This window comes from Oculatella sp. FACHB-28 (assembly GCF_014696015.1).
In the GTDB taxonomy this organism is placed as follows: domain Bacteria; phylum Cyanobacteriota; class Cyanobacteriia; order Elainellales; family Elainellaceae; genus JAAUTN01.
On the sequence record NZ_JACJPJ010000089.1, the window covers coordinates 57,672 to 111,786 of the forward strand.

Sequence of the window (54,115 nt, forward strand, 5' to 3'; positions counted from 1 at the left end):
AGAGATTTGAAAAGTAGCAACTGTCGTCTGTAAGGGCATAGCATTCAGCAGATGATCCCCAAAGTGAAATCAGGAACCCCGGAGAACAGGTACCGCAAAGCGAAATCCTTGCTGTTAAACAGCCTCAACTTTGGAAGCCAATTCAGCAGGCTGACGAAAATGCGAATACATGAGCGATCCATCTGCCAATCAAGTTATTCAATTAATGGAAGTTTGACGGGTAAGCAGTAGTCTCAGAAACGAGAGACTCAGGATGATTAGAAATAGAACTAGACCAATGGTGCAGGCGTAGCTTCTCTCTAAGTCCTGGAAGGCAAGATCGTAGACGTAGTAGACAATCGTTTTAGAGCTATTTCTAGGTCCGCCTTGAGTCATGATGTAGATTTCTTCAAATACTTTGGTGGCAGAAATAGCGGAAATGATGGCAACCAGGAACAGGTAGGGTCTCATCAGCGGTACGGTGATGTCCCAGTGTTTAAGCCAGCCGTCGGAGCCGTCGATCGCCCCTGCTTCGTATAAATCTGCCGGAATTGCCTGCAGTCCTGCTAGATAAATCACCATGTAATAGCCCAAGCCTTTCCAGATAGTGACTGCCATGACGCTAAATAGGGCAAAGTTAGGACTGGTGAGCCAGGGAATTCCATCAGTGGTTAGGTGGAGCGATCGCAGCAGTTGATTGATCAAGCCGGTTTCTGCATAAAGCCATCTCCAGGCAATGCCAGCGACAACCATTGAGATTACGACAGGCGTATAGTAAGCTGCCCGAAACCAGCGAACCCCCGGTAGCGCCTGGTTGACCAGAATTGCTAAGAGCAATGGCACAATCACCAAAATTGGCACCACGCCAACTAGGTAGAGAACAGTATTGCCGAGGGTTTGCCAGAAGAGGCGATCGCCCAGCAACCGCTGAAAGTTTTCTAATCCAATCCACTGAGGTGGCTGGGTTACGTCATATCCATAGAGCGTAAAGCTGAGATAAAACGCTTGCAGAGCAGGATAAAAGACGGTCAGCGCCAGAACGATGAGAGCAGGCAACAAAAATAGATACGGACTGAGCCGCTGTTGAATCGTCGCCCAATTCCAGCCTCGATTGATTTGTGCTTGATCCTGCATTTCGGCTGCTTGCGTAAGTTCTCAAAGCATTATTTCAGGCGATCGGATTTCCGAACAGGGTTTTACAAATTTTTCGTCAAGAGAGGCTGTCATCTGACTTTAGTTTTATAGTACACTTGTACTAAACAAATATTACTGTTGTACTACTAGTACACTACAAAACCTATCTACCAGTACCCTATAGTCCGCTGCTTAACCGCTTCATCTAAAAGTTTTAAGGCTGACAGATTTGCAACTTTAAGCATTTTAGCGGTCCTTAGATTTTTAGCGCGACGGTCAGTCAATCAATTCTGGCTTGCAGATTGAGGGACATGCAGGGTACAGCTTTACCCTGGTTAGCCACCCAATTACACCTTCGCTCAGGAGCCGCAAAGCATGTCAACCCGATCGCGTCGTCCCTACTCCTCTCCTTCATTCCCTCCCACTCCCCAAGGAGTCAGAACGATGAATCAGCGTCCCCCCCGCAAGCGCAGACCCCGCCGTCCAGTGAAGTACCTCTTGGCGGGAGGCTCAATGCTGGCGATCGTCGGTGTACTAGTGGATTTACGGACTGTGTTTCAGCCGCCACCTGATCCAGATGTCTGTCAGGAAATTGTGCAGTCTCAGTCGGTGTTGTCAAGAGATGAGTTAGCTCGCCTGCTGAACGTGTCGGAGCGAGACAGTAAATCAACGGTGCGCGAAATTGTCAGCGAACCCTATTGCACATTGCCTGACGTAGAAATTCGCGAGGGTGTAACGGCCAAGCGAGAAGCTTATCCTCTGGCATTCGATCCGCAGACCTGGTTTGTCGTTCTGTATGAGGGGGAGGAGTATGCGGGCTACTCGTTTGTGTTTCAGCAGTAGGGTGTTGCTTTCGGTGCTGCTGCTAGTCGGTGCGGGTTGTACTAAACCTAGTAACGTTGCGCCACGTGTGCTTCAGATCCAGCAGAATTGGCAGCTTCAACCCGGTAGTGAAATCGCTGGACACCGCATCTTAGGTGGCTTAGGAGACGTGTCAATTGCGCTAGATGGCAGTAAGGTGTATGCCCCATTCGCTGGCAAGGTTGAACCCCACCGAGATGATTGTGTGGTGTTTTCTAGCCCAGAGGTTCCGGCTTATCTGCTCAGGCTGTGCGGAGTGCGCCGTCCTAAGTTGGGTCAGGTAGAGCAGGGAGAGGCGATCGCTTCTGCTAAATTTCTCCAGTTTGCTGCTTTGCGCCGACAGCCCGATGGCAAATGGGCAATGGTCGAACCGTCTACTGATGTTCTTGAACGCACTTTGAAATAGCGAGAAGCCCCAATGAACAACTTTCACCTGTATGTGGTGCGCCTGATGGCGTTAGCACTGTTAGCGATCGCCGCTGTCCTGGGAGTTTCGCCTGATGCCAGTGCTGCTAGCCCTGAACCGGTTGAAATCAGCTTTGACCTTGCTCCAGTTGCCCCCAGTTCCCCTGCCTCTGCTCCGCTGGCTCAGCCTCCAAAGCCGACTCCGACTTCTCAAGCAACACCTCAAGTCAAGCCACTCCAGATCCCGACGCAAGCAACTCATGTTCCTATTGGAGTCGCAGACACTTCCAAGGCAATAGCAGAATTACCGCCACCGCCACCAGAGGTGTATCTGACGGAGCAATCGCCCCAACCCACTCAACCGGAAGTTCAACCTGAACCTGTCGAACCCAAAGTTCAACCCACCGAAATTCAGCCCGAATCAGTTGAACCCGAACCTATTCAATTTGAAACAGCACCCACTCTGACTGCTGCACCCCCTACTCCCAAACCTGCCCAATCTTCTGTCGCCCAGGCTCCCATTCGCCAGCCCAAACCTTCCACTCGAGCCGCTGCCGAGCCAACCGCACTTAGCTTCGAGCTGAACTCCACAGCGTCTAGCCCCACGCCATCACCTACACAAGTACAAGCTTCACCCTCTGGACAAGGCGGTCAAGCAACCCCAACCCCCAACCCCCAACCCCCAACCTCCTCCCTAGACGCACTCTTCCAGAACGGCTCCAACTCAATTGTGGCAAAAGCGGTTGGCAGCGCCGAGGGCACACGAACCCCCGACGGTGGCAGAACCTGGGCTTTCCAGGGACATGTCGATCCGGGCAACGGAGTTTGGAACTTGGGTACTTTCTCGTATCAGCATGGAGCAAATTCTCCTGATGAAGCTGACCGAAAGCAGCTTGAGCGGCTCAGAGGGCAGGCTCAGACCCTCAGACGAGCAGCACTGGAACGAGGAATTACCCTAACGCTGGAAGAGGAACTGAATGGGATTGATCTAGCAAATCAGTCTCCCCGTGCCGCACTCAGTCGAGGTGGCTACATAGATCGGCTGAAAGAGGCACATGATGTAGGCTTGCGCGGCTCGGATGCAGTGCTGTGGGCGCGGACTCGTTCTTTCCTAGATCCAGATACAAATCGCTGGAATGCCCCCGGTTTAGGCAATACGACTCATGGAGTAACCAGTGACCAGGCTCGACGGATGCAGGCGATCGCCAAAGCAATTGAAATGCATCAACAAGTTGCTGCAACTCCATCAGCAGCCAGGGAAGAAGTACTACAGCCGATCGCCACTGCCTCTTCAAACCCTCAGCTTGAGCAAGTAGCAAGCTACTCGTCAACTACTAAGCAGGATGCAGAACGAATGGAGGAGATTGCCAATGACATCATCTCGCTCGATCTCGCACCAATGTAGTAATAAGATTCTTCGCAAAAAATTCTTCACAGAAGCAAGTAGCAAAGCCTGAAAAAAGCTCTGTTAGGCTTGAAGTAAAGAGTAGGAAGGGCGATCGCTCCATAATTGCCATTTTTAAGATCGCCCTTATAGTGGAATCATTCCAACCTGCTTACCCTTTCTTGCATTCCTTTGTGGCTACTGTTCCATGTCCAATTCCTCTTCACCGCTGATTAAAACGTTGACCCCAGAACGCTGGGCGGGCTGGAGTATGGACTTTATTAATGCAGGCTATGCAGGACTGCTGGTCAAAAATGGGCAATTGGTGCGAAAGCTAGAGCCAGGGAGACATTTTAGCTTTGCGCTGCCCTGGATCGAGCAGTGTCAGTTAATCTTGGTAGACAGCAAAGTCCGTAACCTGGAGGTGCGATCGCAGGGGGACTTTCTGTCACAAGACCAGTTTTTGGTGAATATCTCACTCAACGTGATGTATCAGGTGATCGACCCCAAACGGGTTGCTCTAGAACTATCCGATCCGCTTGCTACCCTGACTAGCGCAGTCAAAGACTGCTTGGGGGTCGTGGTGGGGCAACTGCGGGTTGATCAATTAACCAATCAGGGCAGAGTCTTGATTCGGCAATATTTGCTAGAGAACATTGACACGTTTTACCTGTTGGGCTTCAATCTGGACGACGTGCGGGTGAGTGACATTAACTTCCCGCAGTCTCGTGGCATTATTCGGCAGGTTGAGGGCATGAGTGCTCGGCAGGAAGCCGAACACGAGGCAGCCCTAAAGGCACAAATTGCTGGCTTGACCCACCCCGCAGCACCGATTCAGCAGGTGAATATCGTTTCCGGTCGCGTAGGACAAACTGGCGAGGCAGCGATTCCATTGCCGGATGCGGCGCTTGAGCAAACGGCAGTTTTGCTGCAGGGGCAAACGACCCCATCGGCTAATCTGCCTCCGGCTAAAAAGGTGCCGCTGCCTGCAACGATGTTAGCCCCCGATGATGGGGCGCTCGCCCGTCTGGTTCACGTCACATCGGGTCAGAGCATTCCGCTTCCAACGGCTACCTTCACAATCGGGCGAGAACCTGCGAACAGCCTGGTTCTAGACGATCCGCTGTGTTCGCGCAATCACGCTCAAATCGTGCGTCAGAACAATGAAGGAGCTATTCTCTACCAACTAATTGATTTGGGCAGTTCTAACGGCACCTTTATTGATGGACAACGGCTTACTGCCCATCAGCCACGCTGGTTGATGTCCGGCAATGTAATCAAAATCGGTAGTCAGGAATGGAACTTTGAGGCTTAGCCGTAACGATTGACTTCTTCCTGGAGCCAAGCATCAACGGATTGCCCATCGCGCCGCTGCAGTTCAATTTCCACGACCATCACCAATCCTGAGCTAGGAGGGGCAGGCTGTTGGTGAAACAAAATATCGTAGTCGGCTGGATCTTCGTTGCGCTCTCGCAGCCAGTCTTGCACCTTGGTTGTGGCAAAAAACGATTGACCCTGCTCAAACATGCGGGTGATTTGCATCTGTAGGGTATAGGGATCGAGTCGGGCCATCGTTTCGGTTCAGCTAATTGAGTGCAACAGGTGCGCACGGTAGTAATGCAGCTATCATATCGCTTACTCAGGGCGGTCAGGCAAATGGATTTGCTTGAGCGGGTAGATCACCCTGATGTAATAGGTGGAAGATCACCCTGGCTTGTCTGTAGAAGAGTTACCAAGTCTTGCCATTGTAGAAACTGACTGATTCTGAATGTGAGGCTATTCGACATGAGCTAAGGGCGACTAACGACGACTCTGAAGTTGAATCAGTGCTCGCTGGATGCGCTCCCGCAACTGTGCGTCAGATTGCTGACTGGTTGTAATCAGGTTAAAGCGACCGATGTCCAAGTTGTTTTGCTCGACAATCTCAATCGACCGATCGCAGTAGTCAACGGCAATTTCCCGAATGCTTCGATTCAGGTTGTTAAGGCTATTTGGTTGATGGCAGGCGATCGCCGGAACGTCGCGGTTTCCAATGATTTGCTTGATTTGATTATAGGTTTCCTGCCGAATTGGCTCGATCGCCAACACAGAGCGGGCATAGTCCTCCACTTCCTGATCGGAAATTGCATTGGCTTGAGCATAAGCAGAATTACTGATCGCGACCGTAGCCGTGCGATCGAGTGAGTTAGCCTGAAAACCGGGAACTAGCCCAGAAACCAGGCTCACGGTGGAAAGAATACCGATGACCAGCGGACGCACAAGGCGAGGTTTAAGTCGTCGAATCAGGTGAAAGGGTTTGTTCATAATGGTATGTAACAAATCGAGAATGAGAATACTACGTAAGGGTCTATTGTTTTGAACTATTTTAAGCGAGGGAAGTTCCAGCAAGGCACTTGCTTACGTAAGTATTTTCTGCTTTGTCATCACCTGATCGCATTAATAGACCCCCTATATAAATCACTTTTTGAAGCGTGTAAGAGTAGCGCACCCTTCACGCGAGAGGTTTAATGCTCATGCGCTGCTACTTCTGAAAAAGCTGGCAAAGTTCAATCGTTTTGGTTTGCAGAATGGCGGTTTCTTCGGCGCTTCGCTTCAAGCCAGCTTCCAATTCCAAGAGAATCGGTAGCGCTTGCTGAAGGCGAGCTAGGGGAGTGGTGCCGATCTCTTTCTGCAAAAAGTAGATTTGTTTGGGATTGTTGACTTCTGCGGCTTGGGCGATCGCCCGTTCATCTCGCTCTCCAGCTTCAACCATCAGCTTTACCCACAGCCGAGTGCGAAACTGCCCAACTAGCGTCATGACAATTCGCAAAGCAGGCTCATTGCGGTTGAGCAAATCGGCAACCAGCGAGAGCGCTTTAGCCGTTTCTCCCTGACGAATTGCGGCGGCAAGCTGCAAACTGCTTTGCGTCGAAGTTGTCACCAGCATGGACACGGTTTCTTCAGTCAAAGGCTGCTTGCTAGAGCCTGCATACAGACGCAGTTTTTCCAGTTCAGTAAACAACTGGCGGGTATCGTTGCCGATCGCCTCAGCCAGCAGTTGAATTGCGCCAGGAGTCAGCTTTACGCCAACCTCTTGGGCTGCCTGTCGCGCTCGTTGCACCAACTGATCGGTCTTCCAGGGTGAAATGGCAGCAAACTCACGAATTTCTGCTAGACGTTGCAGCAGTTTTGTAGACTTCAGCCGTCCGTCTGGCTTAGTGGAACTGGTGAGCAACAGAACCACGTTGTCGGGCAGGTTGGGCAGGGTGCGCTCTAATTCAGCCAGGGTTTCCTCCGAGCAGCGCTGGCACAGAGTTGTTTCCACTAGCCAAACCAGACGACTACCAGAGCCAAATGGCGGGGTCATTGCCTGGTTGAGTGCCTGGGTAATAGCATCGGGCTGCTCTGGGAAAATTTTGTCGTAGTTGAAACTGACCCAGTCAGGATCAAGGGTGCGATCGCGCAATGCCATCACCGCTCGATTTAACGTAAAGTCATCTTCTCCCCAGTACAAGAAAATCGGCATATAACCTCCGGGGATCACTTCCTAAACTGAAAATTGATTGTATTTTTTAATCGGGGATCAGACGCTTTGGTCACTGTTATAAACTCGGATTATCGCTAGATTAGTTGGAAAGGCTTTCCGTAAGTTATATTCCTTGATTGGTATTGCTTAAATTTAGGATGCGAGGCGAGCAAGATTGGACGACACCTATCAAGTTTATGTAAATCGAGTGGCACGGATGACCTTACCTGAGTCTTATCGCTCTCAGGTACAGCATATTCAGGCATCCCCTAAATTTCAGCAATATCCAGGTGGGGATGCAAAGCCTGTGCCATTTCCAGGCTACTCGGTGATTACACCACCCTGGGTGGACGATGCAAAAAATGAAGAATTTTATCGCTGGCTGCAATCCTATCAGCAGCAGCTTGTGCAGCAGGTAGAGCCTGGTGTAATCGTGCCTTTGCCAGCCGACAGTTTTCATTTAACGCTGGCTGACCTGATTTGGGACAACGCTTATCACCATGCGAAGGAGAATCCGGACTTTGAAACCAAGCTGAGGGAACAGATTGGTCAAAGCCTGCAGCAAAGTCAGCCGCTGGTTCAGGGTGAAGGTCAGGTACTGTGGCAGGCTTTGGGGATAATTGTGATGACCCGGGCAATCGGAGTTTGTCTGGTGCCCGCTGATGAAAGCTCGTATCAGCGAGTGCTGAATATGCGGCGATCGATTTACCAGAACTCTAACCTGATGGGGCTGGGGATTGAGCAGCAATATCATTTTACAGCGCACATTACGCTGGGCTATTTTGGCACTGGCTCAATTCAGTCCGATCGCGATCGCCTCGGTCAAGTGCTAAACGATCTGAATCAGCAGCAGCTAGAGTCAGGCACTCAAAAACTCTGGGTGCATCGGGCAGAACTGCGAAAGTTTGATGATATGACCCGCTATTACCGCGAGGCGGACTGGCCAGCCCTGGAGTTTTAGCAATGTCTTCGCTGTACCATCCCATTCTGGTCGAGAGCTTTGCTGCAATCGATCGAGAGTTTGGCGACCACACCTTCAGTCCTCAAGAATATGCGATCGCCCGACGGGTCATTCACAGCACAGCAGACTTTGAGTTTAAGCACCTGATTCGATTCAGTCCGGGGGCAATTGAGGGGGCGATCGCGGCTTTGCAGCAGCAAGTTCCCATCGTCACCGATGTCAGCATGGTCAAGCAGGGAATCACAACGCTGGTTGCCAAAACCTTCGGCAACCCTCTGATTTCAGCGGTTGAGCAGGCGGAACAGGCGCTTCCTGGAAAAACCCGGACTGAAACGGGGCTGCTGCGCTGCTGGGAGCAATTTCCCCAAGCGATTTATGTGATTGGCAATGCTCCTACTGCATTGTTAGCGCTGTGCGAATTGCTCCGGTCCTCTGGAACCAACTCAGAGCCTGCTCTAGTGATTGGCGCACCCGTTGGCTTTATCTCAGTTGTGGAATCTAAAGCGGCTCTTGCCCAAACGACAATTCCCCAAATTCGGGTGGAAGGGCGCAAGGGTGGGTCTGCGGTTGCTGCCGCGATTCTCAATGCGCTGCTTGTTTTGGCTTGGGAAACTGAGTAGACAGCATAATCCCCTGTAGGGCGTAGTATTCGGGCAAGTACTTCTGGTTTATGCCAAAGTTTATTTGCCGAATGCTGCGCCCCTACGTTTGTTGGACGACAAATTTGTAGAATGACAGATTCGGGTGGGGGGACGCTCATCTTCACAGTGTTGCCCAGAATTGTGAAGTGTTTGTGGCCTTAATGAACCGCTAATCTGCGATTAATCCAAACCGCTATCAGGCTTAATCTCAACCTCGTATTTTTGCTGAAGTCATCAAGCAATTTATGGGGTGAGCATTCCCACTCTGTGAAAAATTGCTGAGATTCTCATCCTCTTCCCATAGCTGCAGTCAAAGCAGTTAAGGACAAAGGTAAGCGCAATTCTATTCAACAGTTTTTCGTGGAGATCTACTATGTCCCGTCTATTCAAGCTGGCATTCCTAGCTGCTGCGGCTCTAGCAATTTTGCCTGCGGCTAAAGCTGAGGCAATCACGTTGAGCAGAACACCAACCTTGAATGGTGAACTCCCTATCGTCATCGGGCATCGGGGCGCAAGTGGCTACCGCCCAGAACATACGCTGGCGGCTTATGAGTTGGCGATTGATATGGGGGCTGACTACATTGAGCCTGACCTGGTATCAACCAAAGATGGTGTGTTAATTGCACGGCATGAGAATGCGATCGCCATCGTAGACCCAACGACAGGTGCCGTTACTGAAGCAACGACCAACGTTGCTGAACTGCCTCAGTTTGCCGACCGCAGAACCACCAAAGTAATCGACGGAGTCTCCATCACCGGATGGTTTACAGAAGATTTTACGCTGGAAGAACTGAAAACTCTGAAAGCCAGAGAACGGATTCCGCAAATTCGCCCTCAAAACGTTGCGTTTAACGACCGATTTGAGGTGCCGACCCTGCAAGAGGTCATTGATCTGGCAAAGCGTAAAAGTGAAGAGACAGGTCGCACCATTGGCATTTATCCAGAGACAAAGCATCCAACTTACTTTGACTCAATCGGGCTATCACTGGAAGAGCCGCTGGTCGAAACCTTGAATGCGAACGGATATGTCGGTGAAGATGCGCCCGTTTTTGTCCAATCTTTTGAGGTTGGCAATCTGCAACTCCTGAATACGCTGACGGACGTGCCGCTGGTGCAGCTATTTAGCGACGCAGACGATAAGCCCTATGACTTTATCGTCAATGGAGATACGCGCACTTATGGCGATCTGACAACCCCATCTGGTCTAAACGCGATCGCCAACTATGCTGATGGCATTGGCCCATTCAAGCGGCTGATTATTCCAACGAATGAGTTTAACCAGCTTCTGACTCCCACTTCTTTAGTGAGTGATGCTCACAATGCTGGGTTGTTAGTGCATCCTTACACCTTCCGTGATGAAGATGTGTTTTTAGCAGAGGACTACGGCGGCAACGCAGAGTTGGAATATGAGCAGTTCTTTAAGCTGGGAATCGATGGTTTGTTTAGTGACAACCCAGACACCGCCTTTGCTGTCCGCAACCGGATTGCTGGCAACCCCAATCAGTCTGTACCTGAGCCAGGGATGCTGCTTGCGTTGGGACTTGTGCCACTAGCGGGTCTACTCCGCCGCCGTAATGCTCAATCTAAAGCTTAAAGTGCTGGGCGCAGCGGTTGCTTAGCTTCTCGTGGTAGTGCAGCAGGTCTAAAGCGTTGGGTTCCGCGCTGCTCCACCCAACCTACACAAAGGACTTCTTGCACGAATCATTTTTGCTGCGTGAATGGTGGTCTGGCGAAGCTGCACCACCATTCATGCTGGAGATCCAAAGTACAGATGCTAGAGCCGTAGTAGCGCAGCAAATCTAAAGCGTTGGGTTTCGCTCTGCTCCACCCAACCTACAGATAGCAGAACCGTAGGTTGGGTGAAGCGCAGCAGAACCCAACATTTCAAGCTTGGTATACCAGTGGGTTGGGTGAAGTGCAGCGGAACCCAACACCTTAAACTTTCCTACAAGGGATTTCTGCTACTTCTTCAGGCTCTCTAAGCCGTTTGAGGAAGCATACAGGGGGCACAGCGCTTCAGTGTATCCAGAAAGGCAAACACGCCCGGTGGATGCAGCGCCTCTGCTAATGTTGCAACCCCAATAATCCGCTCCAGAGGAACAGGCAGGCTATAGGTTTTAATCCCCGATGGCAGTGGTTCAGCCGCAAGGCGTGGCAATATAGTCACCCCCAAACCTTGCATCACCATGCTGACAATCGTTGAATCTTCAGAAACCACATAAGCAGGCTTCAGCGATCGCCCAAGCTTAGCGCAATGTCGGTAAATCATACCCCCACAGCTTTCCGTTTCGGGATGCAAAATCAGTGGGTAAGAGGTTAGCTTTTCCCAGGTTAACGACCCGTCAGGTAGGTCTAACTTAGGCGACACCAACACGATATATTCGTCGCGCAACATCTCCCACGTTTCAAATTCTTTAGAAGTAGGCATATACGTAAAGCCAAGGTCAGCAACCCCTTCACGTATCGCTTGATCGACTCCCGAAAAGTCTTGATGCTCGGTGATTGAGATGGCGATCGCCGGATAGTCTTGATGAAACTGAGCAATCATTCCCGGCAGAATGTGCGTCGCTACACTGCGAAACGAAGCAATGCGAACCTGCCCACCCCGCAACCCTTTAGACAGATTTGCCTCTTTGCTAATCTGCTCTAGCGTTTGCATCACCTGGCGGGCATATTGAATGATCTGCTGACCAACAGGAGTCAGGTTTGCGCCATGACGACCGCGCGATAGCAGCACCACGCCTAGCTCTGACTCCAAGGTGGCGATCGCATGACTCACGGCAGACTGAGAGACATCTAGATACAGGGCTGCCCCACTAAAATTTCCGTGATCGGCGACTGCAATCAAAGCGCGTAACTGAGACAGCTTAATTCCATCACGACTGACATCTCTCATCAGAAACCATCCTGGACGCAATGTAGCAATACTACCTGACGCGGTTGTGAAGCGTGGGTTAAGCCAACGCCCTACAAGACAGCCACTTTAACGCTCAAACTTTCGTATGAATTTTATTCATGGATGTCATGCAGTGTGTCTTTTGTTTCTTCCTAAGAAAACTCCTAGATTAGATCGTAAGAACAGAATCTAGACAAACACCACAGAATCACTCATCAAAGCTCTGTAACTGGGAAGAAAGAATATGAGAAGTTACGCAAATTTTAACAGTAGAGAAATAAGCCAGTCAACAAGCAATTTGATTTCTAAAAGTGCGCTAATTAAATCCAAAGCTCAGTCAGCTTTAGAGCATATTTGGAAGCATCTGCTCAATGCGCTATCTGGCAATTTTGAAGTGCAGATTCAGCAAGTTCATGATCGCTCTGGTAAAGCTTACTGGAAGATTTACGATCCAGCTACAGGCTACTACAATAGCCTGTCTTCAGAAACCGAAGTAAGAATCTGGCTGGAACAGCGCTATTCCTTGTAAACCCCATTTACGTTATTTAGAGCTATTGAATAGGGATAGAGAAAGGAAATAGCCTGTTACGCTATTCTCTTCAATGAAATTGACTCAACCAACCTAATTTTTGAGCCCGTTAAACTTATGAAAACGGACTTAATTGGCATGACCGGAATTAGGAAAGCTTGCTTGTTATACCGCATTTTAAATAGAAATCAAGCACCACTTTTGCAGGAAGTAAACGATACTTTTCCTAACTGTTCATCCGATTGGATGAATCACTTGGAGGACGGCAATCGCTCCTCAATCACTTATTCTGATAGCACCACACATTTACGGAGCGTTGTATGTTGTCCCTTTTTGCCTACGGATTGACTTATGGTCAAGCGGAGGCTGTCTTAGAGATCACACGATCAGAGCCATTTAGTTCTCGTACTGCTACACGAACCCCTGAACCTATGAATCAGGGACTCAAGCAAGATCTAGAGTCGAACTCAACCTACCTCAACGAGCAGATTCTAGAACTTCAGCAAAACTACTATTTAGAGCGCCGAGAATTCCTCTAAACCGCTAACGTCTGCAAAATCGTGTTGTCTGCAGTGCAGGCAACACGATTTCCATTTATAGAACTACTACGGATGGAGGAGGACACCCCATGGCGCGGGGTCCTCCTCCATCCGTAGCCCTAATTTTTGAAATCGGTGTAGTAGCGCAGCAAATCTAAAGCGTTGGGTTTCGCTCTGCTCCACCCAACCTACAGCTAGCAGAACCGTAGGTTGGGTGAAGCGCAGCGGAACCCAACATTTCAAGCTTGACGCGCTAGTAGTATCGGTTCTCTTTAAAGCGGGTCTGTTGAAGCGTGCTTCAACAGACTGGTTTCACATAAAATCGGCACAACGTCCTGTCAATAGATTCGATAACGAATCAGTTGCTTAATCGCATCACGAGGCAGATGCAATTCTTCGATGAGCAAATCTTCTACTTGAGCAAATTCGACAGCTGGGAGATCAAGCTCCAATTCTCTCAGAATCGAGTCAGTGGTTCTAATCGTTACTTCCGTCACGTCCGCTCGCCGATCAATTTCTGCATCGATCGCCACAATCTTCACGGAAAAGGAAAGCTGCACTTCAGGCTGTTCGTCCGTTTGAAGCTGAGCTGTCGTTTCATAAGCACCAGAGGTGACACGGGTTGTCACCCAATCAGTACCCACCCAAAATAGCAACCCGACCAAGATAAAAGGCAGCCAGAGCCACATCTTCGCTCTATTCCAAAGTTTTCGCCAGCGAAATTTAGACATGGCAGGCTCAAAAGTATTTACAGCAAGCTCGGTAGGGTGCAAAAGTCGGAGAACTAACCGACAATACAGCAATCTCGATTGGGTACGCTTCTCACGACCCACCCTGACAACTGATTTAGGATGCTATATGAGAATTTTACTCGTCGAGGATGATGCCGAACAGCTAGAACCCCTTCGCACCATCCTTGCCAAATCAGGTCATATCGTCGATGGGGTGGAAGATGGCGCTGTGGCTCAGCAACTCATTCAAGACAAGGAGTATGACCTGCTGATTTTAGATTGGCTGCTACCGAACATCAGCGGGGTGAGACTTTGTCAGGAATATCGGCAGGCTGGCAAAATGGCACCCGTTTTGATCCTCACGGCAAAGGATGCAATTGCCGATAAAGTGACGGGTCTAGATGTAGGTGCAGATGACTATCTGGTTAAACCCGTAAATGCAATGGAACTGCTAGCAAGGGTTCGAGCATTAGGACGGCGATCGCCCCTGTTACAGGGAGACACCCTGACGCTACAAGATCTCTGTTTGCATCTCACCACGTTAATCCTAGAGCGACAAGATACCAAGGTTTCTCTCTCTGGACGTGAGTTTCATTTGATGGAATATTTGATGCGCCATCCCCAGCAAGTGCTGAGTCGAGATCAGATCGAGCAATCGCTGTGGGAATGGGATGCCTTGCCCGAAAGCAAAGCCGTCGCCACGTTGGTGCATCGAGTGCGGCAGCGTCTCCAGGCAGTAGGCGCAGAGGATTGGTTGCAAACAGTCTATGGCATGGGCTATCGCCTTGCTCCACCAGAGTGATGCTTTAAGGCGCGATCGCCCCATTCTGTAAACTCTGTGTAACCTTTGTCCTTCAAGTTAGAGATTGATTTAGAAGTTCAGTCAGAACTTAGGATTGCAATTCTCGTGGGGCGATCGCGCGTCCTGATCGCTGATGCAAAGGGTGCTTTTATAACTCAACGCGCTGATGTTTAACCGTAGCCGTCAAGATCTAGCTCGTTGGTTCACCCTTTCAATGGGAAGCATTCTGGTTCTCTTTGCTGGAATCCTCTATTTTCTGGAAGCAAAAGAACAGATGCGATCGTTTGACCAGAACCTGTATGACATTTGCCAGTACATGGCAGCGGCAGTTGAGGATGGCAATTTTCAAAACCGAAGACGTATCGACCTGGAGGATGTGCCAGTCTTAGGAGGGGATGTTTTACCGCTAAATACAAACCTGATTTTTGTTCGCTGGTACAGCCCTGAAAGAGAATTAATTCAGTTCTTTGGAGATATCCCACCGAGCCAACTCCAAAGTGAATCAGGATTTCAAACTATCGTTGAAAGCAGTTCTACTGCTTCAAGCACAGCCACACCTCCAGAGGAACCACTTAAATTCGACGGTTTCCTTTCAGAGAGCCGTTCTGCTGAAACTTTGGCTAACGCTGGAACAGTTCGACTGCGGCAGCTCACCCTTCCGGTCTATCAAGACGGTGTATTAATCGGTTATCTCCAGGTTGCTGTGCCTCTTACACCGGTTGATGACTCGCTGGGGCGACTTCGGTGGTTGTTGGTATTTGGCGTGCCAATTGCGCTAGGGGCGATCGCTCAAACAGGATGGGTTTTGGGTGGGTTGGCAATGCAGCCGATCCGGCAATCTTATGATCAGCTTCAGCGCTTTACCGCCGACGCTTCCCACGAATTGCGTGCGCCGTTAGCCGCAATCATCAACAACGCTCAAGCTGGGCTGATGGACCTGACCGACCCTCAAGAGCAACAGTTGCGGTTAGAAAAGATCATTAGTCGAGCAGAATCAATGGCAGCGCTGGTAAGCCAACTGCTGTTCTTAGCTCGAAATGAAGCACAACTGAAACCCGATTCTTTAAGAACGGTAGACTTAACCCGCTTACTGCGATCGCTTACTGCAGAATACACTCCCCAGGCAGCAGCAAAAGAATTGCAGCTGATTTGTGAATTGCCAGAACAACTGTTGATGTTGAGAGCAGAGTTAGCCTTACTGCAGCAAGCCATCACCAATCTGCTCACCAATGCGTTGCAATACACGCCTGCTGGGGGAACCGTAACGCTCAGCGCCATTCAACAAACTCAGCAAATTGTGATTCGAGTCCAAGATACTGGCGTGGGCATCTCAGCCGAAGATTTGCCCCAAGTTTTTGAACGCTTTTATCGGGTAGATCAGGTGCGATCGCGCCATACAGGTGGCTTTGGGTTAGGGCTGGCGATCGTGCAACAAATCATTCACGCCCATCAAGGAAAAATTACCGCTACCAGCAAAATTGGCGAAGGAACAACCTTCCAAATCGAATTACCCCTAAATCAGACCTCTTGAAAACCTCCTGTAAACTTTGCGTCGCACACTGAAAGATAGCAAGTCTGAATGGTTTCACAACTGACTCAGGGCTGCTATGGAAGCAAACGTTAACAATGGGGTCAAGTCATGAAAGTTACTACTCTTTTAGGTATTGGTTTTGCGGCGATCGCAGCATCTGCTGTTCCTGCCTTGGTTTTGGCGCAAACCCAACCTGAACCTGCGCGCCGAGTCAGCAGTACCGACATTGCAGGTGAAATTGTTGCCATTGACGATGGCGATTTCTTGCTCAATACCACTGAAGGTCAAGTCCTGGTAGATGCTGACGATCGCGCAGTCCGGCGAGCTAATTTCACCGTCGGAGAACAGCTCAATGTTACGGGACGCTACGATGACGACTCCTTTGAAGCCTACTCCGTCACCCGCGAAAACGGTGAAGTCGTTTTTGTGTGGGACTAAAGCAAACTACAAAACAGTAGAGTCCAAAACCGGTAACAGCGAGTTGACAACATCTCCCCAGAAGACCTGTTCCCTGCCTAGGTAAGGCAATATATCTAGTAGCCAAAAGCGTTAATGCGTCAGTCAACCCATTAACGCTTTTGACCTCTCCTTAATACCTTGAGTAGAACGCTATGTTTGCCAAATCGTCCTCTCAAACCCGGCATCTAGATCTGAAGGGCGCTGATCTCATTTGCGCCAGCTTAAGTGGAGCTAACCTGAGCAATGCTAACTTCAAGGGCGCTGACCTGAGCGGCGCAAACCTCAATGCAGCTAATTTGAGTGCCGCAGAACTGACAAACACATCCCTGATGGAGACTCGCCTGACTCAGGCAAACCTAAACAACGCTTCTCTCTGCAACGCCAATCTCAGATTCGCTGATTTAAGGAACGCAAACCTGAGCCACGCTGATTTAAGCAAAGCCCACCTTTGTCACACCAATCTGAAGGGCGCTAATTTGCAAAATGCAAATCTGACTGGCGCTTTTTTACGGGGAGCGAACCTGGAAGGGGTAGATTTGTCTACAGTTTGCCTCTGCAAAACGGTGATGCCCGATGGTCAGATTGAAAACCGAGACTGCACAGAAATAGAAACCCTTTAGGCTTAGAAAATTTCACCGCTTCTGAGCCGTCGCAAGAGCCAGTCAAATCGGGCTTCGGCGATCGCCACATTATCTGAAACCTTCGGTTCCAGACCATTTGCACCACCTTCTACCTGTGACTTATCCCGGTTGTAACCCAACTGCTGAACCGTCCCGCGCAGCCGATTGGAGAGCAAAATCGCCAGTGCGCGATAAAACCGGGAACCAAACCCTACATCCTGATATAGCTTTTGCGCTAGCTCCGCCCGCGGAATCGATAAAACCAACGCTTCATCAACTGCCTGAACCGTTGCAGAAGGTGGGTTGTCGTCGATGAAAGACATTTCACCCACCACATCCCCACTCGATAGCTTAGCGATTTCTTTTCCACCCAGTGCTTCTGTTGAAACGGCTAAAGTGCCATCCAACAGCACATATAACGCATTAACAGCCTGTCCTTCACGGATGAGTACAGTGCCAGCAGAAATTTCTTCTCTGTTGCCTGTTCCTACTAACCAATCAATATCGTCATCACTCAACTCACCCAGAATAAATAGGACTTTCTTCATGATCCGTCTGTATCTCCGAGATTGTGCCATGCAGGATAGGTATTGCAGTCTCCTGAAGCACCCTGATAAGGAGATCTCACTCGTCGCCTAAGCGCAATGCAGTCCTAAGTAGACCGTTTGCCTGATTAAAGAATCTATCTTTTTATACCAATAATATTGACTTACCGTCCGGCTCAAACCGCTGTAGTACCAATTCTCTTTAAGGCTCCAAAAGGTGCAGCTTTATAGAGCAACGGTATGAAAACCTTTCCCGCTCCCTTCTGCTTAAGTCTTTCAGCGTCAATAGACTGCTTCAGAAAAAGAGAATGTGCAACTTACCCAAAGATACAAATTTTGTTTACATTCAGTTTCTATTGTCCTCTCTAAAGATAGACTACATGTTTTGCAAAACTTCGTTACATTTCTAAATAAGACGGCGTTAGAAACTTGGAGATTTAGCAATGCAAGATAATCAAAGCACTCAAAACTACTACGAAGGACAAGCTCAACGGAAGTACGGCGAATTTGCAACAAAATTCCAGTTCGGTTCTAACCCCAGCGCTGAAATCTGGAACGGGCGATTGGCGATGATTGGTTTTCTAGCAGCGTTGCTCGTTGAGTTGACCACCGGTCAAAGCTTCCTTCGCTGGCTTGGGTTGATGTAATCCTAAGCTCAAACCTGAAAACGAAATAAAAACAAAATAGTTTGCAAATCTACGTTGGGGCTTGACATTACCAAGCCCCAACGTAGATCTGATTTGCTGCAAACTTTGCCCTACCCGTTCTCTTTAGAGAAATCTTGAAGAAGAAGCTCAAAAGATTTTCTCCATGCGGCGGAAGTCTCGCTCTATTTCTGACCAGAGAGAACGGTTGTGAGGATCGGTGCGCAGCGCTTTTTTTAAGTAAATCCTGGCTTTGTCTAATTCCTTCTGGTCAATCAGGTAACGACCCCAACGCTGATAGGTAATTGCCTGCCACTGACGCACTTCAGGATCTTTAGGAATCCGTTGGGCTAAACCTTCGACTAGGGCGATCGCTCGGGGAAAGCGATGATATTTCAACAACTGCTGCAACTGCTCATAAGAACTTTGCTTCAGCAATTGCTCTGCCTCAGTCAAGGCCGGATTGCGTTGAATTCTAGGAGCCTTGCGAGTAACCTTAACCTCAACGGGTGAAGCAACTGGCGGTACCTCAGTCACGCCTACCTTACCAGCAGCAGGGGCCGGTATAGGGGGTTCACTTGAATCAGTTTCTCTATCAGGTGGAACCTGACTCATCAGAAACTTATAAGCATCAGTGAGTTGAATGAACTTTTCCTTTGCCTGCTGCTGATTACCAGGATTCACATCAGGATGGTATTGTCGCGCCAAACGTCGGTAGGACGCTTTAATTTCATCACAAGATGCGCCAGTTCGCAGTCCTAATAATCGGTAGCAATCTGCAAGGTTCATTGATAAGAAATGGCAGAATTTCAGTCAATTCTGCCACTAAGAAAGGTAAATTAACGGTTTAGATGCAAAATCACGCATAGAATAGCAGGATTTTTGCCTAAGGTGCCCGATCTTCAATTACCCGATCAATTAGCCCGTATTCTTTTGCTTCGTGGGCAGACATAAAGAAGTCTCGATCCATGTCTTTTTCGATCTTCTCTAGGGTCTGTCCGGTATTGCTAGCGTAGATGTCATTCAACTGTCTGCGAATGCGAATGATTTCTCGCGCTTCGATTTCGATGTCAGTTGCTTGCCCTCGCGTTCCACCAGATGGCTGGTGAATCATGATCCGAGAGTGGGGCAATGCTAAGCGCTTACCTTTAGTTCCAGCGGCAAGTAGGAAAGAACCCATTGAAGCAGCCAGACCCACGCAAATCGTCACGACATCTGACTTGATGTGCTGCATGGTGTCATAGATAGCCATCCCTGCTGTGACCATGCCACCAGGAGAGTTGATGTAGAGAACGATGTCCTTACCTGGGTCTTCAGAGTCCAGGTAAAGCATGACAGCGATAATTTGGTTGGCGATTTCGTCGTCAACATCTTTACCTAAAAAGATGATTCGTTCACGGTAAAGACGATTGTAAATATCGATCCATTGAGTATATTGCTCCCCCGGTAAGCGGTAAGGAACTTTAGGAACACCAATTGGCATAGAAGGCTCCGTGATGAGAAGGGGGTTAAAAGCGGACTTTGATAAAGCTACAGGGGCTTAAATTCATACTCCTGTGCTCCACTGAGAATGCGGCTATTGCTTTAAGCGCCGTCCTAGATCACGCCTGCTGGTAAAGGTCTTGGCAAATCAGCAGAAGATTCTAAAACGCGATCAATCAAGCCATACTCTTTAGCGGCTTCGGGCGACAGATAGAAGAGGCGATCCATGTCTTTGCCAATTTTTTCGGCAGTTTGTCCCGTATTGCGCGACAGGATATCGAGCATTGTTGATTTGTTTGCCAAAACTTCCTTAGCCCGAATTTGAATGTCAGTTGCCTGACCTCTGGCGTAGCTCTTGGGCTGATGTAAAACAATCGTGGCATTGGGAAGACTGGCACGGCAGCCTTTTGTACCCGCAGACAGCAGCATGGCTGCCATTCCCATCGCTGAGCCGAGGCAGATGGTGTGAACAGGAGGCTTGATGTAGCTCATCGTGTCGCAAATGGCAAAGGCTTCGGTTTCAAAGCCGACCGGTTCGCCGTTGTAATGAGAAGTGCCAGTCGAGTTGATATAAATCTTAATCGGCTTCTCTGGATCTTCGTACTGTAAATAAAGCAGTTCAGCGATAATCAGCTCAGTGACGGCTGGCACCAAGGGCATCCCCAAGTAAACGATACGTTCCTTGAGCAGAAGGGATGGCAAATCTGGAGGGGGTGTCCGGTAAAAAGCGTCTCCGTAGTAAGGAGATTGGACAGCCTGAATCGGTAAGTTCATAGCCTGCGATCGCCTGAAAAGGTGGCATTGTTTCTAACATAGTAGCGTGACCTGGAAAGCAATAGGGGTAGCCAACCTGTTCAGTCGGATTAGGGATATCCGAAAATTGAATATGAATTAGGATAATGTACCCTTGCTGTTCCGAAACACCTGCCGATTGGATTGAAGTTATTTGATTGTGTTGAAGTTATTCGTTTTGCCCGTACCTAGGAGCTTCGTGTCATGAGAGTTGGTCTGCAAGCTGCGCTGAATGATGCCAATTTGGATGCTGCTCAGTCCAGCAGCCAACGGCAACTGGCGATCTCGATTTCGGCGATCGCTGAGTCGGCAGGTAGAAGTGCCCCGCTAAATCTGTGCTTGGTTCTAGACCACAGCGGTTCTATGCACGGTCGCCCCCTGGAAACGGTGAAGCAAGCCGCTCACCGAATTGTCGATAGCTTGTCACCTGGCGATCGCATTGCAGTAGTGGTGTTTGACCACAAAGCCAAAGTGCTGGTGCCCAATCAGGTAATCGACAACCCAGCCGGGATCAAGGTGGAGATTAACAAGCTCAAAGCCAGCGGCGGAACGGCGATCGACGAAGGCATGAGGCTAGGCGTCGAGGAACTGGCAAAAGGCAAGAAAGACACTATCTCTCAAGCATTTTTACTGACTGACGGCGAGAACGAGCACGGCGACAACGATCGCTGCTTGAAACTAGCTCAACTGGCAGCAGGCTACAACCTCACCCTTAGCACATTAGGCTTTGGGGATCATTGGAACCAGGACGTTTTGGAACGGATCGCGGATGCAGGCGGTGGAACGCTATCTTACATTCAGCAACCCGAAGAAGCAGTTAATGAGTTTAGCCGCTTATTTAACCGAATTCAGTCTGTCGGTTTGACCAACGCTCACCTCATGTTGTCACTCACGCCAAACATTCGTCTGGCAGAGCTAAAGCCACTCGCCCAAGTCGTTCCCGACACAATCGAGCTATCGGTCATCCAGGAAGCAAATCAGGCGATCGTGCGTCTTGGCGACCTGATGGTGGATGCTCCTAGAGTCGTGCTGGCGAACCTCTATGCCAGCCAGCTTCCCGAAGGGCGACACCCGATCGCCTATCTGCAAATTCGCTATGACGATCCAGCACAGGGACAGGAAGGGCTATTGTCTGAAAAGATCCCAGTTGAGGCAAATGTTCTCAGCGCCTTCCAGCCAGACCTCAATCCTCAAGTTCAGCAGCATGTGTTAGCTCTGGCGAAATATCGGCAAACCCAAATTGCCGAATCAAAACTGCTCCAGGGCGATCGCGTTGGAGCCGCCACAATGCTCCAATCTGCTGCCAAAACTGCCCTACAAATGGGCGACCAAAATGCCGCCACTGTTCTACAGGACAATGCAACTCGATTGCAGTCTGGAGAAGAACTGTCAGAGAGCGATCGCAAGAAGACTCGGATTGTTTCTAAGACGGTATTGCAGTAGTGGAAGGAGCTAGGGACTAAGGGCTAGGGGTAGAAGTCTCGTACGAGGCTTTGCCTCTTGTACCTCATATAGAAGAAGAGTTTCGCTAAAAGTATCTCCAGATCGAACCTGGAGATGGAGGGTATTCCTCAAACATAGAGATGAGGTCAAATTTCTAATCCCTAGCCCCCAACCCCCAGCCCCTAGTCCCTTTTCTTCGCTTTCCAGGTGCCACCGTAGGTGTAATAGGGATTGTTGTGGCTGACTGTAGGGAAGCAGCGATCGCAAACAAAAAGCCAGTCTCCAGACTCATCGATCTGCACTCGGTAAAGAACTGGTGCAGGTTGAGTGCAGCGATCGCACGGCTTGATCCGTTGGCGCATCAGGCAACTACAGTTGCTTCAGGACGGGCAAAAATCATTCGCCCAGCAGAAGTTTGCAATGCTCCGGTGACAATCACGCAAAGCTCATCTCCTATGTAAGGATTGCCATCTTCTACAACAACCATCGTGCCGTCGTTGAGATAGCCTACACCTTGAGTAGGTTCCTTGCCCGATTTGACAATCTTGAGATCAATTGTGTCACCGGGTAGATAAGCCGGACGAATTGCCTGCGCCAAATCGTTGATGTTTAGAACAACAACTTTTTGTAAACTAGCAACCTTGTTCAAGTTGTAGTCGTTGGTCAACAGCGTTCCGTTAATTTCTTGAGCCAGTCGCACCAGCTTTGCATCAACGGTAGGTACATCTTCGTAGTCTGCTGGATGGATCAAAATCCGCTCTGGGAAGTTTTCCTGCATCCGGTTGAGAATGTCTAACCCGCGCCGTCCGCGTACCCGCTTCTGGTCGTTAGACGCATCCGCAACCTGCTGAAGCTCTTGCAGAACAAATTGCGGCACCAGGATTTGACCTTCCAGGAAACCTGTGCCCAGCAGATCTTCGATCCGCCCATCAATAATGCAGCTTGTATCCAGCACTTTGGTAGTAGAAGGCTTCAAGGTTCCTTCTGCCAACAGCATGGTCTCTACACTGTGTGGATTAATCAGCCGTAGCAGTGCCCGTCCATGAGTATCGGCAAGACTTATGCCTGAAAAGGCAAACATGACACTGCCCAGTACAGCCGCCAAAGGTTTGATGAAGGCAAACTCAATTGGAATGGGGAGCAAAAAGATTGGTGCCAGCAGCAGATTTGCAACCAGTAAACCCAGTACCAAGCCGACTGAACGACTGAGCAACACGTCCACAGGCATTTCCCGAACTTGCCGCTCTAAACGGCGGTAGCCCGTTTGAGCAGTTAGCCCAACTGCAAAGCCAATTAAAGCGCCAAAGCCTGCCGTGACTAAACTCAAACCTTCCAGGCTAGTGACCTGTTCGAGTGTGTTGTTTGGCAGCAGTTCAACGCCATAAAAGCCGATCCCCGCCCCTGCTAGTATGAATGAAAAGATAATAATTGCGTCGAGCATAATTCAATCCAATTGAATGAATGGATGGATTGCAGTCTGACCAAGCTCTGATGACATCAGGTGAATCATTAGATTCCGATTACATCAAGTGAATACCAAGCTAAGTTCTAAGCTGATCAAACTTTTTCTGGCAGGGCGCAAGCAGCGCTAGAACTGGGCTTAGTAAGTACTTTTCCAGCCTTCATTATATCCTTCAGCGGGTAATGCAGTTTTTGACACTTCTACCCAGAAAACTGGCTAAATTAGGGCGGTTAAGCCGAACTATAGGCAACAAAGCGACTCAATTTCTGTCGTTTAAGGTTGATTTTGTTAAGGATTAAATTAGAGATGAAAGGCAAGGATTCACTTCAGCAATTCTTTGAATAAGCGTTGAACTTGGTGATTAATCTCGATCGAAATCATTCTTTACAAACACCAGCTTTTGAATATGGACATCCCACAGCCGCTTACGTCCATATTCCTTTTTGCCGTCGCAGATGCTTTTACTGCGACTTTCCCATCTCAGTTGTAGGCGATCGCACTCAAGGCGAAAATTCGGGGGCGATCGCCCAATACATCAACGGCTTGAATCAGGAAATTCTTACCACCCCATCCTTTGAGAAACCGCTGCAAACGGTATTTTTTGGGGGTGGCACTCCCTCGTTATTGTCAGTTGGGCAACTTGAGCAAATTCTCAAAGTTTTAGACCAGCAATTTGGCATTGCCTCATCGGCTGAAATTTCAATTGAAATTGATCCCGGCACGTTTGATCTAGCTCAGCTCAAGGGCTACCAGGCGGCGGGGATCAATCGGGTAAGTTTAGGAGTACAGGCATTTCAGCCAGAGCTATTGCAGGCGTGTGGGCGATCGCACACTGCCGACGATGTGTACACTGCAGTCGAGTTAATTCATCAAGCAAATGTATCCAACTTCAGCCTGGATTTGATCTCTGGGCTGCCGCATCAAACGCTGGAGCAATGGCAAGAATCGTTGCAGCAGGCGATCGCGCTCCATCCAACTCACCTATCGGTCTATGACCTGATTGTTGAACCCGTCACCGCATTTGGGCGACAGTACAAACCGGGAGCAAAACCCTTACCTTCTGATGAAATGACTGCCCAAATGTATCGGATGGCAGAGCAGGTCTTGAGCACAGCCGGATATGAGCATTACGAAATCTCCAACTATGCTAAACCGGGACATCAGTGTCGTCACAATCGGGTTTATTGGGAAAATCGAGCTTACTACGGCTTTGGCATGGGTGCAGCCAGCTATGTGCAAGGGCAGCGCTTCACCCGACCCCGGACACGACGGGAATATTTTCAGTGGGTCGAGGAGTTGGTAGGAAATAGAGGGGCGATCGCTTGCCCACAAACGCCAATCTCAGAGATGCTTCTAGACACGCTGATGCTGGGGTTGCGCCTTGCCCAAGGGTTGCGCCTTGCTGATTTAGCTCAGCGGTTTGGAGCAGCAGCAGTAGATCAAATTTTGATCACCTTGAAACCTTACTTTCGTCAGGGCTGGGTTGAACTATTTGACATAGAAACCAGCCGCTTAGTCGAACCTAATTTTGGGCTGAATCAATTCTCACCCACCCTATCGCTCCGACTCAACAAGCCAGAAGGTTTTTTGTTTTCTAACACCATCCTCACTTCTCTATTTGAGCAAGACTTTATAACGTTTCTCTAAGAAGAGGTTACAGGTGGAAGGGCACCCCACGAAGCGGGGTGCCCTTCCACCTGTAGCCCTAATTTTTGGACAATGAGACTCTTTTGTAGAGATGCAATGAATCGCATCTCTACAAAAGAGGAAACAACGAACACAAGACTACAGCTGACTTAGCCAGGGACTAACGTCTAAGGATAGCTTTTGTCCCAGTAGGAGCAATTGACGAATCTGAGATTGATCCCAGGCTCCTGAGACTTGGGAAGTTTGACCACCCTTTTGAGTTTCATGCTGATAAATCTGCCATAGAGAAAACTGGGGCAAGATTTCGTTGTGCAAACTTTTCAGGTAAAGCTCTTGCACTCGGTCAAGCGGCAGATTGAGATGCAGTTGATTCCCCAGATCAATCAGTCGTTCTAACAGCTGCGTGTCTGTTTCAACGGTCTTGGGGTTGAAGTTGTGCAGCAGATGCCAGAGCGATCGCAAGATTAGTCGCTCCAGAATTTGGCTGATTTCGGGCACTTTAAGCTGACAGTGCAGGTGATTGGCTTCCGTGGCGATCGCCTCTAGTTCTGCCAGGTGACTCAGGCAAAGCTGGAGATTAATGCTGGTCAAATCACTCGTTTCCCGCTCTAGCGCCTGCAAGGAAACGACGGCTCGATGCCCAATGGCAATTTCGGCTGCGACCTGAAGCTCTTGCGGTACTTCCAGGTGATCCCGATGAAATGCCATCAGCACGCCGTAGTTGTCCCGATAAACCTGAGTGTAAAGCTGATCTAGTCGGGTTAGAGTTTCCTGACTCAGCAGCCGCATGATTCGATGGCGTTCTTCAGCAAACAGGTCTTGCAAACTGAAGGACTGATCCCCAAACAGGCGGCTCATCGTCAGAATGGTTTGAGCGGCACTGGCCTGCTTAAGTGCTTCAAACAAGTTTTCCTTAAGCTGGCTGTAGCTGCGCCGTCCCGTAAAGGGTTGAATGCAGCAGTGAAAATCCCAGCCGCCCAAATGTAAAACGGCAAACACAAGGTTTGTACTCTCTCGCGTGATCTCAGAGATCATCTGAATTTGCCCTACCGCTAGCGTTAGCGATCCCATCCGCTGGAGCTGGTAATCGGCTTGATGAACGGTGTAGCAGTAAACTCGCTGATCCTGAGAATAGGGCGTAAACAGAGAGCTAATGGCATAGTGAGCTGCAACTTGAGCCGGAGTAATTTGAGCTGGGGCAACAAGTTGTCTGTAAACCTCAGCGCCATTTTGAAATACGTCAACGTTGCTAGGGGCAGCGGTAAGGCGTTTGACAAAATTCTTCTCTAGCTGAATTCCAGCAACATCTCCTGCCAACTCGATCGCCCGAGCCGCATAGCGCAAGATCTGCACCCCTTCTGGGCGAGACAGTTCTTCAAAGAACCAGCCGCAGCTTGTGTACATCAGCAGGGTATGACGTTGCATCTCTAAGAGGCGCAGCGCATCCACTTTCTCACTAGCGGTAAGTTTGTGCGATTGGTGCTGAGCCAGAAAGCGGTTGATGCTGTTGGGGCTGCGATCGCGTACCACGTCAATGTATTCATCCCGCGCCTGCCAGGGAGCTCGAAACAGCTTTGCACCTGCCTCTTCGTATACTCTGACTAACTGATCCCGCAGCCAATCGAGCGAATCACGCAGCGGTCGTCGCCACTGTTGATTCCACAAGCCACCACCTCCACAGCCGCAGTCTTCCTGCCAGCGACCAACTCCATGAGAGCAACTCCAGGCTGTAACAGGCTTCAGTTCAACTTCCCAAGTGGGCGGATTGAGGCTGAGGAAGTGAGCAAAATTGGTGACTGTCCAACCGCGTTGAGGAAACTCTTCGGTTAGCGCGTAAGCTAACGCTTTCTCAGTACCTCTCTTGTGGTGCCCAAAGGTTTCACCATCGGTTGCGACTGAAATCAACTGGGCAGAGCGATGATCCCCACGCACGGCCTGCCCGATGCGGCCGGCAAAGTGTTGGGAACTGCTCAAAACATCGTTAAAGCCCATATCGCGGGAGATCGGGCCGTCATAAAAGAAAATGTCGATGTAGTCGCGGTTGCGATCGCCATTAGGTAAGAAGCAGCGGTAAGGCTGAATCGGATCAATTTGACCACCGCCAACCTCACGCCAGGGAGAATCTGCCTGATCCCGGTTGGGTAAGGGACGGCAACGCTGCGCTTGGGAAGGAGCCAGGACAATAAAACGAATTCCTTCTGATACCAGAGCTTCTAACGTGGCGTAGTCTACGGCCGTTTCGGCTAGCCACATCCCCTCGGGATCACGCCCAAATCGAGAACGGAAGTCCACCTTGCCCCAGCGAATTTGGGTGTATTTGTCGCGCTCGTTAGCCAGCGGCAAGATCATGTGGTTATATGCCTGGGCGATCGCATTTCCGTGCCCATTCAACCGCTCACAGCTTTTGCGATCTGCTTCCAGGATGCGTCGGTAAGTTTCTATGTCATAACGCTCCAACCAACTCATCAGTGTTGGGCCAATATTGAAGCTGAGGTATTCGTAGTTGTTGACGATCCCGACTAGTTCACCTCGATCATTCAAAATCCGCGCAAACGCATTGGGACGATAGCATTCGTGGTGAATTCGCTCATTCCAGTCGTGGAACGGTGCTGCGCTGGATTGACGCTCGATCGCATTTAAATAAGGATTCTCACGAGGTGGCTGATAAAAGTGTCCATGAACCGTGACGTAAACCCCTAGCGCAGTCCGTAGAGGATCATGTTCTGCACGGGGATCGCCTGTGGGGGGCGATTGAGTTTGGTTAATCTCAGAAGACAAACGGGGATCAACTCCCAATTTGGTATCCTCTAGAGTTAGCGATCGCGCAAAAGATTCTAAATTGCCAGAAGTCATGAAGCTTTGTCCAAATTGAATTGATTTGAAGTAGAAATACGCAAGCTTAGATTCGGAAAGCTTTATTCACCAAGTGATCCCCAAAGCCATATGTGTTCGAGGGCTACTTTGCTTCTGCAAGCGTCATAGCTTCAAATGAGGATCAAAATCTAAAAATACTGATGGGGATCACCCTGCATTAAGCAGTCGTATTAAATCCAGTAGCAAAGCAGGGTTTAGAGCTAGCCCACTAAAAATTGAACAGATTGGTCAAATGTTGCAGCTATAGGCTTGACCTGGTGCAACCTAGCTGAAATTTGAGTCTGAAAAGCTTAGCTGGAACGCAACTTAGTAGAAATCGGAATCAGTCCTCTGGCTGAATGCAATCGTCCGCTACTGTTGCCGCTCAACTTTAGAAGGCAGGGCTATTGAACACAGCAAAATTTTTCGAAGTATTTTCAAAGCTAAACTGCATAGCGCTCCCGCCTATCGAGTTTTAACAGTTCATAACAAAGTTTCACTATTTTTGAGTATTGAGCGAAAAATCGTTATCAAATTGCCACGAGAGAAGGCATCATCATTTCTAGAAACAGTCCCTACAAATTCTAATTCAGGGATCAAAAGATGTTTCAGGGTCGACTGCTATAGCAATCCTAAATGATTGAAACTATTGGGATTCACAATCTCTAATGTTCGCTGGTTGAGTTTATGCTTTGCAAATCATTCTATTTGTGACGATCGATGAACACATTCATTTGTTTCATCTCGACAGCTCCAAACAGATTTGCAAACGCTACATCAGCCGCATCACGCCCGATTCCAATGCGAACGACCCCGTCTAGTGGGACTAATCGAGTGGGATCAAACAAGTACCAACCACCTTCCAGGTAAGCTTCTAAGCAGGCGTGGAAGTCGGGCGGATATAGCTTATAGGCATAGCAGGTAACAAACCGAGCCGGGATTCCTAATGCTCGACAGAAGGCGATCGCCAAATGGGCAAAATCCCGACATACTCCGGCTCTTTCAGTCACGGTGTCATAAGCAGAGGTATGAGAATCACTGCTACCAGAAAGGTACGTTACGTTGTCGTAAATCCAATTGCAGATTGCTGTAACTCGTGAATAGCCAGGAACCAAATGGTCAAATTCGGTGTTTACCAAGCGGGTTAACTGATCCGACTGACAGTAGCGACTGGGATAAAGATAGGGCACTACTTCGAGTGGCAAATCAGCGATGTTGACCTCGTTCACATCGCTGGGATCAGGCTTTTCATCAGGCTTTTCGACACTTGCCTGGTAGGAGATTTTGATCTCTCCTACCGAAGCGTTAACCCGCAGAAAACGATTCTTGAGAACGGGATCGCGATACTCCTCAACGGGAGTCGAAGGAGTGATAACTAGATCCTCTTCAATGACGGTCTGATGACCATCAGGCACAGCAATATTGAAAATTAGGGTGCTGGATTCATTGATAGCGTAGCTGAGCTGACAGCCAAGGTTAAACTTCATACGGGTTGAGCAATTTCACTGCCTATCGGGGAAATGAGTCCGAAACACTGGTGACATCATAAATTCCCCAGTCTTGAATACCGTGCTTGCTGAGAATAGAAGCAGCTTGGAGGGCTTCTTCGCCTGTGCCGCTCACCATGATCAAGCTGGCACCTGCGCTGAGGCGATCGCCATACACTCTCGCCTGCTCTCCTGGAATACCTAAGCGAGTTAGCGCCGAGGCAAAGTTTCCGCTTTCTGCCAGAGAAGACTTGATCGTTGGGGCAGCTTCGCCGACAACTAAAACTTCTCCCAATCCAGGAATCATAACCGTGTTCAGTCCAGCTAACAGTCCTGTGATCCCGCCTAAAGAACTGGATGCGGTGGGTCTAACCCGACCTTCAGAGTCAATTCTTGAAAGCGGATTTATGGGTTGATTGCGGTGAACTGCTTCTTCCTGTCCGCCATCGCGCGACACAATCGAAATTCTGTGCATGGTGAAGTTTGAGTTTCTCAGAGCTTCTAGCGCCTGTTCTAACCCGTGCTGATCATAGAACACGCCCATTGCCCGCTTGGTGTTACCTGCTACTGTCTCAGTTACGGGCGCTGTTGCACCAATCGGGCGAGCAACTGGGCGATCGCTTGAGTAGTCTACAGGTTGCCTAACTCGTGACGGCACAACAGGGGTCTCAGTTCGATGAATGGGTTGTACCTGACCAAGATTGCGATCGCCTGGTTTAACCACCCCTAAATTTCGTGGCGCTTCTAGAGGCGTTTCAGTATAAGCAGTTCGTCCTGGAACTGCCTGCAATGCGCCTATTTTTTCTACCACATTGCTACGATGTCCTGGCGCATCATAAACTCCAAGGTCACGAATACCCTGATGCCGTAACGTATCTTCGGCACGACGAACCTCTGGCTCTGTACCTTTTACCAGAACTAAGTATTCACCCCGCGCCACCCGATCGCTATAGGTCCGCGCCCGATCCTCAGGGATACCTAACCCAATTAGGGCACCGACTAACCCTCCTGCTGCCGCTCCTGCTGCACCCCCAACCAATGTTGTAATCAGTGCGGTTGCGGCTTCTCCAACTAAAAAGATTCCAGTGAGTGCCGGAATGGTCAGAGCACCTAGACCTACCAGCAAGCCTGCGACACCACCCAAAATGCCACCCCCTAAGGCACCTGCTGTGGACCCTTTATTCGCATGGTTCCCCTTCTGATCTCTGATTTCGACCCCAGCGATCGCCTCTTGTCTAGCAGCATTTCGCGCCACAATCGTCACCTGACGCATCGAAAAGCCAGAATCCCGGAGCGCTTGAAGTGCAGATGCCGTTGTAGGGCGATCGGGGAATACCCCAACAGCACGCTTTTGCTTGCCCGAAACCATATTTTCTTCCTCGTAGATGGGATGAATGCAGTTCCCAGTAAGTTCACAGTCATCTAAAATCGAAAACTTTAACTTGCTAGCGTAGAAACTTACTAGCTCCCGCTAGTTGGGACAAGGTTGGTTTTACTTTCCTCATTCTTTGTATCGATCTTCGCCTATAGAATTCATCGCCCTAGGGATGTAATTTCTCTCTGAGAAATCAGTTAGAAGAAATACATCTTAAAGCTACAAAGCTGCCTTAAATCGGACTGATTGCTCTCAGTTATGCTGACCAACCGACAAAACTCGGTTCAAGAGAAAAGTCGTAAAAAGTTTTCAGTTCTGTAACCAATGATCCTGAATTATTCTGCAAGTTGAACAATATTTATTTAGTGAGTTAAATAAAACTAAGTTACGTCATAGCCTGGTTGGCGGATTGATTCAGGATATTGGCCCATTTCGCCAAGAAGCAGTGGCAACCAGTTAAATTTCTCCTCTGTTCATGTTCGGGAACCTTTCCTCTGGTGTAATGCCAGAGGTTTTTTTTGGAGCGATCGCGTTATCCCTTTCTCACCGTTGGGCAAAATCAGCCCATGCATTTCATTGCCTAGTGAATGCCCAACTGTGAGGATTTGTTGTGCGTCTATCATCCTGGTGGATTCGGTTTTACCTTCTGTTTGTTCTGGGGCTATTGCTGTTTTTGGGTTTTAACCACTGGCGGCAAAGTTCAGCCCTCCAGCCAGCACTGGAGCCACTACCTCAAGACCGATTCATTCAGGTTTACTTTAACCATTCACAAGCGGCGACCTATACCGAACCCTATCGATTGCAGGAACGGTTAGGAGACGACTTAGAACAGGTCATCGTGGAAGCGATCGCCACTGCCCAATCATCAATAGATGTAGCTAGCCACGAGTTTCGCCTGCCTCGGATTGCTCAAGCGCTTCAGGAAAAGCAGCGAGTTGGCGTACGGGTGCGCGTCATCATAGAAAACGAATATAGCCGCCCTTGGAGTAGCTTTACAGCCGAAGAAGCAGGTCAACTGGATGAGCGTCAGCAAGGAAAATACCTGGAATTCTTTCAGCTTGCAGACCAAAATCAGGACGGACAGCTTACCCCAACCGAAATCAATCAGCATGACGCACTCGTGATCCTGCAACAAGCCCGGATTCCGGTCATCGACGACACGGCTGATGGCTCCAAAGGCAGTGACCTGATGCATCACAAGTTTCTGGTGATCGATCATCGACTGGTGATTGTCGCTTCGGCTAATCTGACTACTAGTGACGTTCATGGGGACTTTCTTGCCCCTCACAGCAGCGGCAATGCCAACAACCTGGTGAAAATTGACAGCCCAGAACTAGCTCAGCTCTATACCCAAGAATTTGAGTTGATGTGGGGAGACGGTCCGGGTGGAGCCTTAGACAGCAAATTTGGCTTACAAAAACCACCCCGTCCCGCTCGAACCGTGACACTGGCACCCGGCTCGACCGTTACAGTGCAATTTTCGCCAACCTCAACCTCTTTACCCTGGCAGCAAAGCACGAACGGGCTAATTGGCAGAGCCTTGAACACTGCGACTCAAACAGTTGATACAGCCTTATTTGTATTTTCTGACCAGAATCTCAGCAACGTTTTGGAAACTCGCCATCAGCAAGGCATTCAGGTTCGCGCTCTGATTGATTCTGGCTTTATCTATCGGGACTATAGTGAAGCGCTAGACATGATGGGGGTTGCGTTAAAGAATCGGCAGTGTCGCTATGAGGAGGGGAATCGTCCCTGGAGTGGGGCGATCGCCACAGTCGGCACTCCCAGCCTTGCAGAAGGCGATCTGCTGCATCATAAGTTCAGCATGGTAGACGAACATCTCGTCATCACTGGGTCACAAAATTGGAGCGCAGCCGCTAACAATAGCAACGACGAAAACTTACTGGTAATTGATAATCCCACTGTTGCAGCACACTTTCAGCGGGAATTTGCCCGGCTTTACGAAGGAGCAAGTTTGGGCGTGCCTACTTTTTTGCAGCAGCGAATCAAAGAGGAACAAACCCGTTGTCCATAGGTTGCAGTTTTAGCTAATGCGCCTATAGGTTTCATATCTGAAACCCGGATGCTTTTCCTGATTCACGAGCTTAAATTGGCTGCCGATTAAATGCTGATAGTCTGGGAAAAAAGTATCCCCTTCAAAGTTACCTTCTACTAAAGTTAATTCCAGCGTATCTGCCAGGTTTAACGCTTGCGAGTAAATGGAAGCCCCTCCCACAATAAAAGCTTTCTCTTGATTCGCAGCATTTTTTAAAGCGTCTTGAACAGAATTAACAAAAGCCAGTTCAAAAGGGTAATCATGGCAATGCTCTGAGACATCTTCTTGTTCAGGACTGGATGAAACAACAATGTTAAACCGCTTTGCCAAGGGACATTTCTCGACATCGAATTCCCAGGTTTTTCGACCCATGATCACGGGATGACCCAGCGTAATGTCCTGAAACCGTTTGGAGTCTTGAGGAATCCTCCAAGGCAGCTTGCCGTTTTTACCAATTACTCGATTAGATTCAGCAACAGCGGCAATGATAATTACTTCAGGTTTTTTCATTGTTTGATAAATTTAGGTAAAAGAAACCAACCATTCTAGTTAAATACCAATCGTTTACATTTCAGATTTAACCTTTGATTGGTATTTAGAAAAGTGTCTCTAGAGAAGGAATATGCGAGCGCCCCTTGCATCTTAAAGTTGATATCTTTAAGCTAACTCTGTTCTAACTGACTTTGCAATTCAGCAGTTCGTTCTGTAGTGACTCGCTCCAGGCAACCGTAGTAAATCGTCGGTTGAATTGAGCCCCCTTCATACTGGCTGCTCTCTGCCTCGCAGGTTTGGTCGCGATACTCAATCCAGGCGAGTTCTGCGTCAATCAGCTCTTCCTGTTCCTGGCTGTTGAGGCTGGACTTGAGTTCCTGATAAACCCGATTTAGCTCTTTGTCAGCTGTTTCATAAGACGCCTGAGCGCACTGGTTGATTTCAGCTTGGGTTTGAGCATTGGCACAGTCTGCTGATGGAGCCGATGCTTGAGCCGATGTAGTATCAGGAGCCGAGGAGCTAGCCGCCGGGGCTGTAGGTTCAGGTGCCGCTTGGGGAGGTACTGCTTGGGACGGTTCTGACTCTGACTCTGGTGAAGGGGTAGCAGGTTCGACCGGAGAAGCCGCGGTTGAAGTTTGGGTAGGGTTAGCTGGGCTGGCTGAACTCGCTTGAGGAGAGTCTTGACTGCGAGAAAAGCAGCCAGGAGCGATCGCCAAAAGCAGGATCGCCAGCAATCCAGGTAGGTGTTTGGCTGTAAACATCAATTTTTCCCTTAAACGGTTTTAGATACAGTAAAAGCAAAATCAATAGACTTGAGCAACCTGCTATAGAGTCAAAAGACTTAAAATTGCAGCATATTCTCCATAAATGGCAGATTCAAGCAGTTTGCTTTAAGGGCAAAGCGGCAAAGCATCTTGTTGATGGTCTGAAAAATGAGTATTTTGACAGGAGACTTCACCGTGAGTCTGTTCTGTCCTGGATCTGTCAATGCCTGAACCCATTCTTTACGTTGCAATTACCAATCATGGCTTTGGTCACGCCACCCGCACAGCAGCAGTAGTGAGCGAAATTAAGCGGCTCTGCCCTGAAATGGTCATTGCGCTGGTGACGACGGCTCCTCGCTGGCTGCTAGATTCTTACATTCAGAGTGATTTCATTCATCGTCCGCGTGGGTTTGATGTGGGGGTGCTGCAAAGTGACAGTATCACAATGGACAAACCCGCTACGTTGGAAAAGCTGAAGCAGATTCGGGCACAGGCAAATTCACTGATTGCCTCGGAAGTGACCTTTATTAAGCAGAATCGGGTTGGTCTGGTGCTGGCAGATATTCCACCGTTAGCAACGGCGATCGCCCACGCTGCCCACGTTCCCTGCTGGATGATCAGTAATTTTGGCTGGGATTTTATCTACCGTGCCTGGGGCGGTGAGTTTGTTGAGATGGCAGACTGGATTGTTGAGCGCTTTGGGGAATGCGATCGCCTCTTTCGCCTACCATTTCATGAGCCGATGTCTGCCTTTCCTCACATCACTGATGTGGGACTGACCGGCGGTTCACCCCGCTATGTGATCGAGGAATTGCGGACAAAGTTTAATCTGACTAAACCACCAGAACAAACTACCTTGCTGACCTTTGGCGGCTTAGGGCTTGACCAAATTCCCTACCAAAATTTAGAAAATTTCGCTGATTGGCAGTTTATTACCTTTGACCGTCAAGCTCCCGATTTGCCAAATTTGCTCAAGATTACCGACCGTCACTACCGACCCGTAGATTTTATGCCACTTTGCGGTCGAGTTGTCTCAAAGCCTGGATACAGCACTTTTGCTGAAGCTTGCCGTCTAGGAGTGCCAATCGTTTCTGTTACCCGTGAGGACTTTGCTGAGTCGCCCATTTTGCTGGAAGGCATTCAGGACTACGCCCACCATCGAATTTTGCAGCCTGCTGAGTTCTTTGGCGACTGGCAGTTTTTGCGAGAACCCATGCAGCCACCTCGACAGTCACAGCCTTTAGCAGTTGATGGGAATGAGGCGATCGCTCAGTCCGTCAAAGATTATTTCTATTAACATAGCTTTATTGACATCGCTATTGACATCGCTTTGCTGAACTTCAACCCGCCCAACCCATGACAGCAGCAGTCAACTCGTTTGACCAGAATCTGGTTTCTGAGGAAGCCGAAGAGAAAACTGAAACTTTCACAAACCAACCCATTCCTGCCGAATCGGGCATGACAGCTTTAGTAGAAACTCCAACAGAGAGTGTTGCCGTTTCAACGATAGAGCTGGCCGCTAAGGACGTGCGCCTTGTGCTGACCGAGCAGAGAGAGCAAAGTCAAATTCTCACGACAAAGCTCAACATTCTCTTTGTCACGAATGGGGCTTTGCTGACCAGCCTCAACATTTCCCGTTTGATGATGATCCCCAGCCCGTTTAGCATCACTGAAGTGATTGGGTTTTTAATCAGTTTCACGCTACTAGTAAGGGCATTTCTCCCTCGCCAGGTGGCAGTTAGCCCGAATTTAGAAGACCGTAAATTTTTGGAGAAATATCTGGTTTTGTCACCAGACGAATACCAGCTACAGATGCTAGTTAATTTGACCGAGACTTATAATGCAAATAAGCAGCGACTTGATGATGTTTCTCAAACTTTGAGGTACGCCGCTTATGCTACTTGGGTAATTGCTGTGGTGATGTTAATGCATATGGTGGTAGTTTATTTCCTGATATGAATCTGATCGGGGTTCGTGCTTGAGAAATGCCGCTGCAAATTGCTTGAGATAACCGCTAACTTATGGAAGCTAAACCAACTGATAGCTCTGTGCTTGAGAAGCGTATCCGTTTGCCAGAACCCGATATGTCTAATATCACGGTTCTGACGCGCCAGTTGCCAAATGAGCCGATCTTGCCCTGGCACCGTTACGACTCTCCCTGGCTTAACCCAGAATCAGAATCGCTAGATGCGTCAGAGGCTGAAGCAGATCAGGCAGCCAACCAAACGGAAGACGATTCTGCAAGCATGGAACTGGAAGAACATCAGGCTGTTGAGAGCGAGGGTGATGCTGTACTGCCCGATAGCAGCCTCACTGACACTGCTAGCCCAACTGACACCGCTCAGGCAGAATCCGTTTCATGAGTCATTACCAGCAATTAGTCAAAGTCAAGACCAACGGCAAATCGATTCATAAGATCACATCAAAAATCGAGTCTGCTGTGTCTAAGTCGGGTATTAGCACCGGGCTATGTACGTTATTTTTACGGCACACGTCAGCCAGTTTAATTATTCAAGAGAATGCTGACCCCGATGTGCTGCGAGATCTGGCAAATTTTTTGGCAAAGCTGGTGCCTGAGGGCGATCGCTACATCCACAGCACCGAAGGTCCAGATGATATGCCTGCCCACATTCGTACCGTTTTGACTCACACCTCAGAGCAAATTCCGATCGCCCACGGTCGGCTCATGCTGGGAACCTGGCAGGGCATTTATGTCTGGGAACATCGGCAGCACAGCCACCTGCGTGAGGTGCTAGTGCATATTAGCGGCGATTAGGCTTACACAATTCCTGCACGCAATGCAACGACCGCAGCCTGCACCCGATCGTCTACCGCAAGCTTGTTCATGATTCCACGAACGTGGGTTTTGACCGTGTTGGGGCTGAGGTAAAGGGCAGCGGCAATTTCTGGGTTGCTATAGCCTTCGACCATTAGCTTGAGCACTTCTAGCTCTCGTTGTGAAAGTTGACCAACTGCGCCTACATCAGTTTGCGTCGGAGGCTTCAAATGATCTAAAACTCGGCGGGCAACGTGGGGATCAAGATAGCTGGCTCCTTCTTGAGCAGCGGCGATCGCTGCCAACAACCGATCAACGCTCGTGCCTTTGACGCAATAAGCATCCGCACCGCTAGAGAGCGCCCCAATCACCTCATTCTCCGTAGTGTGAGAGGTGAGCATGACAATGCGTACCTCTTTGAGTGATTGTTTGATTTGCTGGGTTGCAGCAATGCCGTCCAATCGAGGCAACCCAATATCCATCACAATAATGTCGGGCTTCAGCTTGAGGGCTTCTTCAACTGCTAAATAGCCGTCATCCACTCGACCCACAACTTCAATGTTGGGATAAGCTGCTAAAGACTGCTCTAACCCTAGCTGCATCATTGGGTCATCTTCGACAATCAAAACCCGCATGGGTGGCAGTTCGGAGAATGAATTCATAGGGGCACTTCTTTCGGGAAAGATCTGGCTACAGTCCAAGCCACCGACAGACTAACCTAACGAATTCTAGATTACCAGTAAGAATCGGCAAGTTAAGCCCAACTTAAGAGTTTCAACGTTTTCAACAACAGCAGAAACAGCTGGAGTGGCATCGGTGAGAAGTTTACTATGACGTCAGCCGAGCAGCGATCGCATACAGCAACGAACTCAACAGCAAAGCGGGTAAAAAGGAAGCAATTCTGACCTGAGCAACCTCCAGCAAATTTAGCCCTAACCCCATAATCATTAGCCCTCCTACGCCTGTAATCAGCATCACCTGGGGCGCAGTAGCCGGATCAGGCAGTGTTTGGGCAAGCGCCCCTGCCGCCAGAGAAATTCCGCCCTGGTAAATGAGGATAGAAAGGGCAGAAAAGCCAACACCAATGCCAAAGCTGCTGGTGAGGGCGATCGCTGCTAGTCCATCCATCGAAGCCTTCAGCGTTAGCAACGTGTTGTTGCCGACTAAGCCGTTATTTAGACTGCCAATTAACGCCAGCGGACCCACACAGAACAATAGACTAGCGGCGACAAATCCTTCCGTAAAGCTGCCTTTGCCTTTAAACCGATGCTTCAACCAATTGCCTACCGCTTCTAGGAGAAGCTCTAACTTCCACCATTCACCCAGTAGCCCACCCAGGACAAGCGCCAGCAACCCTAAAATTACTCCATCGACCTGACCTGCCTGCGCCTCTCGCAAACTTCCAGCCATGCTAAAGCCGATGAACAGCGTCACCAACCCTAAGCCCTGAGTAATCACCTTCTGCATCTGTCCAGGTAGCCGCCCCCGCAGAAACAGCCCTAGCGCAGTACCCAAAACAACTGTAATGACATTAATCCAGGTGCCGCTGGTTCTTACCCAAAAATCGAGTGCCATAGACGCGCTGCAAATAAGTGATGGAATTTAGCAATTCCGTCACCTATTCAACCATTACGCCTGCACGAAAAAATCCTACTGTTGCGTGAACTCGCATCTTCACTCTATAAGGGCGAAGCATTCGGCAAGCATTTTCTAGCTCACAACAAAGTTCTTTGCCCGAACGCTTCGCCTCTACAGGGATTTGTGGTTTTGCAGTTTGGAGTATGCTTCTATCTAAGCAACTTTATCGCATTGACTCACCCGGAACCCTTCCATGCGTAGATCTTCCTCATCTACATTTGCTTCTCTAGTGGTCACAGCGCTAAAACTCCTGATCCGAGTTTTAGTTCGGCTGCGGGTATTTTGGATTATTCTGATTGCGGCTCTGTTTCTCTCTGGCTGCGTTAAGTATGACGTGGGTGTTCACTACGACAGCCAGAATCATGGAACCCTTGTACAGCATGTGCGGTTGAGCGATCGCCTCACTAGCTTTAGTGATGCTGCCCAGGAATGGCTTCGTAGCGTTGAGCAACGGACTAAGCAGTTGGGTGGGCGGGTCAAGCGCGTCTCGGATCAAGAGTTGCGGGTGACGATTCCGTTTAACAACGGGGCAGATCTGGAGGAGAAGTTTAATCAGTTCTTTCAAAGCCAGGCAGAAGCTTCTGTTGATGATTCCACTGCTGAATTAGGCTTGCCCGAACTCACCTCGCATCTGACGTTAACCGAAAGCAATCTGCTGCTGCTAGAGCGCAATCGCCTTAGCTTTGATCTGGATTTGCGATCGCTTGGTGTTCTCTCTAGCAAGGGCAATCTGTTGGTCAGTCCTGGATCTCTGATCGATCTAGAATTTAGCCTGGATAGTCCCTGGGGTGCCCGTAGTGTCAATTCCTCTAGCGAAGCCGTGCGCCAGGGAAAGCAGCTTGTCTGGATGCTCAAACCGGGAGAAATGAATCACCTGGAAGCTATCTTTTGGATTCCCAGTCCGCTTGGAATCGGCAGTGTGGCGATCGCCCTACTCGTTATCAGCGGCAGTTTCGTAAAATCTCTCCTGGAACCTCAACCCGAAATATCAGCGGTCGAATCAGCACCAGAAATATAGCTCCCTTTCTCACTAACGCCAAAAAGAAAGCGGGCGACGATAGCGAATATCTAAATTATCTGCCAGATTTTCCTCTCCCCAATCCAACGGATGGCTTTCCTCTGTTGGAACAACGCTAACGCCTAGTTCTTCGGATTCAGTTCGAAGGGTAGAGGGTTTCAGGGCAGGTGCAGTAGGGCGGGATTGAGAAATCGCTCCATTTTGAGCCAAGATTCGAGGACTAACAGAGCCACGTTTTGGTTTTCGGGCATTGGGAGGCTGTCTCAAACGCTGGGAAACCATCAAGGACGCGATCGCACAGCTAAAGGCGATCGCTCCAAATGACCAGAGCGGTAAGGAATCTTTGTCCTCGACGGAAGGGGACACTGGTGTGTCAGGTGACTCAATGGCAGCTGGTTCTTGAATTTGTTCGCTCTGAGTTACAAATTCAGGGTTAAGCAAAAAGCTATTGAGCGTAACCTGGACAATAATCAGCAAGATTGTCCACAAACTGCCCCAAAGTAGAAACGGATGTCGGCAGAGTGCCCGCATCAGCAGGGCAAAGTCTGATTTGCTCTGACCAGCAGCAGGAAGAACGAGTTGTCCCACTGCTGGGTTGGCTGTCTGATTGTGAATCTGATCCTTTTCCATCTGCAACCTCAGCAGTACAGAGCCAGACTATTTCTAATACGTCACGCTTGATACTAGCTAGAATCTGGTCTGCTGCGCCGAGGAGGCATGAGAGTTTAGGAACCGCGCTCCAGCGCAAGCTGGATTAGCTGATCGACCAGTTCTGGAAAGGCAACACCACTGGCTGCCCAGAGCCTTGGATACATACTAGTTGCTGTGAATCCAGGCAAGGTATTAATTTCGTTGATGAAGACTTCACCAGTTGCCTCAACGTAGAAGAAGTCTATCCTGGCTAGCCCTGCTGCATCAACTGCGGCAAATGCTTTCAGTGACATTTCTTGGATTTGCTGAGCGATCGCTTCTGGTAAAGGGGCAGGAATCAACAGTCCTGCTAATCCCTCAGTATATTTAGTTTCGTAATCATAAAAATCGCTCTCATAGGTGATTTCACCGATGACGGATGCTCTAGGTTGGTCATTTCCTAAGACGGCGCATTCTACCTCACGGGCAGTGACTCCAGCTTCGACAACGAGGCGGCGATCATAGCTGGCGGCATTGTCTAAGGCTGCTTCGAGTTCGGGGCGCGATCGCACTTTGGCAATTCCAACTGAGGAACCCAGGTTGGCGGGTTTAACGAAGCAGGGATAGCCCAGCGTTTGTTCGATTTCGTCACATAGTTTTGGGAAAACACAGGGGTTCGACCAGATTTGCGAACGGTTGACGGCTACGTATTTGACTTGGGGGAGCCCAGCCTGGGCAAAGGCCATTTTCATGGCAATCTTGTCCATTCCCAAGGCGGAACCGAGAATGCCTGAGCCCACAAAGGGAACTTGCATGAGTTTGAGTAATCCCTGAACGCTGCCATCTTCGCCGTTTGGCCCGTGCAAAATCGGAAACCATACGTCTACATCTGCAACTTGGGCGGGAGACTGCCAGCGCAATTTCTGAGAATCGGTAGTTTGAATATCAGTAGGATTTTCGGCGCTTCGCTTTTCACCAGGTAAGGCGGGGTTGGATGCGGAAAGTTGCAGGGGGGTACCGCTTTCGAGTACCTGTTGGGCGATCGCCGCTCCTAGCCAGCGACCATCTTTTTGAATGTAGACGGGGTTGATCTGGTATTTGTCGGTGTTGGCACCGGAGCTTAGGGCTTGGGCGATCGCCTGAGCAGACCGAATTGAAACTTCATGCTCTCCTGAACAGCCGCCAAATAGTAGCCCGACTCGCAATACCATAGCCCTAAACTCCTGCCACTCGTTGTTCTATGTATCAGCAGTAACATCCTGAATGACTGCTGGTCATGAGACTAAATTTAATTACGCAGATAGCGTATCATAGGCAGTTCTGATTCCTCGTCTCAGTTGAGTCTTTTTCTGGGGACTTGCCCCCAGCCCCCACTGGGGGACGAGGCGCGTCCCCCAGACCTCCTCCGCAATGGATTGGGGACAGGTGGCATGGTGCGCTTCGCATTGGTGGGAGGCAAGTGCTTGGTGGCTCCCTTGGTTTCGCTTTGGATCATTTCAAAATAAAATGACTCAGGGTGCCGAGTATAGATTTTGCAAGAATGCTCATGGCAGTGCTGCGTTGGAGGAGGCAAAGCAAGCTTATGCCTCGCGTTGGCTGTGCCACTACCAATATTTGGGTTGACGATGACACAAAAAATCAAGATTGCTGCTTGGCTGAGTCGGTTTTTGGTGTTGGGTTTGGCGATCGCTTCACCGCAGGTTGCTAAAGCATCGGGCGAAATTCGCGTGACGCAATCAAGTGATGATGTAGTTGCTGAACTGTCTTATAGCGGAGAAGTTTTGGGGGCTGAACCGTCTCAGTTCGCCAACTTTAAGCTGCGAATCGTCAGAGCGGGTCAGACTTTGATCGATCAGGATCTTGCCACTGCCCGCAGCACCTATGGCAACCCGTCAAATATACAGTCGCCGGGCAATCGTCCTTTCCCAGAATCACTCAAGGTGGTAGACCTGAATCAGGATGGTGAACTGGAGATTTTGTTTGACTTCGGCGATCGCCCTGGAGGTTGCTGCACCTATACCCAAATTTATCGTTTTGACCCTGAACAACAAACCTATTCCTACACGGAGCATTTTTGGGGTTATGCGGGTTATCGGCTGCGCGATTTGAATGAAGATGGAGCGCCAGAATTTCTGACAAATGATAATCTGTTCGCTTATCCGTTTGGCTTTCCATCGGTCGAGATGTCGGAACAGCTTCAGGAAAGCAGCTATTCACCCAGTGTTTTGCCGCTGCGGGTACTGCAATATCAGGATGGCAGAATGGCTGAGGTGACGCGCCAACACCCACAAGAGATTGGTAGTCATGCCTACATTTTGTGGTCACACTACTGGCAGCGCCAGAGCAGTGGAGATACTAACGTTAGGACAGACCCTACGATGAAGGTAGTCTGGGCAGCTTATCTGGCAGATAAACACTTGTTAGGGCAGGCGCAGGAAGGTTGGCAGATGGTAGAGCAGGCTTACCAGGGAAGCGATCGCCAACAATTCTTTAACAGTCTCCGCACTTTCTTGCGTGAAAATGGCTATGCTCAGGAGTCATAGCTTCTGATCAGCGGTTGTTCAACTAGCGATCGGTCAACTGCTGCTTGAGATTACGAATGGCAGCGCTGGTGTTGCGTTTGTAAGCAATCTGGACGCAGCGAGCGATCGCCTTCCCTAATCTAAAATGTAAACACCCTACGCTTTTGTCTCATGCTTGCAACTTCACCTTCCCTTATTGAAGTAGTTCATTTATCGGGAATTAGCTGGCAGACCTATGAAACGCTGCTGGAAGAATTGAGCGATCGCCGTCTTCGCCTCACTTACAATCGCGGCAATTTAGAAATCATGACCCCTTCTCCTGAACATGAACTTGGCAAAGAAGTTTTAGGTCGTTTCGTAGAGACGATCGCAGAAGAGTTGGCGGTGCAAATTTATCCTCTTGGCTCAACTACATTCAAACGTCCTGAACTGAGCGGGGCAGAACCCGATAAATGTTTTTACATTCGTAATATTGCTGCGGTTCGAGGAAAGAAGCGATTGGAGCTCGGCAAAGATCCTGCCCCTGATTTAGCTGTTGAAATTGATGTCACCAGTAGCTCTAGCGATCGCCTTCAGGTTTATGCGGACTTGGGTGTAGCAGAAGTCTGGATTTACAACGGGAAATTGCTGGTGATTAAGCAATTACAAAATGCTGCTTACATTAATTCCCAAACTAGTCAGTTCTTTCCAAATGTACCCGTTCCAGAAATTGCCGGATTTTTACAGCAGGCTGAGACAGTTGATTACCTGGAGTTGGTGAAGATTTTTCGGCAGTGGGTGAGAAACCAGCTTGGGTGAGGGGCGATCGCTAAAAACATGAATTTAATACAGCGTCAGCATCAACTGCTTCCGATAATCCTTTGTCAGCGGATGGTCGTCTCCTAGCAGATCAAAGATGGCAATCATAGCTTTTCTAGCGCCGTCGTTTTTGTATTTGCGGTCTTTCCCGACGATCGCCAAAAAGCCTTGCAGCGCCGCTTCATAGTTCTGCTCTAGCGCTAGTTTGGAGGCATTCGAGAACTGCTGGTCTAGCTCAGACTCGATCACCGGATTGTCAGTTTCTTGCTGAAACTGAATCATCGCTTTGATTGCTTGCGCTTCTGCAAAATAGCCCTTCTCATGTTCTTGAATCGTTGCCAGCATTTTCTGGGCAGGCTCCAACTGATTCAAACTGAGCAGAAATTTGGCAGCTTCTAAAATCAGCTTGCGGTCTTCAGGATATTTCTGAAATAACTGATCAAACTGCTGTTTTGCCTGGGCTGGGTTATTTGCGGCGATCGCCTCCCTTACAGCTTCCAACCCCAATTCCAACTCTGACTTCAGCCCAAGCTGAGCCAGCAAATCTCGAATCTCAGCTTCGGGCAACATACCTACAAAGCCGTTGCTGAGTTCACCATGGCTCACCACCCGCACATCAGGAACGCCCTCAATTCCATAAGTGCTCGCTAGCTCTGGGTTTTGGTCAATGTCTACTTTCGCCAACACAAAGTCATACTCTTGGGTCAGCTTTTCCAAAACCGGCTTGAGCATCTGGCAGGGTCCACACCACTGAGCAAAAAAGTCTACCAGTACTGGCTTTTCGTAAGACTTTTGCACCACTTCAGCCGCAAAATTTGCATCACTAACAACAATAGAAGATCCCATATTCATTTCCCTCCTGTGTCTAGATTCTACTGATGTGGGTGAAGGTTGAAAGGGAGGAATAGCAAGGTTAAAGCTTTCCTTTAGGTTTCATCAGAATGCTGTTTCACATATTCGTAGATGGCGATCGCCCCTGCCGTCTGCACGTTCAAAGACTCCACTAACCCAAACTGCGGAATCATCACCATCTGATCACACAATTCCAGCACATTTGAGGGAATGCCTGTGAGTTCTTGTCCGAGAATCAGAACAGACTGACGCGGAAAGGTGAACTGGGTTAAAGGAATTGCTTCTGGGCTGGTGTGAAGAGCAATGAGATTGTAGCCTGACTGCTGTTGTTGGGTAAGCAAGGTGAGCAAGGATTCAACGGGACAAATGGTGAATGGTTGCCAGTGGTGAGTGGAAGCGGACAGATTTTTGAAGGCAGGAGTTTGGATGATCGCCCCATCTGCTAGCACCAGCGATTCCAACCGAAACGCCTCAGCTGTGCGGCACAGTCCTCCCAGATTCGCCGGATTTTGCACCAGAGTGGCACAAACAATCAAACTGTGACGGGACAAGTTTGCGTAACTGTCACGGCCAACCGTTCGATTCCCTACAGCTCGATTTGCCACAGTTCAACTTACGCCAGTGCATTCTGCCAATAAATATACAGGACTGCTTCTGTTTGCGTATGTCCTACTCGACTCAGAAAATCAACTTTCAAACTCAAAAACCTGATTCTAGATTTAGAAACAAGGTTTCAAACTCAAAAACCTGATTTCAAACTTAAAAACCTTGTTTTAAACTTGTAAACCTTGTTTTGAAATTCAAAAACCTTGTTTTAAACTCTTAAAGCTGTTTTTGTTTACATTTTCTAGAAAACATACTGGTAAGAGGAGCGATCGCCCTTCCCATTTCCCAAAAAACTTCGTAACTTATCACCTTGACGAGATACCGTCCACTCAGATATGCTGTCACGTCAAGGTTGTCTTTTTTACTTGCGGCAACCGACAAAACCCAAAGATCTAGCGCCGCTCAAAGCTGTGTCCAGCAGCATTGAGCGACTGACCCCCAAACTGGTCTAAGCAGTCTGGCGGCTAACGGTGAATTTTAACACTCCCTTAGCCACCCCGACTTGTCGTGTCAAAGAAGCGTTGCAAACCCTTTAGGACATGAAAGTGAGTTTACTCACTTTTCGTTCTCCCACTCAGTTTTGTAGCGCGTGAAATTAGTGTGGGGTGGCTAGGTTTTTGGGGTTTCCTGACAAACCCTAACGGAGTCACAACTCATGTCTCACTGTTTTTTAGAATCCCTCAACTTACCAACCGTTGAGGGAGAAGCTTCTCCTATCCAACTTCCCCAACGCGAACGAGTACGAGTCCTGATCATTAGCTCCCGTGATGGTGTAATCAGCACCATTCACGAACTCCACAGTCGCGGCTTTGCCGAAGCAGGTGCATGGAGTCCACTGTTACCCGCACCCGATACAGGTGAAGTGATGAGTATCTTGATGCGCGATCGCCAAAAAGGATAAGGATTAGAGAAAAGGGGCGATCGTCTCGGGGAGGGGGGCGATCGCTCTAAGCCAAGCCACATTTCGGCTTAACACTAAAACGATGCAAGGTTAAACATCAACTGAATGTTTAACCTCATGTAGGTATGGAGAATCATTCCGTCTCTCTACTTCATTAGCGCGTTATGCAGAATCATTCTGCATAACCATCCATATAGGCATCTTATACGGAAACTTTCCGTACAATAAGTTGTTAGACATTGCTTCTTGAATTGCTGAATATTAGGTGTTCGGTACTCATATGCCTCAGCGTCCTGACAGCCACGTTGTTGCGGATATTGCAGTAGCACGTGTAATGCAAATTTGTAATGCCTGCGGCTGGGCTTGCGAAGTTGTACACAAAGATTATGGAGATGACTTGCTGGTACAAACGAGCTTGAATGGGATAGTTGATCACAACAGATTATGGATTCAGGTGAAAGGAACACGCGATTTAAAAAAGTTCTATTCTAAAAAAAATGGCTACTCACTCAAAGTTTCACCTGACCAAGCTCTTAAATGGATTAGAAGCGCTGACTTGGCTGTTGTTGTAATTTGGGATGTTGAAAAGGATTTCGGCTTGTGGAGTATTCTTAAGTATCAGATAAATCAATGGGATTGGTATCTACGTGAAAGTGAAAACGCGAGAATAGTCTTTGATGAAGAGTCTGTATTTTGCCAAGAACAAGCAGTTAGGCTCGGCTGGATAGCTAGGCGTGAACATCATGAAAGTCTACTTAGAAATGCGATGATTCAAGACCTTGAATACGAGCGGAATAAGGACACGTATCCAGAAGGTTATGAGCATAAAAGCCTAGTGCCGCTAGTAGCTTTTGATTTCTTAAAATTAATAAATGTGCTTGATGATGAGTATCTTGACAAAACATACTTAGCTTACTATGAGAGCGCCCTTGAGAGGTTTAAGAGTGAGCGAGAGAATCTTATAGACAGTGAAGATATAGAGGTCCTGGCCGCAGGATTAGCAATGATGGGAAGATTAAATGACGCTATACACCAAGTTGGCATTTCCGCATCAATGATCGGTGTGTGTTCAGAAATCGCCTTAGAATTTATCCGGGGTTTGGATGATGTCTTAGACAAAGCAGAGTCTTGAATTTTGTGCGACGCAACGTCTAACAATGTGTCCATAACGGCATGCATCCGACGCCCCTTCAGCGTGCCTCTCATGAATCTTGAATAGGGGCGCGGGTGATGCCGGACGTTATGCTGCTTAGCCTTTGGGTGAGATGCGGCCGAAAGCTTACCTGCTGGTGTTCAAAGTTGGGCAGAAACTCTTGACCAGAAGTACTTTCAGGTAATAGAAGTAGCAGCAATTTATAATAGATGGCAGTTGCTGGGGAAGGGCTGATGACTTTGCAGGAGCTACAAAATCAGGCATTGCAGTTGCCGATCGGCGATCGCTGGCGTTTAGTGCAGTCGTTGTTGAGTTCAATTCAACAAGAAACGCTGATACCTAGTCCATCAACGACAAACGTGAATTCTTCTGCGGAGCTTAATCCCTGGACTCAAAGCCTAATTGGAGTCGTTCAGTTAGGTACAGAAGAGCCTACAGAGTCCTATGTGGATTACTTGGAGGAGAAGTACAGTTGAGGCGGGGTTGTTTGACAGTGATGTTTTGCTTGATGTTCTAGCTCAACGACAACCGTTTGTTTTTGCCTCTGCACAGGCATTAAATAGAGTGACACAGCCACAAGTGCAGGGGTATGTGTCCGGTCATGCTGTGACAAATATCTTCTATATTTTGCGTCGTCAAGTTGGTCGCGAAACAGCACATGAGCTTCTATCAAAGTTATTACAGCATCTTCAGATCGCCACTGTGACAGACGAAGTTATTAGGGCTGCGTTGCAAAGTTCTATGGCAGATTTTGAAGATGCTGTGACTAGTGAAGCAGCTAATGCCGCAGGTGTAGAAGTTATTGTGACTCGAAATACACCTGATTTTGTAGCTTCTGCAATCCCCGCAGTATTGCCAGAAGAGTTTTTGGCTAGTCCGTAGTGAGTAACAGGGTGAGGGAATTCTAACCCACCCTGTTACTTCCTTGATTGGCGATCGCCAGCTACTTTAGCGCCCACCTACAACAACGTTCTTAATCCGAACATGAGGACCACCAACGCTGACGGGTAGAGGAGATTGACCACCCTTACCGCAACCGCCATTCGTGTAAACAGAATCGCTGCCGATCGCCTCGATATCCTTCAACGTCTGGAAGACATTGCCGCTGAGGGTGACATCGCTCACAGGTTCAGCAATCTTGCCATCGCGAATCATGTAGCCTTCAGCCGCCGCAAAGGTAAACATCTCACCATTGGTTTGTCCACCCAACATGCGAACGGCATAAACCCCTTCCTCGATATCGCCAATCATTTCCTCAAAGGTGCGATCGCCCGGTTCAATTCCGGTATTCGTCATTCGCACAATCGGTGGGTGGGTCGCGTTCATTGCCCGTGCGTTGCCCGTTGGCTGCTCGTGCATCTTGCCTGCGGTTTCCCGGTTGTGCAAACGCTGAGTCAACACGCCGTCTTTAATCAAGAACTTGCGCTGTGCCGGAACGCCTTCATCGTCATACTTTAAGGAACCGGGGAGGTCAGGCATCGTGGCATCGTCTACCACGTTCAGTTGAGGAATGCCAAGGGGTTTGCCCACAACCAGCAATTCCTGCATCCTGGGATTTTCGTAAACAAAATCTGCCTCCGAGAGATGCCCAAACGCCTCGTGAATAAATACGCCTGCTAGGTACGGGTCAAGCAAAACGGTGTACTGTCCACCCTTCACTGAGGTCGCGTCAAGCTGACCGATCGCCCGCTTTGCCGCACCATGAACCCGATCCTCAGCGCCCAGCAGCACGTTGTAGTCAGAGCGAGAGTGAATCGACTCAAACCCCTGACGCACCACGCCGCCTTCACCTCTAGCAATTACACCAAATCTACCAGAGACATCCAACCGCTCTTGTGCAATGCAGGTGCCCAGAGAGTTGACGAAATAGGTGGTGTTAAAGCGATCGCTATACCCTGACATCGTGGTTTGAATGCGCGGATCGGTATCCAGCAACAGTTGGTTGTAGCGCTCAACGAGTTGCCGCTTTTCTTCTAAGGAAATGCCTCTGGGATCTCTGCCAAATTTTACCGATACGTAATCTTGAATGGGTTCTACATCGGCTAGCTGTGTGGTTTCGCTGCCAACCAGGTGAGCCTGGGCAATCGCCTCTTCAATCCGTCCCTTTAGCTCAGACAACCCGTTGAACGTGACAAAACTCCAGCCGCCCTTGTGGCAGGCGCGAATCCCACCCGACAGAGAAAAGCTGCGGTCTACCGCATCCAACTGCGCCCCGCGATAGGAAATGACGCTCGCCTCACCCTGCTCTAGTCGAATCTCCAAGTAATCGACGCGATCGCGGTAAGGCGTAATCGCATCTAGCAGACGATCTTGCATGGAAGCAATAGAAATAACCACGCGCTTTTCTCTCCGACTCAATTCGTTCAGACTGACTTCCTTCAGTCTAAAACCTGTCCGAAGATTCTGGTGACTCTGTTAGATCCATATCAATTCTCAATCAAGTAGGATTTGAGCAAGCTTGAGAAATGCTATGCCTTCAACTCAACCTCGCCGCAAACTTCTAACAATCCTTACGCCTCTGCGGGAATACCTTCAGCAGGAATACCAGGAACGCCTCGATCGCATTATCTTATTTGGTTCTCATGCTAGAGACGAAGCAACGGACACCTCTGACATTGATGTCTTAATTGTTTTAGAAGATCCGGTCAATGCTAGCGAAGAACTGCGTCGCACCAGTCAATTCATTGCTCAACTATGCCTGGATCACAACCTTTTGATTTCTCGACTATTTATGGGGCGATCGCGGTTTGAAACTGAGAACTCACCGCTGCTACGAAACATTCGGTCTGACGGAATTGTCCTATGACCCCAGAACAACAAGCCCTGCTTCACAAAGCACAACGTAGCCTGGAAGCGTCTCAAAATTTGATTGAACAAGGATTTTATGAGTTTGCAGTATCTCGTGCTTACTATGCCATGCTCGTGCAGACTACGATCCTGTTCCTGAATTATCTCAGCGAGATGCCAAAACGCTAGTTGAGCAAGCTCAAGCTTTTCTAACTGTTGCTTTACAAAACTTAGATTCTAGCAGCAGGTAAACGACTAGCAGGTCAAATTTGACTGAAAGGCTACTTGTCATTCCCAATGACCAAGCAGGAGCATACAAGTCTCTCCTGAGAGTGGCAGCATTTCCAGGTTTTTTGGTTTATGCTAAAAATGGTTTGCATTAGTACTTCTTTGTGGTAAACCAAACGTAGTTTAAGAAATTGGAATAACAGCGTGGAGCGATCGCCGACTGACCAGACTTTAATTGACCAGCCCCCTGACCAACCGCTTGATGCCAAAAGTGCTGCCAAACAGCCGTTTGTGCCCGTGATGCGAGAGTTGGTGAGAGCCTATCAGGCGTTTGAAAGTTATACCGATGAAAATATCCGCCAACTGGGGCTGACTTCCCCTCAGTTTGATGTGATTGCCACCCTGGGAAATACCACGGGCATGACGATGAATACGCTAGCTGAGAAAACCTTGGTGACTAAGGGAACACTCACTGGCATTGTCGATCGCCTGGAAAAAAAGGGATTTGTCCGACGTGAAGTGCCAGAGGGCGATCGCCGCTGTTTTGTCATCGTGCTAACCCCCGAAGGGGAGCAACTGTTTGAGCAAGTTTTTCCGGCTCAGATTGCCTATATCAAACAGCGATTTGACAAGCTCGATTCGTCCGATCTGGAAGAAATTTTGGCAGCGCTAAAGAAACTGCGGAGTATTTTCTAATTTTTCCTAGTACACCAAAAAACCTCTGTGCGATAGGGATGCTCAATGATGGGGCGATCGCGTGTTTGAGGATGATGTTCAAGTAATTCACGCACTTGCCGAAGAACGGTTTGCTGTGTTTGAGCATTGAGTGCGGCAATGAAACTAATAGAAGCAACTCGATCAATGGCTGCGTCCAGATCATACTGATGTGCATAGGAAAAAATTTGAGTTTCGAGCGGCGTGAATAAGTCCGTTTGCTCAAACGCGGTTCGCCACTGTCCGGTTCGATAACGGGGTGCATCTCCCTCATGGGGCGTAATGATTGCTGAGATTTGCGCTACCCAATCGAATGACTCGTCACGAACATTCCAAATCAACCCAAGGTAGCCACCCGGCTTTAGCACCCGATGAATTTCTGCTAGCGCAGCTTCTCCCTGAAACCAGTGAAATGCTTGAGCGACGGTAACTACATCAGTCGAAGCAGCGGCTAAGGGAATGGATTCAGCGGTTCCGTTAAGAACAGGTATATTCGGCAAAAGCGCTTCAAATTTTTGCCGCATCCCTTCAACTGGCTCGATCGCCACGACTTGACAGCCCAAATCTTGTAACTGCCGGGTAAATTTACCTGTTCCTGCTGCCAGATCTACGACCGTTGTGGCAGATGAAAGGTTGAGCGTTTGCTGCAAAAACTCAATCGCTGCGGCAGGATAGCCAGGTCTGCCTCGTTCATAGGCATCAGCCCCAATCTGAAAACCTTGACGTGCAGCAGCGTGAACAGAATTGGCAGTAGTCATTTCCTTGAAACAAGCTCTACGGTTTACTTCATCTTCGGTGCAATTGGCGATTCGCTCAAATTATCTTCGAGGCGAACAGGATTTTCCACTTTTAATTGTTTGCATTCAAACAATAACCGTGATAGAACATAAAAGTACTGGTTCAAACAGTGCAGAAGCAGATTGTATCGGTTTAAACATATTTGGAACTTTGATTAGGAGCGATCGCCATGACTCAACCTTCGACTAGCCGCGAACCCTTTGTATTACCTCTGGATGCAGGCACTCACTGGATCTGTAGCTGTGGGCAAAGCAAAAATGCGCCTTACTGCGATGGTTCTCACAAGGGCACCCCATTCCAGCCGATCGCATTAGAACTTGAAGCACCACAGACCGTTGTAATTTCTGACTGGACAAAGCAATAGAGCGGCAAGGCAATAGGTACGCAAGGCAGTAGAGACACACCCAGGAAACACGAGGAAAACACCGTGAAAATTAAAATTTTGGCTCCTGATTCGGCTTCTTATCCCAATTCACAACCCACTAGCACTACTCAAGCAAGTAATGACAGGGATATCGTTCCCCTGATTGCCCGAATTTTGTTGTCTTCGATTTATCTGGTGTCTGGGGTAAACAAAATTCTGAATCCGGTAGGCACCCAGGAATACATGGCAGCTAACGGCATGTTTTGGACGGGATTGTTTTTGGTAGCGGCGATCGCCATCGAACTAGCTGGCGGACTGTCCCTGCTGCTGGGCTACAAAACTCGCCTCGGAGCGATCGCGCTGGTGATTTTCCTGATTCCCGCCACGCTGATCTTTCACACCAACTTTGCCGATCCGATTCAGCAAATCATGTTTCTCAAAAACCTGGGATTGCTCGGCGGTCTGCTCCTGGTTATGCAATACGGACCTGGACGCATCAGTCTCGATCGCACTCGTTAAACCCCTCTTCTCATCCTCTCGTTGCAAGGCTCCGCCTTGTAATGCCTTTAGTGAGGCTCTGCCTCTTAGAAATTACAGGAGGCAGAGCTTCAACTGGGGCATCTTCAGGTAGAACCTGGAGACGAGGCTTTAAACGAGTTTCCGTGTAGAGAGATCTGAATATCAAAACTACTGGAGAACACCAATGGCACTGGGAATGTTGGTTGAAGGCAAGTGGGTTAAAGACTGGACAGAGCGAGACGAGAAGGGCAGATTTAACCGAATGCCGACTCACTTTCACAACACAGTGACAGCAGATGGCTCCAGCGGCTTTAAAGCTGAACCAGGACGCTATCACCTCTACGTGTCGCTAGGTTGTCCTTGGGCACATCGCACCGTGATCATGCGAAAGCTGAAAGGCTTGGAGGATGTAATCAGCCTGTCAATTGTCGATCCGGTGATTGGTGAGGAAGGCTGGGCATTTTCTGATGCGTCAGGGTGCATTCCCGATACGGTGAACGGCAGTCACTATTTGCGCGAAGTTTACACACTGGCAGATCCTAATTAACGTGAGTTCGGGATAAGAAATCGTCAGAACCCCTGATTTTTCGTACCTCATTTCGTTGCAGTGAATCAAGCTATTGTCAGCAAGGTCCACAGATGCAATTTTTCTCAATAAACAACCTTATTGAGAAGAGCCTACAGCAATACCCTTTGCCTAAAGCCTTTTATACCAAACCTTGCAGCGTTTAGCTTAACCCGAACTCACGTTAATTACTCAGGACGAGTCACCGTTCCCGTGCTGTGGGACAAGCAGACAGGCGCAATTGTCAATAATGAATCACGCCAAATCATTCGGATGTTTGACACCGAGTTTGCGGCTTTTTCTACGACTGGGGCTGACCTCTATCCCAAAGATTTGCAGCAACAGATTGATCAAACCATCGACGAGATCTATCAGCCAATTAACAACGGGGTCTATCGGTCTGGATTTGCCAATTCCCAGGAGGCTTACGAGGAAGCGGTGACCGAGCTATTTGCCGCTCTGGATCGGTGGGAAAAGGTGTTGGAGAATCAAAGATATTTGTGTGGCGATCGCTTCACCGAAGCTGACATCTGCATGTTCACCACGCTGTTTCGGTTTGACCTGGCTTATCACGGTCTATTTAAGTGCAACCTGCGGCGACTGGTCGATTACCCCAACCTGTGGGGCTATCTGCGCGATCTTTACCAGCATCCAGGTGTGGCAGAAGTATGCAGCATTGAACACGTTAAACGGCTCTATTACGCCGGAATTCCTCAACTGAATCCTAATCGCATCGTTCCGCTGGGTCCAGCGATAGATTTTAGCGCCCCACACGATCGCGCTAGGCTGGGCAGTAGAGAGATGGCGATTCGGTAGATTTCAAGCAATCAGGGAGAAGATTATGGGACTTGGCATGTTGATGGATGGGAAGTGGGTCACAGAACGGGAACAAGAAGACAAAAAAGGTAAGTTTGTCCGCCCCTCGACCACGTTTCGTAACTGGATCACGGCAGATGGTTCTAGTGGGTTTAAGGCTGAGCACGCTCGCTATCATCTCTACGTCTCCTTGGCTTGCCCTTGGGCGCATCGCACCCTGATCATGCGTCAGTTGAAAGGGTTAAGTGATGCCATTTCCATCTCAGTCGTTGATCCTGAAATGGGTGAAAATAGCTGGGAGTTTTCTGATAGTGAAGGCTGCATTCCGGATACAGTAAATCACACCCGTTATCTGTGGGAGCTTTACACCAAAGTTGAGCCGGACTACACCGGACGAGTTACCGTTCCGGT

Annotated in this window: 61 protein-coding genes and 2 pseudogenes (1 of these 63 running past the window's edge); 38 read left to right on the plus strand and 25 right to left on the minus strand. The window is 49.0% G+C overall.

The window, feature by feature from the left end; translation table 11 throughout:
• Positions 1-198: 198 nt before the first annotated feature.
• Positions 199-1,113: a sugar ABC transporter permease gene (locus H6F88_RS22760; protein WP_190645016.1), complete on the minus strand. Its 915-nt coding sequence runs from the start codon at positions 1,111-1,113 to the stop codon at positions 199-201.
• A 375-nt stretch (positions 1,114-1,488) separates the two neighbouring features.
• Between H6F88_RS22760 and H6F88_RS22765 the strand changes: the two genes are divergently transcribed.
• The 4 genes from H6F88_RS22765 to H6F88_RS22780 all read left to right on the plus strand — a co-directional run bounded on the left by H6F88_RS22765 (position 1,489) and on the right by H6F88_RS22780 (position 5,078).
• Positions 1,489-1,956 (plus strand): hypothetical protein, encoded by a 468-nt coding sequence (locus H6F88_RS22765; RefSeq protein ID WP_242050671.1) that lies wholly within the window; start codon positions 1,489-1,491, stop codon positions 1,954-1,956.
• Positions 1,925-2,380: a hypothetical protein gene (locus H6F88_RS22770; protein WP_199318860.1), complete on the plus strand. Its 456-nt coding sequence runs from the start codon at positions 1,925-1,927 to the stop codon at positions 2,378-2,380. Before H6F88_RS22765 ends, H6F88_RS22770 begins: the two co-directional genes overlap by 32 nt.
• Before the next feature lie 12 nt (positions 2,381-2,392).
• Positions 2,393-3,784 carry a hypothetical protein gene (locus H6F88_RS22775; protein ID WP_190645017.1) on the plus strand — a complete coding sequence of 464 codons (1,392 nt, stop codon included), beginning with the start codon at positions 2,393-2,395 and terminating at the stop codon, positions 3,782-3,784.
• 187 nt (positions 3,785-3,971) lie between these two features.
• On the plus strand, positions 3,972-5,078 hold the full coding sequence (locus H6F88_RS22780; protein ID WP_190645018.1) for an FHA domain-containing protein: 1,107 nt from the start codon (positions 3,972-3,974) through the stop codon (positions 5,076-5,078).
• Here the strand turns inward: H6F88_RS22780 and H6F88_RS22785 are convergent.
• The 3 genes from H6F88_RS22785 to holA all read right to left on the minus strand — a co-directional run bounded on the left by H6F88_RS22785 (position 5,075) and on the right by holA (position 7,268).
• Positions 5,075-5,335, minus strand: coding sequence for a hypothetical protein (locus tag H6F88_RS22785; protein ID WP_190645019.1), 261 nt, complete (start codon positions 5,333-5,335; stop codon positions 5,075-5,077). The genes H6F88_RS22780 and H6F88_RS22785 overlap by 4 nt on opposite strands.
• Before the next feature lie 228 nt (positions 5,336-5,563).
• Positions 5,564-6,067, minus strand: a complete 504-nt coding sequence (locus tag H6F88_RS22790; RefSeq protein WP_190645020.1) for a DUF4168 domain-containing protein — start codon at positions 6,065-6,067, stop codon at positions 5,564-5,566.
• 217 nt (positions 6,068-6,284) lie between these two features.
• Positions 6,285-7,268, minus strand: a complete 984-nt coding sequence (holA, locus tag H6F88_RS22795; protein WP_190645021.1) for a DNA polymerase III subunit delta — start codon at positions 7,266-7,268, stop codon at positions 6,285-6,287.
• A gap of 175 nt (positions 7,269-7,443) precedes the next feature.
• On the opposite strand from holA, the gene H6F88_RS22800 reads away from it, so the two are divergent.
• The 4 genes from H6F88_RS22800 to H6F88_RS22815 all read left to right on the plus strand — a co-directional run bounded on the left by H6F88_RS22800 (position 7,444) and on the right by H6F88_RS22815 (position 10,673).
• Positions 7,444-8,229, plus strand: a complete 786-nt coding sequence (locus tag H6F88_RS22800; protein WP_190645022.1) for a DUF1868 domain-containing protein — start codon at positions 7,444-7,446, stop codon at positions 8,227-8,229.
• A 2-nt stretch (positions 8,230-8,231) separates the two neighbouring features.
• Entirely contained in the window at positions 8,232-8,849 is a 618-nt protein-coding gene (locus tag H6F88_RS22805) for a cobalt-precorrin-8X methylmutase (protein WP_190645023.1), read from the plus strand.
• Between the two features lie 394 nt (positions 8,850-9,243).
• Positions 9,244-10,464 (plus strand): glycerophosphodiester phosphodiesterase family protein, encoded by a 1,221-nt coding sequence (locus H6F88_RS22810; RefSeq protein ID WP_190645024.1) that lies wholly within the window; start codon positions 9,244-9,246, stop codon positions 10,462-10,464.
• 56 nt (positions 10,465-10,520) lie between these two features.
• Entirely contained in the window at positions 10,521-10,673 is a 153-nt protein-coding gene (locus H6F88_RS22815) for a hypothetical protein (RefSeq protein WP_190645025.1), read from the plus strand.
• A 175-nt stretch (positions 10,674-10,848) separates the two neighbouring features.
• On the opposite strand, the gene H6F88_RS22820 is transcribed toward H6F88_RS22815, so the two are convergent.
• The gene (locus H6F88_RS22820) at positions 10,849-11,766 is read right to left on the minus strand and encodes a LysR family transcriptional regulator (RefSeq protein WP_190645026.1); all 918 of its coding nucleotides are present in this window, start codon (positions 11,764-11,766) and stop codon (positions 10,849-10,851) included.
• 298 nt (positions 11,767-12,064) lie between these two features.
• On the opposite strand from H6F88_RS22820, the gene H6F88_RS22825 reads away from it, so the two are divergent.
• Positions 12,065-12,295 (plus strand): hypothetical protein, encoded by a 231-nt coding sequence (locus H6F88_RS22825; RefSeq protein ID WP_190645027.1) that lies wholly within the window; start codon positions 12,065-12,067, stop codon positions 12,293-12,295.
• A gap of 320 nt (positions 12,296-12,615) precedes the next feature.
• Positions 12,616-12,834, plus strand: coding sequence for a hypothetical protein (locus H6F88_RS22830; RefSeq protein ID WP_190645028.1), 219 nt, complete (start codon positions 12,616-12,618; stop codon positions 12,832-12,834).
• A gap of 338 nt (positions 12,835-13,172) precedes the next feature.
• Here the strand turns inward: H6F88_RS22830 and H6F88_RS22835 are convergent, their stop codons facing one another.
• A complete protein-coding gene (locus H6F88_RS22835; RefSeq protein ID WP_190645029.1) occupies positions 13,173-13,565 on the minus strand; it encodes a hypothetical protein in 393 nt (130 codons plus the stop codon).
• Positions 13,566-13,692: 127 nt separating this feature from the next.
• Between H6F88_RS22835 and rppA the strand changes: the two genes are divergently transcribed.
• From rppA to H6F88_RS22855, 5 genes are all read left to right on the plus strand, one after another.
• Positions 13,693-14,367: a two-component system response regulator RppA gene (rppA, locus tag H6F88_RS22840; RefSeq protein ID WP_190645030.1), complete on the plus strand. Its 675-nt coding sequence runs from the start codon at positions 13,693-13,695 to the stop codon at positions 14,365-14,367.
• A 45-nt stretch (positions 14,368-14,412) separates the two neighbouring features.
• On the plus strand, positions 14,413-14,541 hold the full coding sequence (locus H6F88_RS34145) for a hypothetical protein (RefSeq protein WP_277882218.1): 129 nt from the start codon (positions 14,413-14,415) through the stop codon (positions 14,539-14,541).
• Positions 14,534-15,898, plus strand: a complete 1,365-nt coding sequence (locus tag H6F88_RS22845; RefSeq protein ID WP_190645031.1) for an ATP-binding protein — start codon at positions 14,534-14,536, stop codon at positions 15,896-15,898. Before H6F88_RS34145 ends, H6F88_RS22845 begins: the two co-directional genes overlap by 8 nt.
• Positions 15,899-16,006: 108 nt before the next feature.
• Positions 16,007-16,336 carry a hypothetical protein gene (locus H6F88_RS22850; protein ID WP_190645032.1) on the plus strand — a complete coding sequence of 110 codons (330 nt, stop codon included), beginning with the start codon at positions 16,007-16,009 and terminating at the stop codon, positions 16,334-16,336.
• A 173-nt stretch (positions 16,337-16,509) separates the two neighbouring features.
• Positions 16,510-16,977 carry a pentapeptide repeat-containing protein gene (locus H6F88_RS22855; protein ID WP_190645033.1) on the plus strand — a complete coding sequence of 156 codons (468 nt, stop codon included), beginning with the start codon at positions 16,510-16,512 and terminating at the stop codon, positions 16,975-16,977.
• 2 nt (positions 16,978-16,979) lie between these two features.
• Here the strand turns inward: H6F88_RS22855 and H6F88_RS22860 are convergent, their stop codons facing one another.
• Positions 16,980-17,525: a cyclic nucleotide-binding domain-containing protein gene (locus H6F88_RS22860; protein WP_190645034.1), complete on the minus strand. Its 546-nt coding sequence runs from the start codon at positions 17,523-17,525 to the stop codon at positions 16,980-16,982.
• A gap of 440 nt (positions 17,526-17,965) precedes the next feature.
• Here H6F88_RS22860 and H6F88_RS22865 point away from each other — a divergent pair, with 440 nt between their 5' ends.
• Positions 17,966-18,169 (plus strand): chlorophyll a/b-binding protein, encoded by a 204-nt coding sequence (locus tag H6F88_RS22865; RefSeq protein WP_190645035.1) that lies wholly within the window; start codon positions 17,966-17,968, stop codon positions 18,167-18,169.
• Between the two features lie 147 nt (positions 18,170-18,316).
• Here H6F88_RS22865 and H6F88_RS22870 read toward each other — a convergent pair whose 3' ends face one another.
• The 3 genes from H6F88_RS22870 to H6F88_RS22880 all read right to left on the minus strand — a co-directional run bounded on the left by H6F88_RS22870 (position 18,317) and on the right by H6F88_RS22880 (position 20,422).
• Positions 18,317-18,955, minus strand: coding sequence for a J domain-containing protein (locus H6F88_RS22870; protein ID WP_190645036.1), 639 nt, complete (start codon positions 18,953-18,955; stop codon positions 18,317-18,319).
• Positions 18,956-19,052: 97 nt separating this feature from the next.
• Complete coding sequence (locus H6F88_RS22875) at positions 19,053-19,649, minus strand: ATP-dependent Clp protease proteolytic subunit (protein ID WP_199313491.1); 597 nt, start codon at positions 19,647-19,649, stop codon at positions 19,053-19,055.
• Positions 19,650-19,762: 113 nt separating this feature from the next.
• A complete protein-coding gene (locus H6F88_RS22880; RefSeq protein WP_190645037.1) occupies positions 19,763-20,422 on the minus strand; it encodes an ATP-dependent Clp protease proteolytic subunit in 660 nt (219 codons plus the stop codon).
• A 222-nt stretch (positions 20,423-20,644) separates the two neighbouring features.
• Between H6F88_RS22880 and H6F88_RS22885 the strand changes: the two genes are divergently transcribed.
• Positions 20,645-21,883 carry a VWA domain-containing protein gene (locus H6F88_RS22885; RefSeq protein ID WP_190645038.1) on the plus strand — a complete coding sequence of 413 codons (1,239 nt, stop codon included), beginning with the start codon at positions 20,645-20,647 and terminating at the stop codon, positions 21,881-21,883.
• A gap of 182 nt (positions 21,884-22,065) precedes the next feature.
• On the opposite strand, the gene H6F88_RS22890 is transcribed toward H6F88_RS22885, so the two are convergent.
• Entirely contained in the window at positions 22,066-22,245 is a 180-nt protein-coding gene (locus H6F88_RS22890) for a hypothetical protein (protein ID WP_190645039.1), read from the minus strand.
• Complete coding sequence (locus tag H6F88_RS22895; RefSeq protein ID WP_190645040.1) at positions 22,245-23,324, minus strand: PIN/TRAM domain-containing protein; 1,080 nt, start codon at positions 23,322-23,324, stop codon at positions 22,245-22,247. Before H6F88_RS22895 ends, H6F88_RS22890 begins: the two co-directional genes overlap by 1 nt.
• Positions 23,325-23,702: 378 nt before the next feature.
• On the opposite strand from H6F88_RS22895, the gene hemW reads away from it, so the two are divergent.
• Entirely contained in the window at positions 23,703-24,992 is a 1,290-nt protein-coding gene (gene hemW, locus H6F88_RS22900) for a radical SAM family heme chaperone HemW (protein WP_347277733.1), read from the plus strand.
• 138 nt (positions 24,993-25,130) lie between these two features.
• On the opposite strand, the gene H6F88_RS22905 is transcribed toward hemW, so the two are convergent.
• From H6F88_RS22905 to H6F88_RS22915, 3 genes are all read right to left on the minus strand, one after another.
• Entirely contained in the window at positions 25,131-27,845 is a 2,715-nt protein-coding gene (locus H6F88_RS22905; protein WP_190645041.1) for a DUF3536 domain-containing protein, read from the minus strand.
• 704 nt (positions 27,846-28,549) lie between these two features.
• Positions 28,550-29,332, minus strand: a complete 783-nt coding sequence (locus H6F88_RS22910; RefSeq protein ID WP_190645042.1) for a transglutaminase family protein — start codon at positions 29,330-29,332, stop codon at positions 28,550-28,552.
• 22 nt (positions 29,333-29,354) lie between these two features.
• The gene (locus H6F88_RS22915) at positions 29,355-30,701 is read right to left on the minus strand and encodes a general stress protein (RefSeq protein ID WP_190645043.1); all 1,347 of its coding nucleotides are present in this window, start codon (positions 30,699-30,701) and stop codon (positions 29,355-29,357) included.
• A 670-nt stretch (positions 30,702-31,371) separates the two neighbouring features.
• On the opposite strand from H6F88_RS22915, the gene H6F88_RS22920 reads away from it, so the two are divergent.
• Positions 31,372-32,742, plus strand: a complete 1,371-nt coding sequence (locus H6F88_RS22920) for a phospholipase D-like domain-containing protein (RefSeq protein ID WP_347277735.1) — start codon at positions 31,372-31,374, stop codon at positions 32,740-32,742.
• Between the two features lie 9 nt (positions 32,743-32,751).
• On the opposite strand, the gene H6F88_RS22925 is transcribed toward H6F88_RS22920, so the two are convergent.
• Positions 32,752-33,273 carry a dihydrofolate reductase gene (locus H6F88_RS22925; protein WP_190645044.1) on the minus strand — a complete coding sequence of 174 codons (522 nt, stop codon included), beginning with the start codon at positions 33,271-33,273 and terminating at the stop codon, positions 32,752-32,754.
• Positions 33,274-33,425: 152 nt separating this feature from the next.
• Positions 33,426-34,016, minus strand: a complete 591-nt coding sequence (locus H6F88_RS22930; RefSeq protein ID WP_190645045.1) for a lysozyme inhibitor LprI family protein — start codon at positions 34,014-34,016, stop codon at positions 33,426-33,428.
• Positions 34,017-34,242: 226 nt separating this feature from the next.
• Here H6F88_RS22930 and H6F88_RS22935 point away from each other — a divergent pair, with 226 nt between their 5' ends.
• The 4 genes from H6F88_RS22935 to H6F88_RS22950 all read left to right on the plus strand — a co-directional run bounded on the left by H6F88_RS22935 (position 34,243) and on the right by H6F88_RS22950 (position 36,795).
• A complete protein-coding gene (locus tag H6F88_RS22935) occupies positions 34,243-35,316 on the plus strand; it encodes a glycosyl transferase (RefSeq protein ID WP_190645046.1) in 1,074 nt (357 codons plus the stop codon).
• A gap of 161 nt (positions 35,317-35,477) precedes the next feature.
• Positions 35,478-35,978: a hypothetical protein gene (locus tag H6F88_RS22940; protein ID WP_190645095.1), complete on the plus strand. Its 501-nt coding sequence runs from the start codon at positions 35,478-35,480 to the stop codon at positions 35,976-35,978.
• Positions 35,979-36,040: 62 nt separating this feature from the next.
• Entirely contained in the window at positions 36,041-36,382 is a 342-nt protein-coding gene (locus H6F88_RS22945) for a hypothetical protein (RefSeq protein ID WP_190645047.1), read from the plus strand.
• Positions 36,379-36,795 (plus strand): secondary thiamine-phosphate synthase enzyme YjbQ, encoded by a 417-nt coding sequence (locus H6F88_RS22950; RefSeq protein ID WP_190645048.1) that lies wholly within the window; start codon positions 36,379-36,381, stop codon positions 36,793-36,795. The genes H6F88_RS22945 and H6F88_RS22950 overlap by 4 nt, the downstream gene beginning before the upstream one ends.
• Positions 36,796-36,797: 2 nt before the next feature.
• Here H6F88_RS22950 and H6F88_RS22955 read toward each other — a convergent pair whose 3' ends face one another.
• Both H6F88_RS22955 and H6F88_RS22960 read right to left on the minus strand, forming a co-directional pair.
• Complete coding sequence (locus H6F88_RS22955; protein WP_190645096.1) at positions 36,798-37,430, minus strand: response regulator; 633 nt, start codon at positions 37,428-37,430, stop codon at positions 36,798-36,800.
• Positions 37,431-37,623: 193 nt separating this feature from the next.
• On the minus strand, positions 37,624-38,370 hold the full coding sequence (locus tag H6F88_RS22960; protein WP_190645049.1) for a DUF554 domain-containing protein: 747 nt from the start codon (positions 38,368-38,370) through the stop codon (positions 37,624-37,626).
• 256 nt (positions 38,371-38,626) lie between these two features.
• Here H6F88_RS22960 and H6F88_RS22965 point away from each other — a divergent pair, with 256 nt between their 5' ends.
• On the plus strand, positions 38,627-39,451 hold the full coding sequence (locus H6F88_RS22965) for a DUF3153 domain-containing protein (protein WP_190645050.1): 825 nt from the start codon (positions 38,627-38,629) through the stop codon (positions 39,449-39,451).
• A 12-nt stretch (positions 39,452-39,463) separates the two neighbouring features.
• On the opposite strand, the gene H6F88_RS22970 is transcribed toward H6F88_RS22965, so the two are convergent.
• Together H6F88_RS22970 and H6F88_RS22975 are read right to left on the minus strand one after the other, a co-directional pair.
• Entirely contained in the window at positions 39,464-40,081 is a 618-nt protein-coding gene (locus H6F88_RS22970) for a hypothetical protein (RefSeq protein WP_190645051.1), read from the minus strand.
• Positions 40,082-40,176: 95 nt separating this feature from the next.
• Positions 40,177-41,292 (minus strand): D-alanine--D-alanine ligase family protein, encoded by a 1,116-nt coding sequence (locus H6F88_RS22975; protein WP_190645052.1) that lies wholly within the window; start codon positions 41,290-41,292, stop codon positions 40,177-40,179.
• A 414-nt stretch (positions 41,293-41,706) separates the two neighbouring features.
• Between H6F88_RS22975 and H6F88_RS22980 the strand changes: the two genes are divergently transcribed.
• Complete coding sequence (locus H6F88_RS22980; RefSeq protein ID WP_190645053.1) at positions 41,707-42,624, plus strand: hypothetical protein; 918 nt, start codon at positions 41,707-41,709, stop codon at positions 42,622-42,624.
• Between the two features lie 150 nt (positions 42,625-42,774).
• Complete coding sequence (locus H6F88_RS22985) at positions 42,775-43,401, plus strand: Uma2 family endonuclease (RefSeq protein ID WP_190645054.1); 627 nt, start codon at positions 42,775-42,777, stop codon at positions 43,399-43,401.
• A gap of 24 nt (positions 43,402-43,425) precedes the next feature.
• On the opposite strand, the gene H6F88_RS22990 is transcribed toward H6F88_RS22985, so the two are convergent.
• Both H6F88_RS22990 and H6F88_RS22995 read right to left on the minus strand, forming a co-directional pair.
• Positions 43,426-44,247, minus strand: coding sequence for a tetratricopeptide repeat protein (locus tag H6F88_RS22990; protein WP_190645055.1), 822 nt, complete (start codon positions 44,245-44,247; stop codon positions 43,426-43,428).
• 80 nt (positions 44,248-44,327) lie between these two features.
• Complete coding sequence (locus H6F88_RS22995) at positions 44,328-44,858, minus strand: RNA methyltransferase (RefSeq protein ID WP_190645056.1); 531 nt, start codon at positions 44,856-44,858, stop codon at positions 44,328-44,330.
• Between the two features lie 656 nt (positions 44,859-45,514).
• On the opposite strand from H6F88_RS22995, the gene H6F88_RS23000 reads away from it, so the two are divergent.
• From H6F88_RS23000 to H6F88_RS23015, 4 genes are all read left to right on the plus strand, one after another.
• Complete coding sequence (locus H6F88_RS23000; RefSeq protein WP_190645057.1) at positions 45,515-45,760, plus strand: hypothetical protein; 246 nt, start codon at positions 45,515-45,517, stop codon at positions 45,758-45,760.
• 280 nt (positions 45,761-46,040) lie between these two features.
• Positions 46,041-46,892, plus strand: coding sequence for a DUF4365 domain-containing protein (locus H6F88_RS23005; RefSeq protein WP_190645058.1), 852 nt, complete (start codon positions 46,041-46,043; stop codon positions 46,890-46,892).
• A 254-nt stretch (positions 46,893-47,146) separates the two neighbouring features.
• Positions 47,147-47,389: a hypothetical protein gene (locus H6F88_RS23010; RefSeq protein WP_190645097.1), complete on the plus strand. Its 243-nt coding sequence runs from the start codon at positions 47,147-47,149 to the stop codon at positions 47,387-47,389.
• Positions 47,358-47,795 (plus strand): PIN domain-containing protein, encoded by a 438-nt coding sequence (locus H6F88_RS23015; protein WP_190645059.1) that lies wholly within the window; start codon positions 47,358-47,360, stop codon positions 47,793-47,795. The genes H6F88_RS23010 and H6F88_RS23015 overlap by 32 nt, the downstream gene beginning before the upstream one ends.
• A gap of 66 nt (positions 47,796-47,861) precedes the next feature.
• Here H6F88_RS23015 and H6F88_RS23020 read toward each other — a convergent pair whose 3' ends face one another.
• Positions 47,862-49,229, minus strand: a complete 1,368-nt coding sequence (locus H6F88_RS23020) for a TldD/PmbA family protein (protein WP_190645098.1) — start codon at positions 49,227-49,229, stop codon at positions 47,862-47,864.
• Positions 49,230-49,383: 154 nt separating this feature from the next.
• Here H6F88_RS23020 and H6F88_RS23025 point away from each other — a divergent pair, with 154 nt between their 5' ends.
• The 3 genes from H6F88_RS23025 to H6F88_RS23035 all read left to right on the plus strand — a co-directional run bounded on the left by H6F88_RS23025 (position 49,384) and on the right by H6F88_RS23035 (position 50,624).
• Entirely contained in the window at positions 49,384-49,719 is a 336-nt protein-coding gene (locus tag H6F88_RS23025) for a nucleotidyltransferase domain-containing protein (protein ID WP_190645060.1), read from the plus strand.
• Positions 49,716-49,889, plus strand: a complete 174-nt coding sequence (locus H6F88_RS23030) for a HEPN domain-containing protein (protein ID WP_190645061.1) — start codon at positions 49,716-49,718, stop codon at positions 49,887-49,889. The genes H6F88_RS23025 and H6F88_RS23030 overlap by 4 nt, the downstream gene beginning before the upstream one ends.
• 339 nt (positions 49,890-50,228) lie before the next feature.
• Complete coding sequence (locus tag H6F88_RS23035; protein WP_190645099.1) at positions 50,229-50,624, plus strand: MarR family transcriptional regulator; 396 nt, start codon at positions 50,229-50,231, stop codon at positions 50,622-50,624.
• Here H6F88_RS23035 and H6F88_RS23040 read toward each other — a convergent pair.
• Positions 50,621-51,400 (minus strand): class I SAM-dependent methyltransferase, encoded by a 780-nt coding sequence (locus H6F88_RS23040; protein WP_190645062.1) that lies wholly within the window; start codon positions 51,398-51,400, stop codon positions 50,621-50,623. The two genes, H6F88_RS23035 and H6F88_RS23040, sit on opposite strands and share 4 nt — an antisense overlap.
• Before the next feature lie 209 nt (positions 51,401-51,609).
• Between H6F88_RS23040 and H6F88_RS23045 the strand changes: the two genes are divergently transcribed.
• The 5 genes and pseudogenes from H6F88_RS23045 to H6F88_RS23065 all read left to right on the plus strand — a co-directional run.
• Positions 51,610-51,804: a CDGSH iron-sulfur domain-containing protein gene (locus H6F88_RS23045; RefSeq protein ID WP_190645063.1), complete on the plus strand. Its 195-nt coding sequence runs from the start codon at positions 51,610-51,612 to the stop codon at positions 51,802-51,804.
• Positions 51,805-51,867: 63 nt separating this feature from the next.
• Positions 51,868-52,323, plus strand: a complete 456-nt coding sequence (locus H6F88_RS23050) for a DoxX family protein (RefSeq protein WP_347277734.1) — start codon at positions 51,868-51,870, stop codon at positions 52,321-52,323.
• A gap of 184 nt (positions 52,324-52,507) precedes the next feature.
• Positions 52,508-52,864: pseudogene (locus tag H6F88_RS23055) on the plus strand (glutathione S-transferase family protein); the annotation flags it as partial.
• A gap of 210 nt (positions 52,865-53,074) precedes the next feature.
• A pseudogene (locus H6F88_RS23060) lies at positions 53,075-53,704 on the plus strand (glutathione S-transferase C-terminal domain-containing protein); the annotation flags it as partial.
• A 25-nt stretch (positions 53,705-53,729) separates the two neighbouring features.
• On the plus strand, positions 53,730-54,115 hold the 5' portion of the coding sequence (locus H6F88_RS23065; protein WP_190645066.1) for a glutathione S-transferase family protein. Its footprint extends 583 nt past the window's final position; 386 of the gene's 969 nt are visible here — the first part of the coding sequence; the start codon lies at positions 53,730-53,732; its stop codon lies beyond the right edge, outside the window.

What these genes read in the sequence shown, in the direction of transcription:
- H6F88_RS22760 (WP_190645016.1), bottom strand. Translation starts at nt 1,113, where the DNA reads ATGCAGGATCAAGCACAAATCAATCGAGGCTGGAATTGGGCGACGATT.
- H6F88_RS22765 (WP_242050671.1), top strand. Translation starts at nt 1,489, where the DNA reads ATGTCAACCCGATCGCGTCGTCCCTACTCCTCTCCTTCATTCCCTCCC.
- H6F88_RS22770 (WP_199318860.1), top strand. Translation starts at nt 1,925, where the DNA reads ATGCGGGCTACTCGTTTGTGTTTCAGCAGTAGGGTGTTGCTTTCGGTG.
- H6F88_RS22775 (WP_190645017.1), top strand. Translation starts at nt 2,393, where the DNA reads ATGAACAACTTTCACCTGTATGTGGTGCGCCTGATGGCGTTAGCACTG.
- H6F88_RS22780 (WP_190645018.1), top strand. Translation starts at nt 3,972, where the DNA reads ATGTCCAATTCCTCTTCACCGCTGATTAAAACGTTGACCCCAGAACGC.
- H6F88_RS22785 (WP_190645019.1), bottom strand. Translation starts at nt 5,335, where the DNA reads ATGGCCCGACTCGATCCCTATACCCTACAGATGCAAATCACCCGCATG.
- H6F88_RS22790 (WP_190645020.1), bottom strand. Translation starts at nt 6,067, where the DNA reads ATGAACAAACCCTTTCACCTGATTCGACGACTTAAACCTCGCCTTGTG.
- holA (WP_190645021.1), bottom strand. Translation starts at nt 7,268, where the DNA reads ATGCCGATTTTCTTGTACTGGGGAGAAGATGACTTTACGTTAAATCGA.
- H6F88_RS22805 (WP_190645023.1), top strand. Translation starts at nt 8,232, where the DNA reads ATGTCTTCGCTGTACCATCCCATTCTGGTCGAGAGCTTTGCTGCAATC.
- H6F88_RS22810 (WP_190645024.1), top strand. Translation starts at nt 9,244, where the DNA reads ATGTCCCGTCTATTCAAGCTGGCATTCCTAGCTGCTGCGGCTCTAGCA.
- H6F88_RS22820 (WP_190645026.1), bottom strand. Translation starts at nt 11,766, where the DNA reads ATGAGAGATGTCAGTCGTGATGGAATTAAGCTGTCTCAGTTACGCGCT.
- H6F88_RS22830 (WP_190645028.1), top strand. Translation starts at nt 12,616, where the DNA reads ATGTTGTCCCTTTTTGCCTACGGATTGACTTATGGTCAAGCGGAGGCT.
- H6F88_RS22835 (WP_190645029.1), bottom strand. Translation starts at nt 13,565, where the DNA reads ATGTCTAAATTTCGCTGGCGAAAACTTTGGAATAGAGCGAAGATGTGG.
- rppA (WP_190645030.1), top strand. Translation starts at nt 13,693, where the DNA reads ATGAGAATTTTACTCGTCGAGGATGATGCCGAACAGCTAGAACCCCTT.
- H6F88_RS22845 (WP_190645031.1), top strand. Translation starts at nt 14,534, where the DNA reads ATGTTTAACCGTAGCCGTCAAGATCTAGCTCGTTGGTTCACCCTTTCA.
- H6F88_RS22850 (WP_190645032.1), top strand. Translation starts at nt 16,007, where the DNA reads ATGAAAGTTACTACTCTTTTAGGTATTGGTTTTGCGGCGATCGCAGCA.
- H6F88_RS22855 (WP_190645033.1), top strand. Translation starts at nt 16,510, where the DNA reads ATGTTTGCCAAATCGTCCTCTCAAACCCGGCATCTAGATCTGAAGGGC.
- H6F88_RS22860 (WP_190645034.1), bottom strand. Translation starts at nt 17,525, where the DNA reads ATGAAGAAAGTCCTATTTATTCTGGGTGAGTTGAGTGATGACGATATT.
- H6F88_RS22865 (WP_190645035.1), top strand. Translation starts at nt 17,966, where the DNA reads ATGCAAGATAATCAAAGCACTCAAAACTACTACGAAGGACAAGCTCAA.
- H6F88_RS22870 (WP_190645036.1), bottom strand. Translation starts at nt 18,955, where the DNA reads ATGAACCTTGCAGATTGCTACCGATTATTAGGACTGCGAACTGGCGCA.
- H6F88_RS22875 (WP_199313491.1), bottom strand. Translation starts at nt 19,649, where the DNA reads ATGCCAATTGGTGTTCCTAAAGTTCCTTACCGCTTACCGGGGGAGCAA.
- H6F88_RS22880 (WP_190645037.1), bottom strand. Translation starts at nt 20,422, where the DNA reads ATGAACTTACCGATTCAGGCTGTCCAATCTCCTTACTACGGAGACGCT.
- H6F88_RS22885 (WP_190645038.1), top strand. Translation starts at nt 20,645, where the DNA reads ATGAGAGTTGGTCTGCAAGCTGCGCTGAATGATGCCAATTTGGATGCT.
- H6F88_RS22890 (WP_190645039.1), bottom strand. Translation starts at nt 22,245, where the DNA reads ATGCGCCAACGGATCAAGCCGTGCGATCGCTGCACTCAACCTGCACCA.
- H6F88_RS22895 (WP_190645040.1), bottom strand. Translation starts at nt 23,324, where the DNA reads ATGCTCGACGCAATTATTATCTTTTCATTCATACTAGCAGGGGCGGGG.
- H6F88_RS22905 (WP_190645041.1), bottom strand. Translation starts at nt 27,845, where the DNA reads ATGACTTCTGGCAATTTAGAATCTTTTGCGCGATCGCTAACTCTAGAG.
- H6F88_RS22910 (WP_190645042.1), bottom strand. Translation starts at nt 29,332, where the DNA reads ATGAAGTTTAACCTTGGCTGTCAGCTCAGCTACGCTATCAATGAATCC.
- H6F88_RS22915 (WP_190645043.1), bottom strand. Translation starts at nt 30,701, where the DNA reads ATGGTTTCGGGCAAGCAAAAGCGTGCTGTTGGGGTATTCCCCGATCGC.
- H6F88_RS22925 (WP_190645044.1), bottom strand. Translation starts at nt 33,273, where the DNA reads ATGAAAAAACCTGAAGTAATTATCATTGCCGCTGTTGCTGAATCTAAT.
- H6F88_RS22930 (WP_190645045.1), bottom strand. Translation starts at nt 34,016, where the DNA reads ATGTTTACAGCCAAACACCTACCTGGATTGCTGGCGATCCTGCTTTTG.
- H6F88_RS22935 (WP_190645046.1), top strand. Translation starts at nt 34,243, where the DNA reads ATGCCTGAACCCATTCTTTACGTTGCAATTACCAATCATGGCTTTGGT.
- H6F88_RS22940 (WP_190645095.1), top strand. Translation starts at nt 35,478, where the DNA reads ATGACAGCTTTAGTAGAAACTCCAACAGAGAGTGTTGCCGTTTCAACG.
- H6F88_RS22945 (WP_190645047.1), top strand. Translation starts at nt 36,041, where the DNA reads ATGGAAGCTAAACCAACTGATAGCTCTGTGCTTGAGAAGCGTATCCGT.
- H6F88_RS22950 (WP_190645048.1), top strand. Translation starts at nt 36,379, where the DNA reads ATGAGTCATTACCAGCAATTAGTCAAAGTCAAGACCAACGGCAAATCG.
- H6F88_RS22955 (WP_190645096.1), bottom strand. Translation starts at nt 37,430, where the DNA reads ATGCGGGTTTTGATTGTCGAAGATGACCCAATGATGCAGCTAGGGTTA.
- H6F88_RS22960 (WP_190645049.1), bottom strand. Translation starts at nt 38,370, where the DNA reads ATGGCACTCGATTTTTGGGTAAGAACCAGCGGCACCTGGATTAATGTC.
- H6F88_RS22965 (WP_190645050.1), top strand. Translation starts at nt 38,627, where the DNA reads ATGCGTAGATCTTCCTCATCTACATTTGCTTCTCTAGTGGTCACAGCG.
- H6F88_RS22970 (WP_190645051.1), bottom strand. Translation starts at nt 40,081, where the DNA reads ATGGAAAAGGATCAGATTCACAATCAGACAGCCAACCCAGCAGTGGGA.
- H6F88_RS22975 (WP_190645052.1), bottom strand. Translation starts at nt 41,292, where the DNA reads ATGGTATTGCGAGTCGGGCTACTATTTGGCGGCTGTTCAGGAGAGCAT.
- H6F88_RS22980 (WP_190645053.1), top strand. Translation starts at nt 41,707, where the DNA reads ATGACACAAAAAATCAAGATTGCTGCTTGGCTGAGTCGGTTTTTGGTG.
- H6F88_RS22985 (WP_190645054.1), top strand. Translation starts at nt 42,775, where the DNA reads ATGCTTGCAACTTCACCTTCCCTTATTGAAGTAGTTCATTTATCGGGA.
- H6F88_RS22990 (WP_190645055.1), bottom strand. Translation starts at nt 44,247, where the DNA reads ATGGGATCTTCTATTGTTGTTAGTGATGCAAATTTTGCGGCTGAAGTG.
- H6F88_RS23000 (WP_190645057.1), top strand. Translation starts at nt 45,515, where the DNA reads ATGTCTCACTGTTTTTTAGAATCCCTCAACTTACCAACCGTTGAGGGA.
- H6F88_RS23005 (WP_190645058.1), top strand. Translation starts at nt 46,041, where the DNA reads ATGCCTCAGCGTCCTGACAGCCACGTTGTTGCGGATATTGCAGTAGCA.
- H6F88_RS23010 (WP_190645097.1), top strand. Translation starts at nt 47,147, where the DNA reads ATGACTTTGCAGGAGCTACAAAATCAGGCATTGCAGTTGCCGATCGGC.
- H6F88_RS23015 (WP_190645059.1), top strand. Translation starts at nt 47,358, where the DNA reads ATGTGGATTACTTGGAGGAGAAGTACAGTTGAGGCGGGGTTGTTTGAC.
- H6F88_RS23020 (WP_190645098.1), bottom strand. Translation starts at nt 49,229, where the DNA reads ATGCAAGATCGTCTGCTAGATGCGATTACGCCTTACCGCGATCGCGTC.
- H6F88_RS23025 (WP_190645060.1), top strand. Translation starts at nt 49,384, where the DNA reads ATGCCTTCAACTCAACCTCGCCGCAAACTTCTAACAATCCTTACGCCT.
- H6F88_RS23030 (WP_190645061.1), top strand. Translation starts at nt 49,716, where the DNA reads ATGACCCCAGAACAACAAGCCCTGCTTCACAAAGCACAACGTAGCCTG.
- H6F88_RS23035 (WP_190645099.1), top strand. Translation starts at nt 50,229, where the DNA reads ATGCGAGAGTTGGTGAGAGCCTATCAGGCGTTTGAAAGTTATACCGAT.
- H6F88_RS23040 (WP_190645062.1), bottom strand. Translation starts at nt 51,400, where the DNA reads ATGACTACTGCCAATTCTGTTCACGCTGCTGCACGTCAAGGTTTTCAG.
- H6F88_RS23045 (WP_190645063.1), top strand. Translation starts at nt 51,610, where the DNA reads ATGACTCAACCTTCGACTAGCCGCGAACCCTTTGTATTACCTCTGGAT.